Raw genomic sequence first — 57,044 nt, 5'->3', positions numbered from 1 at the left:
TCGTCGAGGGCCTGGCCCAGCGCATCATCAACAACGAAGTACCCGAGGGCCTGCGCGGCAAGCGCGTGCTGTCGCTCGACATGGGCGCGCTGATCGCCGGCGCCAAGTTCCGGGGCGAGTTCGAGGAGCGGCTCAAGGCCGTGCTCAACGACCTGGCCAAGAACGAAGGCCAGGTGATCTTGTTCATCGATGAGCTGCACACCATGGTCGGCGCCGGCAAGGCCGAGGGCGCGATGGACGCCGGCAACATGCTCAAGCCCGCGCTCGCGCGCGGCGAGCTGCATTGCATCGGCGCGACCACGCTCGACGAGTACCGCAAGTACGTCGAGAAAGACGCCGCGCTCGAACGCCGCTTCCAGAAAGTGTTCGTCGGCGAGCCGACGGTCGAGGATACGATCGCGATCCTGCGCGGCCTCAAGGAGCGCTACGCGGTGCACCACGGCGTCGAGATCACCGACCCCGCGATCGTCGCTGCGGCGACCCTGTCGCATCGCTACATCGCCGACCGCCAGCTGCCCGACAAGGCCATCGACCTGATGGACGAAGCCGCCTCGCGCATCCGCATGGAGATCGACTCCAAACCCGAGGAACTCGATCGCAAGGAACGCCGCCTGATCCAGCTCAAGATCCAGCGCGAGGCGCTGAAGAAGGAGAAGGACGCCGAGTCCAAGCAGCGCCTGGCCGACCTCGAAGCCGAGATCGCCACGCTAGAGCGCGAGTTCAACGACCTCGAGGAAATCTGGAAGGCCGAAAAGGCGACCCTGCAGGGCGCGACCAAGATCAAGGAGCAGATCGAGCAGGCCAAGCTCGACCTGGAAGCCGCCCAGCGCACTCAGGACTATGCGCGCATGAGCGAAATCCAGTACGGCAAGCTGCCGGAGCTGGAGAAGCAGCTCAAGGCCGCGCAGGAAGCCGAGACCCAGGGCTTCAAGCTGCTGCAGGACAAAGTCACCGCCGAAGAGATCGCCGAAGTGGTCGCGCGTTGGACCGGCATCCCGGTGGCGAAGATGCTCGAAGGCGAACGCGACAAACTTCTGAAGATGGAGCAGGCCCTGCACGCGCGCGTGGTCGGCCAGGACGAAGCGGTGCGGGTGGTGTCCGACGCGGTGCGGCGTTCGCGCGCCGGCCTGTCCGACCCGAATCGCCCGAGCGGTTCGTTCTTGTTCCTCGGCCCGACCGGCGTCGGCAAGACCGAGCTGTGCAAGGCGCTGGCCGAGTTCCTGTTCGACTCGGCCGACGCGATGATCCGCATCGATATGAGCGAGTTCATGGAGAAGCACGCGGTCAGCCGTCTGGTCGGTGCGCCTCCGGGCTATGTCGGCTACGAAGAGGGAGGCTATCTGACCGAGGCCGTGCGTCGCCGTCCCTACAGCGTGATCCTGCTCGACGAGGTCGAGAAGGCGCATCCGGACGTGTTCAATATCCTGTTGCAGGTGCTCGACGACGGTCGCCTGACCGATGGCCAGGGCCGCACCGTCGATTTCCGCAACACGGTGATCGTGATGACCTCGAACCTGGGCTCGCAGATGATCCAGGAGATGAATTCCGACGACACGCCCGAGGGCTATACGCAGATGAAGGCGGCGGTGATGGGCGTGGTGCAGGCGCACTTCCGTCCCGAGTTCATCAACCGCCTCGACGACATCGTCGTGTTCCATCCGCTCGACAAGAGCCAGATCCGCGAGATCGCCAAGATCCAGCTGCACGGTCTGGAAAAGCGCCTCGCCGAGCGCGGCCTCAAGTTGGCGCTGTCGGATGCCGGCCTGGCCTTGATCGGGAATGTCGGCTTCGATCCGGTCTACGGCGCGCGTCCGCTCAAGCGTGCGGTGCAGCAGCAGTTGGAGAACCCGCTCGCGCAGAAGATCCTCAGCGGCGAGTTCGTCAGCGGCGACACCATCCGTGTGGATGCGCAGGGTGGGCATCTGGTGTTCGGCAAGGATTGAGCGACGCAACGGACGTCGCATGACCCGCAGGGGCCCGCGATTCGCGGGCCTTTGTTTTCGTCGTGATCTTGTCTTTTCGTGGTCGCGACTCACCTCGCTCCTGCAGATGGAGCATTTGCGGTTTCTTGGGCGGCGCGATGTTGCGAATCGGTCACTGTAGGAGCGGCGTGAGCCGCGACCGCGCCGTTTCGTTCTCGCGGCGAATTACTCAAGCAAGATCAAGATCAAACGATAAGAGCTTCCGCCACTAAAGCGGCGGGTTACTTTCTTTTGTCATAAGCAACAAAAGAAAGGTAACCAAAGAAAAATGCTTTGTTTTGAGTCACAAGCCCGCACGAGCGGTGCCTCCGCAGGGATTTTTCATACGGGACATCCCTGTCCCGATGAAAAACGGCCCGCATCCATGCGGGCCGCCCTCCGGGTCTTCGATTGCCTTCGCGAGTGCCAATCGACGCACAGCAACAGCAGAATCTTTACGGCAACGGCAACGGCAACGGCAACGGCAACGGCAACGGCAACGGCAACGGCAATGCTGTCATGCTGAGAGGTGGCGGCGAGGTCGCTCAGTTCGTCGCCACAGCAGCTTCCTTGCGCGGCATGATGCCGAGCGCGCGCTCGATTTGCGCTGGGTCGTAGCGCTTGCCGCCCTTGAACACGGCGTCGACCTTGCGGATGTCGTTCATGTCCTGGAGCGGGTCGCCGTCGATCAGCACCAGGTCGGCGAGCTTGCCCGGGGCGATCACGCCGCGGTCCTTGTCGACGCCGAGTACTTGCGCCGGGGTCAGTGTCGCCAGGCGCAGTACTTCGGCGTTGGCGATGCCGGCGCGGGCGTACAGGATCAGCTCGGAGTGCAGCATGTAGCCGGCCAGGGCGTCGGTGCCGGGCAGGATCGTCACACCGGCATCGTGCAGGGCCTTGAGCACGCGCAGCATGGTCGGGAAGGATTGCGCATAGGCGTGTTCTTCGCCCTTGGGCACCTTCAACGAACCCCAGCTCAAGTTGCGCTGGGCTTGCGGCGGCAGTCGCGGCGCGACCGTCTTCAAGCCGGGCGGGATCTTGCTCTGCGGGTCGCCGGCGAACAGGTCTTCGGCGATGCCCATGGTCGGGTCGAGCACGGTGTGGGTGCGCTTGAGGAAGGCGATGAAATCGCGGACCTCGGCGCGTTCCGGCGGGAACTCGGCGGCATGCGCCGCCGGTTCGGTCAGGCGCGCCATGGTGCGGGTTTCCTGGACGCGCGGGTAAAGGAAGTTGAGCTCGACGAACAGGATGTGCTGCAACTCGTCGGCGCCGGCCTCGATGAACTGGCGCGCCGACATGAAGGCCGGTACATGCCCGCTGTAACGCAGGCCGCGGGCGTGGGCGCGGTCGGCGATCACCGGCACCAGCTCGGGTTTCAGCGAGGAATAGCTCTTGATCTGCATATAGCCGTGGTCGGCGTACCAATCGACCGCCTTGATCGCTTCCTCGGGCGTGTCGACCAACATCTTGGTCGGACCGGCATACGGCCCAGGGCCGTCGATGAAGCCGGCGGCGAGCACGCGCGGGCCGATCTCGGTGCCGGCGTCGAAGCGCTTGACTTTGTCGAGGAAGGCGTCGGTATTGTTGGCGACATCGCGGCTGCTGGTGACGCCGTTGGCGATGTCCATCGCGCCGTCGGAATCGCCGTAGTGCTTGTGCACGTCCCACAGGCCGGGCATCAGGAAGCGACCGCCGGCGTCGAGGATCTCGGCGTTGGCCGGGGCCTTCAATGCAGCGTCGGCGGCGACGCGGACGATGCGCTCGCCTTCGACCAGGACGCTGGTGTTCGGCGTCACCGACAGGTCGCGCGGATCGTAGAGGCGCGCGTTGCGGATCAGCAACGGGCCTTTCGGTGTGTGGGTCAGTTCGCGCGCTAGTTTCAGCGACCATTCGGCGCCGGCGTGTTCCTGGAATTCGATCAGTTTGGCGAGCGAATCCTTATATTCCGGGGAGAGGATTGAGACCCAGCCCGAGGCCATGATCAGCGCCGCGGTATTGCCTTCGGCATCGAGCCAGACCGAGCCGGGCGTGTAGTCGAGCCCGGACACGCGGTACAGCGACAGGGTCGCCGGCCCCTTGGCCGTAGGCACTTCGAGCGTGCCGGCGCTGTCGAGCCGCGCTTCGCCGGCGGGCAACAGCGCGAGCTTGCGCTCGGGGGCCTTCAGTAGCGCGCGCACCAGCACGCCCTGGATTTCCGGAGTCGCGTTGAGCGGCAGGAAAAAGGCCGGTGCGCTCAGGGCCCGCTCGCCTTGCTCGCTGTCGTTCTTCCAGTGCGCCTTGCCGTCGCGCACGCTGAAGCTCTCTTCGACCGGGACTTTCAGATAATTGTGGCCGCTGCCGCGGTATTCGACCGGAATGCCGGCCGCGTCGAGCGTCCACTCGGTCTTGAGGTGGTCGCCGCGGCCGCGATCACTGTATTGGTACTCGACCCGGGTGCTGCCGTCGCCCGCGGTTTCCACGATCTGCTGGCCGGCGGGTTTGCCTTGCAGCAGCATGATCTGTTCGCGCTTGGCGGGCGCGGCGATGACGTTCGAAATCGCCAGGGACAGCAACAGCGCAACGGTCGAACGCATGGCGGGCACCTCGGGCATTCGCGGCGGGGCCGCTGAGCTGGGCCGATGGCGGGCGCCCGTAGCGGCAAGGCCCTCTTTATAGCCGATCCGCCGATCCGCGGAATGTACTGTGGTCGACGAAAAACGACGGCCCGGATGGTCCGGGCCGTTGTGGTGCATGCCGCATTCCCTTTTTTCAAGTAAGAGCAAAGCTCCAACCCTCTAGGAGCGACGTCCTATTGGATTTCCTTCGGTCATAAGCCGCGACCACGGGATGGGCAGACCTCGCAGCGCCTGCGTCGCTCATCGAAGCCATGAACTATCGCAGGGTAGGAGCGACGCAAGTCGCGACCGCGCGGTCTCCGGTTGCGGCGCTTCTTGCCGCAGGGTGGAGAAGCAACACGAATAGCAAAGCTTCCGCCCCCCTAAAGGGGGCGGGTTACTTTCTTTTGCTAAGCCCAAAAGTCCGTCTGGATTCCCTTCGGTCAAAGCTAACCAAAGAAAAGGGCTCTCCTTGCAAGGGCACAAGCCCGCACGATCGATGCCAACGCAGGGATGCTCCAGACAGGCCATCCATGGCCTGCTTGCGCACGGCCCGCATCCATGCGGGCCGCCCTACGGGTCTTCTCTTGGCCGGCAAAGCCGCAAAGCCAAGCAACTCAATCACTGCAAGTGCGTGTCGCCAGCTCTCACCACTTATAGCCGACCTTGATGTAGCCGAAGGCGCCGTTGAAACCGAACGGCGAGGCGGTGTTGTAGGGCAGGTAGTTGCGGGTGCCGCGCACCAGCTTGGACTCGTCCGGATAAGCGTCGAGGACGTTGTCGCCGCCGATGGTGAAGTCCCAGCTGTTGAGGCGATACGTCGCGGCCAGGTCCAGGGTCCACTCGTCGCCGAAGGTCTGGTCCTGACGTGGATCGGTCGCGTGCAGCTCGGTGAACTCGCCGTAACGGGTGGCGGTGGCGGTGAAGTTCCAGTTGCCGGTCTTCCAGTCGCCGGCGAGGAAGAACTTGTCGCGCGGCGCGCCCTTGGTGATGCGGCCGATCTCGGTGCGGCCGATACGCACCGCGGCCGGGTCGATCGCGGCCAGGCGTGGCGGGTTCGGGGCGATCTTGTCGATCTCGGTCTTGGAGTAGTTGTAACCGGCGGTCAGGTTGAGCTTGCCCGAGCCGACGTCCCAACCGTAGGTGGCGATGATGTCCACGCCCTTGGTGTCGGTGTCGACGGCGTTGGTGAAGTAGCGGCCGCCGCCGATGCCGGGATAGCCGTTGGCGTTGAGGTAGTTGCGCACCGCGGCGCTGGTCAGGTTTTCCGACAGCAGGATGCGGTCCTTCACCTGGATGTTGTAAGCGTCGATGGTGATGTAGAGCTGGTCGGCCGGCTGCAGCACCAGGCCCAGGCTGTAGTTGGTCGATTCTTCCGCCTTCAGCGCTTCCGAGCCCAGGGCGATGGCGGCCGGGTTGTCGACGCGGAAGGTGCCGATTTCATACGGGATGCCGCTGATGAAGTTGGTGGCGATCGACTGGAAGAACTGCTGCTGCAGCGACGGCGCGCGGAAGCCGGTCGAGGCGGTGGCGCGCAGGGCGACCTTGTCGGTGAAGGCGTAGCGGCCGGACAGCTTGCCCGAGGTGGTTTCGCCGAAATCGCTGTAGGTCTCGTAGCGCGCGGCGGCGCCGAGCGAGAACTTGTCGGTCAGGTCGGCTTCGGCGTCGATGTAGACCGAGTAGCTGTGGCGGTCGAAGTCGCCGGCATCGCTGGCGCGGAAGCCGGAGAACACCTGCGCACCCGGGATGATCTGGCCGTTCGGGGCGGCCACGCCGCCGTTGGCGTAGGACAGCGGCTCGCCGGCGCGTTCGGAGAACTCCTCGCCGCGCCATTCCGCGCCCCAGGCGAAGGTCACCGGGTACTGCCAGCCGAAGTCGACCGACTTGGTGAAGTCGAGGTTGAGCACGTGCTGGGTGACTTCCAGCGCGCCGGCGTAGAACTGGGTCGGCGAGGTCGGGCCGAGGCTGCGGTTAAGGGTGTTTTCGATGTCGAAAGTCAGGCCGTTGTGGCCGTAGTTGTAGCTCAGGTCGATCTGGGTGCCGCCGGCGGTCTCGCTGCGCAGGCCGAACACCGCGGCGCGGTCCTTGCTGACGTTGTGGATCTGCGGCAGGAAGCCGTTCGGATAAATCGACGGGATGTTGCGCGGGTCGCCGGCGAAGCGGAAATAACCGTTCGACAGCACGTCGCGTTCGCTGTAGCTGCCGAACGAATAGAAGCTCAGGTAGTCGGTCGGGTTGTATTCGCCGTTATAGGAGAACGCGCCCTGGTCGATCTCGGGATCGCCGTAGCGCTGCTCGACGCGGCCCTGGAACGGGCGCGCGCGGTTGGTCTGGTCCTGGTGCCCGCCCTGCGCGGCCAGGTGCAGCCAGCCGTTCTCGCCGAGTTTGATGCCGGTGTCGCCGGAGAGCTGGTACTGCTTGCCGTCGCCGGCGCTGTACTGGCCGTAGCGCGCGGCGATGCTGCCGCCCGTGCCGCTGCCCTTGAGTACGACGTTGATGACGCCGGCGATCGCGTCGGAGCCGTACTGCGCCGAGGCGCCGTCGCGCAGCACTTCGACGCGTTCGATCGCGGCGATCGGAATGGCGTTGAGGTCGACCGGCGAGGAGCCGCGGCCCTGGCTGCCGTTGAGGTTGATCAGGGCGGTGGTGTGGCGGCGCTTGCCGTTGACCAGCACCAGCACCTGGTCGGGGGCGAGGCCGCGCAGCTGAGCCGGGCGCACTGCGTCGGTGCCGTCGGTGATGGCGGGGCGCGGGAAATTCAGCGAGGGCAGGGCGCGCGACAGGGCGGTGGCCAGCTCGACGGTGCCGGTGGCCTCCAGGGTTTCGGGGGTGATGATGTCGATCGGCGCGGTGGACTCGGCGACGGTGCGGTCGCTGACGCGGGTGCCGGTGACGATGACCTGGTCCAGGGTCTTGGGGTCGCTTTGCGGCGCGTCTTGCGCGTGGACCGGCGCGGCGAGCGCTACCAGGAGGCCGAGGGCCAGAGGGTGACGTGAACCGGCGAAGGTGCGGCGGACGTGCATGACGACTCCTTGATGGGGATGACAGCGATGTCATTCGGATTTAACACGAACGTAACAACCGGTCAATGAAGCGGCCAAATATTGCCTAACGCAAGTAGTCAAAAAGTGGTAGAAGCACACTCTTTGCGGAATCCGGCGGCGGATGGCCGGCCGCTGCGCCTGGCCTGGTGGGGGCTTTCTGGCCCTCATCCCGTTAGGCCCTCATCTCTGCCAGCCCTGATTTCCTCCTCAAGTCGTCGTCCCCGCGAAGGCGGGGATCCACCGGATTTTCGTGCGAGAACGCCTGAGGTCTCTATCGCCCGGCCAGGGCGCGCAGCACCCTGGCGTTCACGGATGCGCGAGCCGGTGGCTCGCAAGCGCATCCATTCACCCCGGCCTGCGCGGGGATGACGATTTCAGCGCTAGGGGAGGCCGCGAGGTCCGTCCAGGAAAGCAAAGGCCGCGGATGGGCCCTGATCGGCGAGTCACGCGCATTTTCCTCCTCCGTACCCTGGCGTCCCGACCTCGCTCGACTGCTAAGATGCGCGCGCTCAAGGTGATCGCCGACACACAATCGGCGATTGAAACGGGAATCCGGTCCCCGCTTCTGGCATTCGCCAGGTCGGTCAATCCGGAGCTGCCCCCGCAACGGTAAGCGAGTACACGCACCGCACGACGCCACTGTGTTCCGACACGGGAAGGCGCGGTACGGGAGACCCGGTCCGATCTCGGACCGCCTCCGCTCGCAAGCCCGGAGACCGGCCCGGAGCGCGAACCGACAGGCGGAGGGCCGTGTCTCGGGGCATCGGCGCGCGCGCCGTCTCTCCGTTCCGCCATCCCCCTGTCACGACCTGATCTAGACCGCGCGGGTGAGGCGCGGCCATGGAGAGCCGACCGTGACGTTCCGTTTTTCCGCTGTTCCGCGCCTTGCGCGCATCCCCGCGCGCTGCGCTTTCGTATTCGCCGGTTCCGCATTCGCCGCCTCCGCAGTCGCGGCGCCGGCGGTCGATCTCGACCAGGTCGTGGTCACCGCGAGCCGCACCGCCCAGACTCAGGACGCCACGCTCGCTGCGGTGACCGTGATCGACCGCGCGCAGATCGAACGCCTGCAGCCGTCGTCGCTGCCGGAGTTGTTGCGCGGCACCCCTGGTGCGTCGCTGGCCAACAACGGCGGCCCGGGCAAGGCGACGTCGCTGTTCCTGCGCGGCAGCGAGTCCGACCATGTGCTGGTGCTGATCGACGGGGTCAAGATCGGTTCGGCGACCAGCGGCGGCGCATCGCTGCAGGACATTCCGGTCGAGCAGATCGAACGCGTCGAAATCGTGCGCGGCCCGTTCTCCAGCCTGTACGGCTCCGAAGCCATCGGCGGCGTCATCCAGATCTTCACCCGCCGTCCGCAGGGCGCGTTCGTGCCGAGCTTCAGCGCCTCGATCGGCAGCTACGCCACCCATCGCGCCACCGCCGGCGTCGCCGGCAAGGGCGAGCGCGGCTGGTATTCGATCAACGCGGCCCACGAAGACACCGACGGCATCAACGCCTGCCGCGGCAAGCCCTCGCCGGGCGGTGCCGGTTGCTTCACCTATTCGCCCGACCGCGATGGCTATCGCAATGATTCGCTGACCCTGCAGGGCGGCTACCGCTTCAACGAGCAATGGGACGCCGAAGCGCGCTTGTTTCGCACCGAAAACCATAACGAATACGACGGCAGTCAGAACAACGAGGCCGACGGTGTGCAGCAGGTCGCCGGCGCCAAGCTGCGCTATCGCCCCAGCGACCGCGTCAGCCTCAGCGCCAGCGCCGGCCGCAGCGAAGATCTCAGCGACACCTACAAGAACGGCAAGTACTCCAGCACCTTCGAGACCCGACGCCAGCTCGGCTCGGTGCAGGGCGACCTCGGCATCGGCAGCGGTTTGCTCACGCTCGGGTTCGACTGGCAGCGCGACCGCATCGACAGCAACACCCGTTATGCCCGCGACGCCCGTATCCTGCGCGGCGCTTTCGGCCAGTGGCAGCAGAGTTTCGGCGCGCATGCGCTGCAGGCCAGCCTGCGCCGCGACGACGACAGCCAGTTCGGCGGCGAGACCACCGGCAGCCTGCTGTGGGGCTGGAACCTCAGCGAGGCGCTGCGTTTGACCGCGAGCTACGGCACCGCGTTCAAGGCGCCGACCTTCAACGAGCTGTACTACCCGGGCTACGGCAATGCCGGCTTGTCGCCGGAAACTTCGCGCAGCGTCGAAATCGGCCTGCGCGGTACCCACGGCGAGCGCCGCCAGCACGTGTGGTCGCTCAATGCCTACGAGAGCGACATCGACGATCTGATCGCGTTCGATTCCTCGATCGGCCTGCCCGGCAACGTCGACCGCGCGCGCATCCGCGGCCTGGAAGCGGCGTTCGACACCCGCCTGGCCGACTGGGACCTGCGCGCCAGCGCGACCTGGCTGGACCCGCGCAACGACAGCCGCAGCGCCAGCCGTGACAAATTCCTGCCGCGGCGTGCGCGGCAGAGTGCGCGCATCGATGCCGACCGCCGCTTCGCTGTCGGCAATGGCGCCTGGTCGTTCGGCGCCAGCGTGTACGCCGCGGGCGATCGCTATGATGACCTGGCCAATACGCGTCGCCTCGCCGGTTATGCGCTCACCGATCTGCGCCTGGGCTATGCCTTCAACGAGGCCTGGAGCCTGCAGTTGGCGGCGAACAACGTGTTCGATCGCCGTTATGAAACCGCCGCTTTCTACAATCAGCCCGGGCGCAACTACCTGTTGACCCTGCGTTACCGGCCTTCCCGCTGACGGATCAGCAACCTCGGCCCGCGTCCGCGCGGGCAGCCTCCCGGCCCGCGTCCGCGGGCTTTGCCGGCAACCACCGCGTTGCCGGCGCCAATCGAGAGTCGCCGATGAAAAGCTTGCCCGGTCCCATCCAACTAAGTCTGTCCTGCCTGCTGTTGATCGTGATGATCGCCACGCGCTTCCATCACTTCGGCGATCTGCTGCATCTGCCCGATGCCTCGATGGCGGTGTTTTTCCTCGGCGGCCTGTATCTGCGCCGGCACCTGGGCTACGCCGGTTTCCTGCTCGCCGCGGTCGCCATCGACTACTTCGCGATCACCGGGCGAGGCCAGGATTTCTTCGGGCATTACTGCGTAACCCCGTCGTATGCCTTCCTGCTGCTGGCCTATGCCGTGCTCTGGTACGCCGGGCGCTGGTATGCGCCGCGCATGCCGGCCGGCTGGCGCGGATTCGCGCGGGTCTTCGGCGTGGCCTTCGTCGCCGCCAGTCTGTCGTTCCTGATCTCCAACGGCGCCTTCTATTGGTTCGGCGGCCGTTACGCGGAGCCGAACTTCGCCGAGTATCTGAGTCGGGTCTGGCGTTGGGGCCCGCTGTTCGTGCGCACCACGTTGAGCTACATCGCGGTCGCGCTGGTCGCGCATGCGGCGATCGTTCGTATCGCGCGTCCGCCGGCCTCGCAGCCGACCGCGAGCCGCTGATCGTCGCTGCATCGTTCGATTCGTCGTCCCTTCGCACCCCGGAGCTTGAGCATGTCGAACCCTCTTCCCGCAGCCTCCACCGCGGTGCTGCCGCTGGAATCGCGGCAGGCGTTGATCGCGACCGGCGCATCGCTGGCGCTGCTGATAATCTGCACCCGCGGCCAGCACTTCGCCAGCGTCGACGCCTTGCCCAGCGCGTCGTGGTCGGTGTTTTTCCTGGTCGGCGCGTTGTTGCGTCCGGTCTGGGCATTCCCGGCCTTCTTCGTGCTGTCCTCGGCGCTCGATCTGGGCAGCCTGGCGCTCGGCCGCATCACCGACTGGTGCTTGTCGCCGGCGTATTGGGCCTTGGCCCTGGCCTATGCCGCGCTGTGGCTGGGCGGACGCGCGTATGCGCGCTTGCATCGCGACCATTGGGGCACGGTGCCGCGCCTGGCGTTGGTGCTGTTGGCCACTTCGGTGGTGACCTACCTGATTTCCAAGGGCGGGTTCTATTTCCTGTCCGGCCGTTATCCGGATGCGAGCCTGGCCGGTTTCATCGACCGCATTCCGCAGTACTACCCGCGCGCTCTGGGCACCCTGGCCGGTTATGTCGGCCTGGCTTTCGGGGTGTATGCGGTCGCGCGCAGCCTGGTCCTGCGTCAGCGCAGTGGAGCGCCGGCATGAGCGCGGGCGGCAACGACGGCACGAAGGACGGCTCGGCCGACCGCGCCGGCTTCGCGGCCAGCAGTGAAGAGCGCCACCGCGAACGCATGCAGCGCAAGAAGGAGCTGATCGACCGCAAGATCGCTCAGGCGACGATCGAGCGCGGCGTGCTGGTGGTCAACACCGGCAACGGCAAGGGCAAGAGTTCCTCGGGTTTCGGTATGCTCGCGCGTTCGCTCGGGCACGGCTTTCGTTGCGGGGTAGTGCAGTTCATCAAGGGCAGTTTCTCGACCGGCGAAGAGGCCTTCTTCCGGCGTTTCGAGGAGCTGGACTATCACGTGATGGGCGAGGGCTTCACCTGGGAGACCCAGGACAAAGAGCGCGACATCCGCGCCGCGCAGTCGGCCTGGGCGATCGCGGCCAAGATGATGGCCGACCCCGGCTACGATTTCGTCCTGCTCGACGAACTGAACATCGCCCTGGCGCACCGCTATGTCGCGCTCGACGACGTGCTCGCCGCGGTCGCGGCGCGGCCGGAGCGGCAGCACGTCGTCATCACCGGCCGCGGCGCCCCCGATGCCCTGATCGAAGCGGCCGACACCGTCACCGAGATGCGCGTGATCAAGCACGCGTTCAAGGCCGGGATCAAGGCGCAGAAGGGGATCGAGCTTTAGGGCGGGAATCGGGAATGGAGAATCGGGAATCGTAAGAGCGGGATTCGTAGACACTGATGGGACGAGCGATATGTCTTCTGGCAACGAAAAAGCGGGCGAAATCTTGGGTGCGCGCGTGGCTGCGACTGGAGCTGCGGCTTCGACCGATTTCCCATTCCCCATTCTCGATTCCCGGCACCACTGTCCCGCCCTGCTCGTCTCCGCCCCGGCGTCGGGCCAGGGCAAGACCAGCGTCACCGCGGCGATCGCGCGCTGGCATGCGCGCCAGGGCCGGCGGGTGCGGGTGTTCAAGACCGGGCCGGATTTTCTCGACCCGATGGTGCTCGAACGCGCCAGCGGTCATCCCGTCTATCAGTTGGATCTTTGGATGTGCGGCGAGCAAGACGTGCGCGCGCGTCTGCATGATGCCGCGGGCGAAGCCGACCTGATCCTGATCGAAGGCGTGATGGGGTTGTTCGACGGTACGCCGTCGAGCGCCGACCTCGCGCAGCGGCTCGGCGTGCCGGTGCTCGCGGTCATCGACGGTTCGGCGATGGCGCAGACATTCGGTGCGCTGGCGACCGGGCTCGCGCGTTATCGCGATGGCCTGCAGGTGTACGGCGTCGCCGCGAACCGAATCGGTAGCGCCTATCACGCGCAGTTGTTGCGCGAGAGCCTGCCGGCCGATCTGCGCTGGCTCGGCGCCTTGCCGCGCGACCCCGGGCTGGCCTTGCCCGAACGTCATCTCGGCCTAGTCGCCGCCGGCGAGCTCGGCGATCTGGAGGCGCGGCTCGATGCGCTCGCCGATGCCTGGGGCCAACACGCCGATGCCGAGCTGCCGCCGCCGGTCGCGTTTGCGGCGGCCGAGGCCGAGCGGGTGCCCGCGCAATTGCAAGGCGTACGCATCGCCATCGCCCGCGACGCCGCGTTCTGCTTCCTGTACCCGGCCAATCTCGATCTGCTGCGCGCCGCCGGCGCCGAGCTCAGGTTCTTCTCGCCGCTGGCCGGCGAGAGCCTGCCCGACTGCGATGCGGTGTGGCTGCCTGGTGGCTATCCGGAACTGCATCTGCAGACACTGGCCGACAACGGCGCATTGCGCGAGGCCTTGCACGCGCATCGCGACGCCGATAAACCGCTGCTGGCCGAGTGCGGCGGTCTGCTGTATGCGCTCGACTCATTGACCGATCGCGACGGACAGCGCGCCGTCATGGCCGGTCTGCTGCCCGGCCATGCCGTGATGCAGACGCGCATGGCCGCGCTCGGGCTGCAATCGGTCGAATTGCCCGAGGGCGGCTTGCGTGGGCACACCTTCCATTACGCCCGCGCTGAGATCGAGGCCGCGGCGATCGCCGAATCGATCAACCCGAACGGCGGGCCCAGCCGCGAAGCGGTGTACCGCGACCGCCGCATGAGCGCGAGTTTCGTCCACTTCTATTTCCCCTCGAACCCGGGCGCGGCGCTCAAGCTCCTGCAGCCATGAACCCCCCGACGCTCGCCATCGCGATGCTGTCGGGCGTGCTGCTCGATCGTTTGCTCGGCGAGCCGCGGCGCGCGCATCCGTTGGTCGCGTTCGGGCGCATGGCGAGGGCGATCGAGGCTCGTTGCTACGGCGACCATCGTGGGCGCGGGGTGATGGCCTGGGCCGCGGCGGTGCTGCCGGCGAGCGTGCTCGCGGCCTGGCTGCAGTTCGAGCTGCAGGCGCGCTCGCCGTGGCTCGCGGCCGCGTATGCGGCCGGCGTGCTGTATCTGACGATCGGCCTGCGCAGCCTCGACGAACACGCCGCGCCGGTCGCGCGCACCCTGCGCGACGGCGACCTGGACGCCGCCCGTGCGGCAGTCGGCCGCATCGTCAGCCGCGACACTGCGGCGCTCGATGCCGAGCGCGTCGCCGCCGCGGCCACCGAGTCGGTGCTCGAGAACGGCAACGACGCGGTGTTCGGCGCGCTGTTCTGGTTCGCCCTGCTCGGGCCAGCCGGGGCGGTGATGTACCGGCTGGCCAATACCCTCGATGCGATGTGGGGCTATCGCACACCGCGCTTCGAGCGGTTCGGATGGGCCGCGGCGCGCATCGACGATGCGCTGAACTGGGTGCCGGCGCGCCTGACCGCCGCGACCTATGCCGTGCTCGGCGATACCGCGACCGCTTTGCGCTGCTGGCGCCGGCAGGCACCGCTGTGGGACAGCCCGAATGCGGGTCCGGTGATGGCGGCCGGCGCCGGCGCGCTGCGCGTGCGCCTCGGCGGCGCCGCGCCTTATCACGGGGTGTGGGAGCCGCGTCCCGCGCTCGGCGACGGACAGGCGCCGGATGCGCAATCCATCGTGCGCGCGAGTGCGCTGGTCGGGCGCGGCGTCCTGCTGTGGTTACTGCTCACGGCGGCACTCGCCATCGCCCATGGCCTTGTCCGCGCTCCTGAATCGGCCGAGCTCGCGCTCGTGCGGCCTATCGATGTCCATTTCGATATTCATTGTGCTCCGAGGCATTCATCGATCGCGACGAGAGCATCGTGCTTCGCTACAGGCACGGCGCAATGTGCCATCGCCTTCGACATTTCCGTCATCACGCAATCGCTGCATTTTTACAGGCACGATGCGGTGCCACCGACCGGTAGGAGATCAGCGCATGCTTGAGCACGGAGGCCGTCTGCTACGTGCCGCGCAGCGTTATGGCATCGCGCCGGAACGCTGGCTGGATCTGTCCACCGGCATCAACCCGGTCGCCTGGCCGGTGCCGCCGATTCCCGCGCGCGCCTGGCATCGCCTGCCCGAGGACGACGACGGCTTGGTCGAAGCGGCCTGCGATTACTACGGCGCGCCGGCCTTGCTGCCGGTCGCCGGTTCCCAGGCGGCGATTCAAGCGCTGCCTGAATTACGTGAAGCCTCGCGGGTCGGCGTGTTGGCGCCGGGTTACGCCGAACATGCGCATGCCTGGCGCCGCTGCGGCCATCGGGTCGAGTTGTGCGCGGCGGACGAGTTGATCGCCGGCGTCGACGATTTCGACGTGGTCGTGCTGATCCACCCCAACAACCCCGGCGGCGATCGCTTCGGTGGCGAAGTTCTGCTCGGCTTGCACGAGCGCCTCGCCGCGCGCGGTGGCTGGCTGTTGATCGACGAGGCTTTCATGGACGCCACGCCCGAGCACAGCCTGTGCGCGCAGAGCGCGCGCGAAGGGCTGATCGTGCTGCGTTCGGCCGGCAAGTTCTTCGGCCTGGCCGGCGCGCGCGCCGGCTTCGTCTGCGCCGCGCCGGCCTTGCTAGAGCGTTTACGCGATCGCCTCGGCCCGTGGACCGTGGCCGGGCCGGCGCGTTATGTCCTGCGCCAGGCCTTCGCCGACCGCGACTGGCAGGCGGCGATGCGTGCGCAGCTGTGCGCGCAAGGCGCGCGTCTGGCCGCTCTGCTGCAGGCCCACGGCCTCGCGCCGAGCGGCGGCAGTGCGTTCTTCCAATGGCATCGCAGCGACGAAGCCGCGGCCCTGCACGAGGCCTTGGCGCGGCGCGGCATCCTCACTCGCTTGTTCGATGCGCCGGCCAGCCTGCGTTTCGGCCTGCCCGGCGATGCCGCGCAATGGGAGCGACTGGATGCGGCCCTGGCCGAAACCTTAAGCGAAAGGAGTCTGTCGTGAGCGCACGCGTGCTGATGGTGCAGGGCTGCACCTCCGACGCCGGCAAGAGCGCCCTGGTGACCGCGCTGTGCCGTTGGCTGCACCGGCGCGGCGTCGCGGTGGCGCCGTTCAAGCCGCAGAACATGGCCTTGAACTCGGCCGTGACCGCCGACGGCGGCGAGATCGGTCGCGCCCAGGCGGTGCAGGCGCAGGCCGCTGGGGTGGCCGCGCATACCGACTTCAACCCGGTGCTGCTCAAGCCCAACAGCGATACCGGCGCGCAGGTGATCCTGCACGGCCATGCCGTCTGCAACATGGATGCGCGCGGCTATCACGACTACAAGCGCGTCGCCCGCGAGGCCGTACTCGCCTCGCACGGGCGCCTGGTCGAAGGCTTCGATGCGGTCGTCGTCGAAGGCGCCGGCAGCCCGGCCGAGATCAACCTGCGCGCCAACGACATCGCCAACATGGGCTATGCCGAGGCGGTCGATTGCCCGGTGCTGCTGATCGCCGACATCGACCGAGGCGGCGTGTTCGCGCACCTGGTCGGGACCTTGGCGCTGTTGTCGCCCAGCGAACGCGCGCGCGTGGTCGGTTTCGTCATCAATCGTTTCCGCGGCGACATCGCCCTGCTGCAACCCGGGCTCGACTGGCTCGAACGCGAGACCGGCAAGCCGGTGCTCGGTGTGTTGCCGTATCTGCACGGCCTGCATCTGGAGGCCGAGGACGCCCTGCCGCGCGAGCGCACAGGCAAAGCCGGCGCGCGCCTGCGCGTGGCCGTGCCGGCCTTGCCGCGGATCAGCAACCACAACGACCTCGACCCGCTGCGCGCGCATCCGCAGGTCGATTGCGTGTTCGTCGGCCCCGGCGAAATCCCGCCGGCCTGCGATCTGATCGTGCTGCCGGGCTCGAAGTCGACACGCGCCGACCTGGCCTGGCTGCGGCGCAACGGCTGGGCCGAAGCGATCGCCCGGCATCTGCGTTACGGCGGCAAGCTGATCGGAATCTGCGGCGGCCTGCAGATGCTCGGTCGCGCCGTCCACGATCCGCTGAGTATCGAAGGCGAGCCGGGGTCCAGCGACGGGCTCGGCTGGCTCGATCTGGAAACCGAACTCGACTCGCACAAGCAGTTGCGCAACGTGCGCGGCCGCCTCGCCATCGACGGTTGCGACGGCGACGCGGCGGTGGCCGGTTACGAAATCCACTGCGGCATCAGCCGCGGCCCGGCTCTGGCGTCGCCGGCCCTGCGTCTGGACGACGGTCGCGACGACGGCGCCGTCTCCGCCGACGGCCAGATTCTCGCCAGCTATCTGCACGGTCTGTTCGACGAGCCGGCGGCGTTGGCGGCCTTGCTGCGCTGGGCCGGCCTGGCCGATGCCGAGCCGCTCGACATGCGCGGCCTGCGCGAAGCCAGCATCGATCGCCTCGCCGACGCGGTCGAGGCGCATCTGGATACCGGCCGGCTCGCGCATTGGTTCGGCCTGCAGGAGGCGCTATGCACAGCCTGATCCTCGGCGGCGCGCGCTCGGGCAAGAGTGCCTTGGCCGAACGTCTCGCGGCCGAGTCCGACGACGTCGTCTACCTCGCAACCGGCCAGGCCGGGGACGAGGAGATGAGCGAGCGCATCGCCCACCATCGCGCACGGCGGCCGGCGCACTGGGGCTGCGTCGAGGAGCCGATCGCCCTGGCGGCGGCGTTGCGCCGCCATGCCGCGCCGGATCGCTGCGTGCTGGTCGATTGCCTGACCCTGTGGCTCAGCAACCTGCTCGGCGCGTCGGACGACACCGTGTTCGCACGCGAACGCGAGGCCTTGCTGTCGGCGCTCGCGGACTTGCCGGGCCGGGCGGTGTTGGTCAGCAACGAGGTCGGCCTGGGCGTGGTGCCGATGGGCGCCCTGACCCGGCGCTACGTCGACGAGGCCGGGCGCTTGCACCAGGCGCTCGGCGCGGTCTGCGAGCGGGTGGTGTTCGTGGCGGCCGGTCTGCCGCTGGTATTGAAAGGCGCTCCGCTCGCTGCGGAGCCGAGTACGCGAGGAACCCGAACTTGAACGACGAAAGCAAATGGTGGCTGCGCGGTTGCGCACGCCCGGACACCGCCATCGAAACCCAGGCGCGCACGCGCCAGACTCAGCTAACCAAACCGCCGGGCTCGCTCGGCCTGCTCGAGGAGCTCGCGATACGCCTGGCGGCCTTGCAACGCACGCCGGCGCCGAAGGTCGACCGGGTCTGGATCAGTGTGTTCGCCGCCGATCACGGCGTCGCCGCCGAAGGCGTGTCGGCGTTCCCGCAGGCGGTCACCGGCGAGATGGTGCGCAACTTCGCCCACGGCGGCGCCGCGATCAGCGTGCTCGCGCGCAGCCTCGGCGCGACCCTGGACGTGGTCAACCTCGGCACGGTCAATGACCCCGGCCCGATCCGCGGCGTGCATCGCGCGATCATCGCCGAGAGCACGGCCAACTTCTGCGAAGCGCCGGCGATGAGCGAAGCGCAGCTGCGCGCGGCCCTGGGCGCCGGCGCCGCCAGCGTGCGCGCCGCGCTCGATGGCGCGGCGCAGTTGTTCATCGGCGGCGAGATGGGCATCGCCAACACCACCTCGGCCTCGGCCTTGGCGAGCGCCTTGCTCGATCGTTCGCCGGCCGAGCTGAGCGGCGCCGGCACCGGCCTGGATGCCGACGGCATCGCCCACAAGGTCGGCGTGATCGAACGCGCACTGGCGCGGCACGCCGGCGCCGGCGACGCCTGGGAGCGCCTGCGTTGCCTCGGCGGTTTCGAGATCGCCGCGCTGGCGGGCGCCTACATCGCCGCGGCCCAGGCCGGGCTGCCGGTGCTGGTCGACGGTTTCATCGCCAGCGTGTCCGCGCTCGTCGCCCAGGCCATCAACCCGAGCTGCCGCGAATGGTTCCTGTATGCGCACCGCTCGCACGAACGCGGTCACGCCGCGGTGTTGCAGGCGCTCGGCGCGCAGCCCTTGCTCGACCTCGGCATGCGCCTGGGCGAGGCCAGCGGCGCCGCGGTCGCTGTGCCGTTGTTGCGCTCGGCCTGTGCCCTGCACAACGGCATGGCCACCTTCGCCCAGGCGGGAGTGTCCGAGGCGGCCTCGCAACAGGCATGATGTGGGCCCCGACGAACGCATGCCGCGCACAAGGACCGGAGCCGATGCGATGAGTTCCAGCGCCACCCCTATCGACCTGCTGCGCCACGGCGACACTGGCCACCGCAGCTACCGCGGACAGCTCGACGACAGCCTGCTGGAACTCGGCTGGCGGCAGATGCGCGATGCGGTGCGTGGGCGCGAGTGGGATGCGGTCGTGAGTTCGCCCTTGCAGCGTTGCGCCGCGTTCGCGCGCGATCTGTCGCAATCGCGCGGGTTGCCGTTGGCGCTGGAGCCGCGCCTGCGCGAGTACCACTTCGGCGATTGGCAGGGCCGGCCGGTCGACGCCATCGCCAACAACGAGGGCGAAGCGCTGGCGCGGTTCTGGGCCGACCCGGTCGCGTATCCGCCGCCGGGCGCGGAGACCTTCGCCGATTTCGCCGCGCGCCTGACCGGTGCGGTCGGCGAGATCCTGCGCGAGTATCCGGGCCGGCGCGTGCTGGTGATCACCCACGGCGGCGTGATCCGCCTGCTGCGTTGCCTCGCCGCGGGCCGGCGTTACAACGAAATGCTCAACATCGACGTCGCCCACGCCTCGCTGCATCCCTTGTCGTGGCCGCCGACTTCGAGCCACGTCGCCGAATTCGCGCAACCGCAAGCGGACCCGGTCGACGGTTGATGCGCGCGCTGCTGGCCGCGATCGGATTCCTGACCCGGGTTCCGGTGCCGGCGCGCGTGTTCGACGATCCGCGTGCGCAATCGCGCTCGCTGGCCTGGTACCCGGCCGCAGGGCTGTTGATCGGCGCCTTGCTGTGTGCACTGGCCTGGGCCCTGCAGACGCGGCCGCCGCTGCTGTCGGCGGCGTTGTTGCTCGTGGCCTGGGTGGTACTGACCGGCGCCCTGCACCTGGACGGCCTGGCCGACAGCGCCGATGCCTGGGTCGGCGGCCTTGCCGCTACGCCCGAGCAGACCCGCGAACGCACTCTGACCATCATGAAAGACCCGCGCAGCGGCCCGGTCGGCGTGGTCGCGGTGGTGCTGGTGCTGCTGCTGAAATTCGCCGCGCTCGCGAGCCTGCCGGCGCCGGCCTGGGTCGCTTTGCTGATCGCGCCGGTACTGGCGCGCGCGGCCCTGACGTTGGCCTTCCTAAGCCTGCCCTATGTACGCAGCGGCGGCCTCGGCCAGCGTCTGGTCGAAGCGCCGCGCACGGCCTGCATCGTCGCGCTGGTGCTCAGCGCCGGGTTCTGCGCAGTCGGCGGTTGGCGAGGGGCGGTGGCGCTCGCGGTCGCCGCGCTCGTGTTCGCGTGCTGGCGCCGCATCTGCCTGCGGCGGTTGCAGGGCATGACCGGCGACACCTGCGGCGCGTTGACCGAGCTGATCGAAGCGGCGGTCCTGGTCGCCCTGGCCCTGTCCTGCTGAAACGTTTCCGGCCGGCTTCGCCCGAGGCCGATCTGCGGCGTCGAGCCCGGCTCGGCCACTTGCGAAAGCGCAAGATGTGAACCGCCGCGGCGGGTCCGACCTGCCAGGCTGGGTACCGATCCCACCGTTCGCGAGGAGCACGGCCATGTCATCGGTCAAGGAACACCCGGCGTCGGAACGCAGCGGTCCTGCCTTGAAGGCCGGCACACGCGACGCCCACCAGCGCCGCATCGACCGTGCCGTCGCCCTGATCGAACAGGCGATCGCGCGCGGCGAGGAGCCGCCCGAGTTGCATCGGCTCGCCGAGGCGGCTTCGTTCTCGCCGTTCCACTTTCACCGCGTTTATCGCGCCATGACCGGCGAAACCACCGGCCAGACCGTGGCGCGCCTGCGTCTGCTGCAGGGCTTGCGCCTGCTCGCGAGCGCCGAGCGCAGCATCACCGAGGCCGCGCTCGCGGTCGGTTACCAGACCCCGCAAGCGTTCACGCGTGCGTTCCGCCAGGGCGTCGGAGGTACCCCGAGCGAATTGCGCGCCGAGCCCGAACGGCTGTGGCGCGAGATCGAGCGGTTGTCGCTGCCGGCCGAAAGCGCGTCCGACGAATTGCCGCCGCTGCGGGTCGAGGTGGTCAGCATCGATCCCTTCCAGGTGGTCGCCTTGCGCGTCACCGGCGCCTACCCCGAGCAGAACCAGGGGTTCGGCCGATTGTTCGGCTGGGCCGCCGAACGCGGCCTGCTGGATTCGCTGAGCGGTTTGTTCGGCGTGCCCTGGGACGACCGCCGCGACGTTCCGCCGCAGGCCTGCGCTTTCGATTGCATGATCGCCCTCGGCGCGCCGGTGCAGCTCGATGCCGGCGATGGGCTGCATGCGATGCGATTGGGCGGCGGACGCTACGCGCGCGTCCGCCATGTCGGCGCCTTCGATGGATTGGAGGCGCTGACCGACGCCCTGCTGGCGCGCTGGTTGCCCGACAGCGGCGAATCGCTGCGTGATGCGCCGCTGCACCACGAATACCTCGACGACCCCGACGAAGTGCCGCAAGCGTTGCTGCGCACCGATATCTACCTGCCGTTGCAGGATCGCGATTGATCGATGCCGCGCCGGAGATGCGCGCGGCTTTAAGAGTAGGAGCGGCGCGAGCCGCGACCGCGGTGTGGCCCGCAACGGCGAAAGCGCCGATGCCGAATCGAAACCCCGAAGCCGCCCCGGCTCGCTCGCGGTCGCGCAGCAATCGGATCCAGGGCGGTCGCGGCTCGCGCCGCGCCTACCCCAGAGATTCGCTTAAGCCCCCGCAGCTTCCAGTCGTGCTTCCAATTCCGCGACTTTCGCTTCCAACGCGGCGATGCGTTCGAGCACGGCCGAGAAGGGCGCCGCTGCGCCGCCTTCCTCGCCCGACCAGCCGCCGCCGCCGAGGTAGACCGGCTCGCCGCTGAGCAAATGCCCGTAACGGTCCTCGCGCTGCCCGCTCTGGCGCGGGATCACCCGCACGATGGTCGGGGTGTGTTGGGCCAGGCGTTCCAGCGCGTACTGGACGTCGCCGGCCGATTCGAACTTGGCCATGCGCTCGCTGCGCGCCAGCAGCTCGTGGGTCGTCTGCGGCCCGCGCAGCAGCAACAGGCCGAGCAGGGTGGTCTGCGGACGGGTCAGGTCGAGCACGGTGCCGGCGCGGTGCGAATAACGTTCGGCGCGGGCGGTGTGCTGCGACTTCACCCAGCCGCGCGTTTCCAGCCGGCGCAGGGCATTGGCGACTTCGCCCTGTTCCAACTGCATCGTCGGTTCGCGCGCGGTCTTCTGGTTGCAGGCGGTGACGATGGCGTTGAGGGTCAGCGGATACACGTCCGGGGTGGTCGCTTCCTTCTCGATCAGGCTGCCGATGATGCGCGCCTCGGCGACGCTGAGTTGCGGCGCGGCGTCGGCGGAATCGGTCGGGGCGTCGGTGTTGGAATTATCGAGTTCGCTCATGGTCGTTCTGGACTCGTGTTCGTGTCTTCGGAGCAGGAAGACCGCGCTCAGGTGAGCGCGGTCGAAGGCGGCAACTGGCGCGCGCCGCGGTACACCGGCGCGGCCATGACCATTTCGGCCAGGCTGTGGGCCAGCTCGCGCTCGGCCATCACCGCGCCGTCGGCGCCGTGTTCGAGCAGGTGCTTGACCTCGTTGTCGCTGTGGGCGCGGGCGACGATGCTCAGGGCCGGGTTGATCTCGCGCAGGCGGGCGATGATCTCGCCGGCTTCGAGTGCGTTCGGAATCGCCACCATCACCGTGGTCGCGCGCTCCGGCATCGCCTCGCGCAGCACGCGTTCGTTGACCGCGTTGCCGAACACCGCCGGCAGGCCGGCGGCGCGCGCCTTGTCGACCAGGCTGTCCTCGCCGTCGATGACCACCAACGGCACCTTGTGTTCGGTCAGCAGACGACCGAGCTCGCTGCCGACCCGGCCGTAGCCGATCAGGATCACGTGCTTGTCGATATCCGCCGGCACCGGCGGCGCGATCGGGTCGATCGCCGCCTCCAGGGCCGCGGCGGCCTCGCGCGCCTGCTTGCGGTCGAGCCAGGCGAACAGCAACGGGTTGACGATGATCGACAGCAGGGCGCCGGCGAGGATCAGGTCCTGGCCTTCTTTCGGCAGGATCTTCAGTTCCACGCCGAGGGTGGCGAGGATGAAGGAGAACTCGCCGATCTGCGCCAGGCTGGCCGAGATCATGATCGCGGTCGAGTTGGGTTTGCCGAACGCGCGCACGATGGCGTAAGCGGCGACCGACTTGCCGATCACGATGATCGCGAAGGTCGCGACCACTTCCAGCGGCCGTTCGACCAGGATCATCGGGTTGAACAACATGCCGACCGAGACGAAGAACAACACAGCGAACGCATCGCGCAGCGGCAGGGTCTCGGCGGCGGCCTGATGGCTGAATTCGGACTCGTTGAGCATCATGCCGGCGAAGAAGGCGCCGAGCGCGAACGACACGCCGAACAGCTCGGCCGAACCGAAGGCGACGCCGAGCGCGATCGCCAGCACGCACAGGGTGAACAACTCGCGCGAACCGGTGCCGGCCACGCGTTCGAGAATCCAGGGGATGACCCGGCGGCCGACGATCAGCATCACCGCGATGAAGGCGCCGACCTTGGCCAGGGTGATGAAGAGCTGGCTCCACACTTCCGCGCCTTCGGTGACTTCGCCCTTGAGCAGACCCGACAACGCCGGCAACAACACCAGCGCGAGCACCATCGCCAGGTCTTCGACGATCAGCCAGCCGACCGCGATGCGCCCCTTGGCGGTCTCGACCAGGCGCCGTTCTTCGAGCGCGCGCAGCAGCACCACGGTGCTGGCGACCGACAGGGCCAGGCCGAACACCAGGCCGGCGCCGTGCGACCAGCCGAGCAGCCAGGCCATGACCCAGCCCAGGGCAGTGGCGGCGACGATCTGCACGACCGCGCCGGGCAGGGCGATGTTCTTGACCTCGAGCAGGTCGCGCAGGGAGAAATGCAGGCCGACGCCGAACATCAGCAGGATCACGCCGATTTCGGCCAATTGCGGCGCAAGGGTCTGGTCGCCGACGAAGCCCGGCGTGAACGGTCCGGCGATGATGCCGGCGATGAGGTAGCCCACCAGCGGCGACAGCCGCAGGCGTTGCGCGTTGGCGCCGAAGATGAAGGCGAGTACGAAACCGGCTACCAGGATGGCGATCAGGGACGTGTGATGCATCGGCTCTCCTGTGATGTCGTCCTTTTAGGATGTGTGGTGAGGCCGTTGGATGCAAGTCTTTCTCGTTTGTGCGGCGCTTGCAAATGATTGTTTCTGAAACATTTTTGCCTGGGCAGGCCGGGTGCTGCCGGGCGCGTATGCGTACTGGAGACTTACGCGCAAGGGGTGGCGTGGGCGTGATGGTTTGGCCGCTGCCCCGAATCGGTTCGTACCGATGAGGGGGTTGGGGATGAATGCGAATTCAGCTGTGCGCCGGGCTTTGGGGCGGTTGGGCGCGGATTTGCGCGGAATGAGCCGATTGATGCTGGGTGATTGGCGGAGGAGGTGGCTGGGCAATCAAGCTGCTGTTGTCGTCATGTCCAGCATGGTTTCCTTCGCTCTTGCCATTGCCATTGCCATTGCCATTGCCATTGCTGTTGCTGTTGCTGTTGCTGTTGCTGTGCGTCGCCTCGCACTCGCGAAGGCCATAGAAGACCCGGAGGGCGGCCCGCATGGATGCGGGCCGTTTTTCATCGGGACAGGGATGTCCCGTATGAAAAAGCCCTGCGTATGCATCGCTCGTGCGGGCTGGTGATTCAAAGAAAAGCATTTTTCTTTGGTTACCTTTCTTTTGTTGCTTTAGACAAAAGAAAGTAACCCGCCGCTTTAGTGGCGGAAGCTCTTGGCGTTTGATCTTGTTTCCTTAGAAGCCTCAAGCGAGAGCAAAGCTTCCGTCCGCTAACGCGGCCGGGTTACTTTCTTTTGCTGGCCCAAAAGAAAGATAACCAAAGAAAAGGCCTTCCTTGACGAAGCTCCCCTGCGAGTACACCGCTTGCGCCGGGATTTTCCGATAAGACGTCCCTGTCTTATCGGAAAACGGCGCACGTCCTGTGCGCCGCCCTCCGGGTCTCTAGGCGTTCTCGCGAGTTCGGTACTGCGCCAAGCTTTCAAGGCAAGGGCGAAGGCGACTGCAGGCGCAGTGGACAATGCAGGGGCGTCGCTGCTCTTGGGTAGGAGCGGCGCGAGCCGCGACCGCGCCGTTGCGGTCTCGCGGCATATCGGCCCAAAAACGATCGCGCCCTCGAAAGACAGGCCACTCCGGGCCAAGAAAAAGCAGATCCCGAAAAGCAGATCCCGAAACGAAGAAGGCCGCCTCGCGGCGGCCTTCGGATCGATGCGGCGTACTTGCGCCGCCGCTACGACCTCACCACTTGTACCCCACCTTCGCATAAGCGAAGGCGCCGTTGAACCCGAACGGCGAATTGCCGCTGTAAGGCAGCTGCCCGCTTTCGCTATTGGCGTAGATCGATTCGTCCGGGTACTCGTTGAGCACGTTGTCGCCGCCGACGGTGAACTCCCAACCGTCGATCGCATAGGTCGCGGCCAGGTCCAGCGTCCACTTGGCGCGATAGGTCTGATCGCGTATGCCGCTGGGGTCGTCGTTAAAGGTGTGGAACTCGCCGTAACGGGTGGTGGTGGCGTCGAAGCGCCAGGGGCCGGTGGTCCAGCTGCCGCCGAGGAAGAACTTGTCGCGCGGCGCGCCCTGGGTAATGCGGCCCTGTTCGACGCGGCCGATACGTTGCAGGTTGAGGCCGCCGGCGGTGAGTTCCGGCGGGTTCGCGGCGATGCGTTCCAGGGTGGTCTTGTTGCGGTTGTAGCCGGCGGTCAGGTCGAGCGCGCCGGCGCCGAGCGACCAGCGGTAGCTGCCGACGATGTCGATGCCGCGGGTGCGGGTGTCGACGGCGTTGGTGAAGTAGCGGCCGCCGGTGATGCCGCGGTGGCCGCGCGCTTCCAGGAAGCTGGCCACCGCCGGGCCGCGCAGGTTTTCCGAAAGAATGATGCGGTCGTCGATGTCGATCTGGTAGGCGTCGACGGTGATGTACAGCGATTCGATCGGCTGCAGCACCAGGCCCAGGCCGATGTTGGTCGATTCCTCGGCCTTCAGCGGTTCGGCTCCGAGCGCGATCGCGGCCGGGTCGTCGACGGCGAAGGTGCGGACCTGGAACGGGGTCGGGTCGCCGAGCACGATCACGGTCTGGGTCGATTGGTAGAACTGCTGCTGCAGCGACGGTGCGCGGAAGCCGGTCGACAGGGTGCCGCGCAGCGCGACCTTGTCGGTGAAGGCGTAGCGCGCCGACAGCTTGCCCGAGGTGGTCTCGCCGAAATCGCTGTAGCGCTCGTAGCGCGCGGCGGCGCCGAGCGAGAGTTTGTCGGTCACGTCGGCTTCGAGGTCGGCGTAGAACGAATGGCTGTTGCGGTTGCGGCGGCTGGCGTCCGATGGGGTGAAGCCGGGGAACACCTGCGCGCCGGGCGCGCCGGGTTCGGGACCGGCGACATACGAAGCCAGCTCGCCCGCGGATTGATTGAACTTCTCGCCGCGCCATTCGCTGCCGAAGGCGACGGTGAGCGGGTACTTGAGCCAGTCGACGTCGAAGGACTTGTTGAAGTCGGCGTTGAGCACGTTCTGGGTGACTTCGAGCGCGCCGATGTAGAAATCGTGCGGCGAGGCGGCGCCGAGGGTGCGGTTGAGGCTGTTGCGCACGTCGAAGTCGAGCTGGTTCTGGCCGTAGTTGTAGCTCAGGTCGAGGTTCCAGCCGCCGGCGGTCTGGCCGCGCAGGCCGAGCACGAAGGCACGGTCCTGGCTGAGGTTGTCGATCTGCGGCAGGAAGCCGTCGGGATATACCGAGCGGATGTTGTTGGGGTTGCCCGGGGCGCGGAAGTAGCCGTTGGAAATGGCGCGGCGGCGGCTGGCGGTGCCGAAGGAGTAGAACTCGACGCCCTCGCTCGGGCTCCACTGGGCGTTGTAGGCGAGCGCGGCCTGGTCGATCTCCGGGTCGCCGTAGCGGTGCACGACCTTGCCGGGCGGGTTGCTGGTCGGGGTGACCGTGCCGAGGTAGGGACGGGCGCGGTCGGTGTTGTCGCTGTGGCCGCCCTGGGCCGACAGATGCAGGCTGCCGTTCTCGCCGAACTTGAGGCCGGCGTCGCCGGACAACTGGTACTGCTTGCCGTCGCCGGCGCTGTACTGGCCGTAGCGCGCGGCGAGGCTGCCGCCTTCGCCCGAGCCCTTGAGCACGACGTTGACCACGCCGGCGATGGCGTCCGAGCCGTATTGCGCCGAGGCGCCGTCGCGCAGCACTTCGACGCGCTCGATCGCGGCGATCGGGATGGCGTTGAGGTCCACCGGCGAGGAGCCGCGGCCGATGCTGTCGTTGAGGTTGATCAGCGAGGTGGTGTGGCGGCGCTTGCCGTTGACCAGCACCAGCACCTGGTCGGGGGCGAGGCCGCGCAATTGCGCCGGACGCACCGCGTCGGTGGCGTCGGTAATCGCGGGGCGCGGGAAATTCAGCGAGGGCAGGGCGCGCGACAGGGCGGTGGCCAGCTCGACGGTGCCGGTGGCCTCCAGGGTCTGCGGAGTGATGATGTCGATCGGCGCGGTGGACTCGGCGACGGTGCGGTCGCTGACCCGGGTGCCGGTGACGATCAGGGTGTCGAGGTTGGTCGGGTTGGCGGTCGCGGCATCCGGGGCGGCGGCGTCCTGGGCCCAGGCGGGGGCGGTGGCGAGAGCGATCGATACGGCGGTGCTGAGCAGGGACAGGCGGCGGGACATGGACACTCCGGGCGGTCGAACGGGGGACGTCAGGGCGAGCCAAGCCGCCACGGCCGGCGCGAGGGGCGCTTTGCCGCGGGAGGCGAGCTCGTTGACGCGTGGGGGCGGTCTGAGGCCGACGTCCCGATTATTCGACGCCCGCTGCCGGAGCGGCCGAACTTGTGTTCATGAGCAAATACCGATCAGTCATGCGACCATATCCGCATGATTTCTTTCCGTGATTTCGCCATGCGGCGTGGCGAACGCCTGCTGCTGTCCAACGTAGACCTGACCCTGCACGCCGGCTGGCGGGTGGGCGTGATCGGCCGTAACGGCACCGGCAAGTCCTCGCTGTTCGCGGCGATCCAGGGCGAGGTCGAGGCCGACCGCGGCGACATCGACGTGCCCAACCGGGTGCGCATCGCCAGCGTGGCCCAGGAAACCCCGGCCCTCGACGATCCGGCCCTGGACTTCGTCCTGTCCGGCGACGCCCAGGTCTACCAGGTGCTGGTCGCCGAACGCGAAGCGGTCGAGCGCGAGGACTGGGAAGCGGTCGCCGAAGCCCACCACCGGCTCGAAGAGCTCGGCGGTTACGACGCCACCGCGCGCGCCGGCAAGCTCTTGCACGGCCTGGGCTTCTCGCCCGACACCCACGAGCGCGCGGTCAAGGAGTTCTCCGGCGGCTGGCGCGTGCGCCTGAACCTGGCGCGCGCACTGATGACGCCGTCGGACCTGCTGCTGCTCGACGAGCCGACCAACCACTTGGACCTGGACGCGGTGCTGTGGCTGGAGCAGTGGCTGCTGAAGTATCCGGGCACCTTGCTGCTGATCTCGCACGACCGCGAGTTCCTCGACGAGGTCACCACCCACACCCTGCATCTGCACGACGGCAAGGCCAAGCTGTACACCGGCGACTACACCTCGTTCGAGCGCCAGCGCGCCGAACACCTGCGCCTGCAGCAGATCACCCACGAAAAGCAGCAGGCCGAGCGCGCCCATCTGCAGAGCTTCATCGACCGCTTCAGCGCCAGCGCGGCCAAGGCCAAGCAGGCGCAGTCGCGGGTCAAGCGCCTGGCCAAGATGGTCGGCACCGAGGCGGTGCGGCTCGAACGCGCGATGCGCATCGAGTTCCCGGCGCCGGTCAAGCTGCCGCATGCGTTGCTGCGCCTGATCCATGCCGATTGCGGCTACGGCGACCACGTGGTGCTGGACGACGTCAGCTTTATTCTCGAAGCCGGCGACCGCATCGCCTTGCTCGGCCCGAACGGCGCGGGCAAGTCGACCCTGGTCAAATCGCTGGTCGGTGAGTTGGACCTGCTGACCGGCGAACGCGGCGGCCATCCGGACCTGCGCATCGGTTACTTCGCCCAGCACACGGTCGAATCGCTGCATGCCGGCGTCAGCCCGATCGATCATCTGGCCGAAATCGCCCCGGGCGTGCCGACCCAGCAGCTGCGCGATTTCCTCGGCAAGTGGAATTTCCCCGGCGACCGCGCCTTCGAATCGGTCGACGGTTTCTCCGGCGGCGAACGCGCGCGCCTGGCCCTGGCCATGATCGCCTGGCGCAAGCCGAACGTGCTGCTGCTCGACGAACCGACCAACCACTTGGACCTGGACGTGCGCGAGGCCCTGGCCGAAGCGCTGTCCGATTTCCCCGGCGCGATCGTGTTGGTCTCGCACGACCGCCACCTGATCGGCCTGGTCTGCGAAACCTTCTGGCGCGTGGCCGATGGCGTGGCGCAGCCGTTCGACGGCGACCTCGACGCCTATGCGGTGTGGCTGCGCACGCGCGACAACAGCAACGACGGCAAGGGCGCGGCCGTGGCCAAGGCCGCGGCGCAGGCAACCGCCGCCGCATCGGCCGCCAAGCAGGCCGCCGGCGGCGGCAAGGGCGGGCGCAAGGTCAACCCGGTCAAGCTGGCGGAAGCGGAAAAGCGGGTGGCCGAGCTGGAATCCAAGCTGCATACCCTGGACATGGACCTGGCCGATCCGACCAAATACGCCGGCGGCGGCGACAACGCGGCCGAGCTAGCCAAGCAGCGCGAAAAGGTCGCCGCGGACCTGGCCAAGGCCGAGGCGGAGTGGATGGCGCTGTACGACGCGGCTTGAGGTGGTGTGGCGTCGTTTGGGGGGTGCTGCTTTTCTGTAGGAGCGGCGTGAGCCGCGATCGCGGGATTCGCAGGTTTTGCAGCGCCTTCGTGATTGATCGAGGGAGTGAGCTGTCGCGAGGGTAGGAGCGGCGCGAGCCGCGACCGCGCTGCGAAGGTCTCGCGGTGCTTCGCTCAAGCAAGATCAGGATCAAACGCCAAAAGCTTCCGCCACTAAAGCGGCGGGTTACTTTCTTTTGTCTAAAGCAACAAAAGAAAGGTAACTGCACTGTCTAACCTCAAGCGCATCACCCACCCTTGAGGTCAGCGCATGGGAACCCAGTACAGCCACTTCAGCGCCGAAGAACGCGGTGTGCTCATGGCCATGAAGCAGCATGGCCATAGCGGCCGCGCTATCGCCCGAATGTTGGGGCGTGCCGATAGCAGCGTGTCGCGCGAATTGGCCCGCAATGGGGTGCGTACGCCGGGGCCCACCCCGGCGCTGGGTCGACCCCGGCGAGGCTATGATGCGGTTCGTGCTGGCGAACGGGCGCGGCGCTTGCGCCGTCGAGCGCGACGCGAGCGCAAGCTGAGCGCCGACAGTGCCTTGTGGCTGGAGGTGCAGCGGCGACTGGCACGTTATTGGTCGCCACGTCAGATCAGCCAGGGACTGCGCGAAGAATATCCTGACCGACCGGAGTGGCGGGTGTCGCACGAGACCATCTATACGGCGATTTATGCCATGCCCCGTGGCCCCATTCGGCGGGAGCTGACTCGTTTACTGAAGCAGCAGCGCGCTGCCCGCCGTTCGTCCGCACGGGGCCCGGAGCGGCGCGGTCGGATGCTGGATGTGCAGAGTATTCACCTGCGTCCGCCCGCCGCCACCGAACGCCTGGTGCCCGGCCACTGGGAAGGCGATTTCCTGGTCGGCGCACGCAACGCTTCGGCGATCGGCGTGCTGGTGGACCGCAAGACCCTGTTCACGGTGCTGGCGCGGATGCGTGGTTGCACGGCCGCTGACGCGCTGGAGGGATTCAGCCGGGTGCTGCGTCGTTTGCCGCTATCGGCGAGGCAGACGCTGACCTACGACCAGGGCAAGGAGATGGCGCTGCATCGGGTATTGACCCAGCGCACCAACGTATCGGTCTACTTCGCTGACCCAAGCAGTCCTTGGCAGCGCGGCATCTGCGAGAACACCAACGGTCTGCTCCGGCAATATTTTCCGAAGGGCACCGATCTGTCGGGCTACACGCAACGGCAATTGGATCGAATCGCTCATGAGTTCAACACGCGGCCACGGGCGTCGTTGGGCTATCAATTCCCGGCGGTGGTGTTCTTGCGTGAGCTGGGCATGCCTGAGTTAGCCGCGAAGGTTCGTCAGAGTGTTTTCGACTCGTTTGCTGCACTTAGACGTTGACAGTGCAAACCAAAGAAAAATGCTTTGTTTTGAATCACAGGCCCGCACGTTCGATGCCGACGCAGGGCTTTTTCATACGGGACATCCCTGTCCCGATGAAAAACGGCGCGCATCCCTGCGCGCCGCCCTCCGGGTCTTCGATGGCCTTCGCTAGTGCGAATCGGCGCACGGCAACAGCGAAATCCTTACGGCAAGGGCAAGGGCAAGGGGCAACCGCGTTGTGCATCCTCGGCTGTGCTGCGAACCCTTCTCCCGCTTGCGGGAGAAGGTGGCGCGTAGCGCCGGATGAGGGCATGCGCGACGCGAATGACGTCGCTGCCACCGGCGGCCTTGCCGGTCGCTGCGACCGGTCTGTCGGCGCCGGAGCGAACCCGCCGGGGCCTGAAACGAGCTCGATGCGGGTCCGATTAGAGGCCGCCGCGCCTTGCATCGCCGCGATCTGCCCCCACACTGCCCAGTCCGTCGTCCCGAATTACAGTCTCCGCCATGCCCATCTACGCCTTCCAGTGCAGCGCCTGCGGCCACGCCTTCGACCGTCTGCAGAAGCTCTCCGACGCCGACCCGACCGTCTGCCCCGAGTGCGGCGCCGAGAAAGTCGGGCGTCAGCTGACCGCGCCGCAGTTCCGCCTGGCCGGCGGCGGCTGGTACGAGACCGACTTCAAGAAGGACGGCGACAAGAAGCGCAATCTGGCCGGTGAGGGCAGCTCCGGCTCAGGCTCCGGCGGCTCGACCCCGGCCGCCGACAGCAAGCCCGCCGAGAAAAAGGCCGAGCCCGCCGCGGCCCCGGCCAAGCCGGCCTCCGGGGCCAGCGCCACCTGATTCAGGTCGGTCCGCGGCCAGCACCCGGATCGTCCAGCATTCCCCCCGGGGCGCCGCGAGGCGCCCCGCGTCGTTTGCGGGGTCGAGCCGCATCCGCCTGCCCGGAGTTTGGCCGGCGGTGCAGGGCATAACGGCCGCACAGGGCGCACTGCACCGGTCCTGAGCGTGGCCGGGCAACTGCAGCGGTCCTGCGCGTGCACTGGCACGTGCACTAGAATGATCGGTTCCGGCCCCCGGCCGGCGAGGCGTTCCCGGCCCGGCAGCTGCCGCGGCCCGGTCCCGAACCCTCCTGTCGCAACCCCCACGATTCACGGATCGACCAATCGGAGTTTCCATGCGTACCCATTTCTGCGGCCTCGTCGACGAGGCGCTGATCGGCCAGACCGTCACCCTGTGCGGCTGGGTCAACACCAATCGCGTCCAGAGCCACGTGGTGTTCACCGATCTGCGCGATCACGAGGGCGTGGTGCAGATCGTCGTCGACTCCGATACCGCCGAACTGTTCAAGACCGCCGGCGATCTGAGCGTGGAGAGCTGCGTGCGGGTGACCGGCACGGTGCGCGCGCGTCAGGCCGCCAACGAAAAGATCCGCAGCGGCAAGGTCGAAGTGCTGGCGGCGACGATCGAGGTGCTGAACAAGGCCGAGCCGCTGCCGTTCCATGCCCATGAGAACGCCGGCGAAGAAACCCGCCTGACCTACCGCTACCTCGACCTGCGCCGCCCCGAGATGCAGAAGATGATGCGCACGCGCATCCGCCTGGTGCAGTCGCTGCGCCGCTGGCTCGACGCGCGCGGTTTCCAGGACATCGAAACCCCGATCCTGACCAAGGCCACGCCGGAAGGCGCGCGCGACTTCCTGGTGCCGGCGCGCATGCATCCGGGCGAGTTTTACGCTCTGCCGCAGTCGCCGCAGTTGTTCAAGCAGATCCTGATGGTGGCCGGCTTCGACCGTTACTACCAGATCGCGCGCTGCTTCCGCGACGAAGCGCTGCGTGCCGACCGCCAGCTCGAGTTCACCCAGCTCGACATGGAGTTCGCCTGGGTCTCCGAGCGCGACGTGCAGGACACCGTCGAGGACATGATCCGGGTGGTGTTCAAGGAAACCATCGAGGTCGAACTCGATGCGCAGTTCCCGCGCATGACCTATGCCGAAGCCATGCGCCGCTACGGTTCCGACAAGCCCGATCTGCGCATCGACCTGGAATTCGTCGACATCGCCGAGCTGGTCAAGCAGTGCGAATTCAAGGTCTTCACCGATTGGGCCAACCACGCCGATGGCCGCGTCGTCGCCCTGCGTGCGCCGGGTGCGGCCGGCTGGTCGCGCAAGCAGATCGACGAGTGCGGCGCGCACGCGGCGAAGTACGGCGCCAAGGGCCTGGCCTGGATGAAGGTCGAAGACGCCGCGAAGGGCCGCGACGGCATCAACTCGCCGATCGCCAAGTTCCTCGACGACGCCACCCTGGCCAAGATCGTCGAAGTCAGCGGCGCCCAGAGCGGCGACGCGATCTTCTTCGGCGCCGCCGACTACAAGACCGCCAGCGACTTCATGGGCGCGCTGCGCCTCAAGCTCGGCAAGGACCTCGGCCTGGTCGCCGACGGCTGGAAGCCGCTGTGGGTCACCGACTTCCCGATGTTCGAGTGGGACGAGGAAGCGCAGCGCTACGTCGCCCTGCATCACCCCTTCACCGCGCCCGCAGTCGACGACATCGCCGACCTGCGCGCCAACGCCAAGACCGCGGTGTCGCGCGGCTACGACATGGTCCTCAACGGCAACGAGATCGGCGGCGGTTCGATCCGTATCCACCGCCCGCAGATGCAGTCGGCGGTGTTCGACCTGCTCGGCATCGGCGCGGAAGAGGCCGAGGCCAAGTTCGGCTTCCTGCTCGACGCGCTCAAGTACGGCGCGCCGCCGCACGGCGGCATCGCCTTCGGCATCGACCGCATCGCCGCGCTGATGGGCGGCACCGAATCGATCCGCGACGTCATCGCGTTCCCGAAGACCACCACCGCGCAATGCCTGATGACCGGCGCGCCGTCGCCGATCCCGGACGCGCAGCTGGCCGAAGTGCACGTGATGGTGCGCCCGAAGAAAGACCCGGCCTGACCGGGCCGCAAGGCCGGGCTCGTCGAGCCCGGTTGTCGGGCCAGCTCCGGCGGCGCGCGCGATCGCGCGCCGCTGCGGGCGGTGAGGCTCGGTGTCGTCCGTTCGCGGGAATACCGCCGCTGGGCGTAGCTCGGCCCAGTTCGGCCCAGCCAGTCCGCACGCGTTGCCGTTGCATCGTTACCGTCCGCTTACACTGCGAGGCCTTATGACGAACGCCGCACCGAAGTTTTCCATCCGTCGCGCCAGCGTCGACGATGCGCGGCTCGTCGCCGACATCGCTACGCGCACCTTCGTCGAAACCTTCGGCCATCTGTACCCGCCGGAGGATCTGCAGACGTTTCTGCTCGACAGCTATTCGGTCGAGAAGCAGACCGTGATCTTGTCGCACCCGGACTACGCGATCTTCTTGCTGGAACGCGATGGCGTCGCCGTGGGCCATGCCGCGGCCGGCCCCTGCGGCCTGCCGCATCCGGACGTGGCCGAAGGCGATGGCGAACTCAAGCGCCTGTACGTGCTGCGCGAAGCGCAGAACGGCGGCTGGGGCGCGCGGCTGTTCGACACCGTGCTCGAATGGCTGCAACGCGAAGGCCCGCGGACCCTGTGGATCGGCGTGTGGTCGGAGAACCTGGGCGCGCAGCGTTTCTATGGCCGGTACGGTTTCGAACATGTCGGCCATTACGATTTCATCGTGGGCAATACGCGCGATCACGAGTTCATCTTGCGGCGCGATGCGGTGACGGTTGCGGGGTGAGCTGACGCAGCGAAGCTTGTCGCTGTCGCTGTCGCTGTCGCTGTCGCTGTCGCCGTTGCTATTGCCGTTGCCGTTGCCATTGCCATTGCCATTGCCGTTGACGTTGACGTTGACGTTGCTGTGCGCGGCTTCGCGCTCGCGAAGGCAATGGAGGACCCGAAGGGCGGCCCGCATGGATGCGGGCCGTTTTTCATCGGGAAAGGGATGTCCCGTATGAAAAATCCCCGCGGAAGCACCGCTCGTGCGGGCCCTTGACTCAAAGAAAAGCATTTTTCTTTGGTTACCTTTCTTTTGTTGCTTATGACAAAAGAAAGTAACCCGCCGCTTTAGTGGCGGAAGCTTTTGGCGTTTGATCTTGCTTCCGACTAAGAGCCTAAAAGCCAGTGCAGAGCTTCCGCCCCCTAAAGGGTGCGGGTAACTTTCTTTTGGCCAAAGCCCCAAAAGAAAGTCACCAAAGAAAAGTGCTTTTCCTTGACGAAGCTCCCTTGCGAGCACGCAGCTTGCGCCGGGATTTTCCGATAAGACGTCCCTGTCTTATCGGAAAACGCCGCACGTCCTGTGCGGCGCCCTCCGGGTCTCCAGGCGGTCTCGCGAGTTCGGTACTGCGCCAAGCTCATCATGGCAATAGCAATAGCAATAGCAATAGCAATAGCAATAGCAACAGAAACAGCAACAGCAACAGCAACCGCAACAGCAACCGCAACCGCGGAACTGCTTCTGGGTAGGAGCGTCACAAGCCGCGACCGCGCGGCGTCACCTTGCCGCGCTATACCGATTCGCGCGTACCCCAAACCGACTGCTAAGTCCAAAAAAACGGCCTCCCCCGTCGAAGCGAGAAAGGCCGTATCGGTGCCGCGCAAATGTTCTCAGCGTTGATCGAGCAACACGTTCAACGTAGTCGCATCCAGCACGCCCTGTTTCTGGCCGAGCTTGAGCAGCATCGTTTCCAGGTCGCCGGCGGCGGCGGAATTGCGGGTGGTGGCGGTCGCAGCTTTCATCGCCGTGGCCGGGGCGGTGTCGATGCGCAGTTGTTGGCCCTTGATCAGCAACGGCTGAGGTTTGGCCTTGGCGGACGAGCCGCCGACGTGTTCGAGCAGGATGCCGTTGTAGCCGAGCACCGGTTCGGCCGCGGCGCCGGTTTTTGCCGGGGCGGCAAGGGCATCGGCGAGGCGGGTCTCGATCGCGCGTAGGGCGGCCGGGTCGGTGACGGTCACCACCGGGTTCGGACGGCCCGAATACACCAGGTAGGTGATCTGCAGGCCTGGCGCTTCGGCGGCGAGGGCGAAGGCCGGTGCGGCCAGCAGGGCCAGGCCGGTGAGCAGGGATTTCAGCGAAAGCTTGGTCATGGCGGTTCCCCGGGTGGGCGCAGGCTTAATTGACTTGTTCATGGCCGGTGCCCTCCACGCTGTCGGACCAGACCCGGAAGAAACCGCAGAAATCGGTGTAGGCACCGCGATTGGCGGTGCGCGGGTCGGTGATTTCGTTGCCGGAATTGTCGCGGTTGGTGGCGGAGGTCTGGCCGGGTTTGTGGGTCCATAGGCCGTTGGCGTCGCGGCGGTACCAGTGATAGTCGTAATTAGTCCCGGCCACCAGTGCGACGATGTTCTTGTAGCTCGAGGCGTTGATGTCGCTCACCGGTTCGAGGCCATCGCGGACCGCGGCGGCATGCACCGCAGCGCAGCTGATCGAGCTATACATCGAGCCGGCGGCGCGGCCGGGTTGGGCGAAGGTATTGGTGGCCTTGTTGTTGGCGTAGTTGTAGCAGTTGTTGTAACGCTTGCGGGTGGCGTCGTCATTCCAGTACGACGGCTGGAAATTGGTCCGGCCCGGCGCCATCAGATCGCCCAGACCGCCGCTGGCATCGGCCGGGAGCGCGCGGTTGTAGAGCAGCACTTCGTCGGCGCGGTCGTTGAAACGGTAGGACGCGATGTCCTTGTGCCCGCCGATCAGGAACGGCCGGTCGCCGTTGTCGATATTGGCCGCGATCGGGGTCGGCTGGGCGGTGGTGCGGCGGCCGTCGATGTAGAACGAAATCGTGTTCGGCGCGGTACTGCGGTTGACCACCGCGGCGATGTGGTGCCAACGGTTCGCCGCCATCGTCAGGCTGCCGTCGGAGACATAGTTGGCCCAGGTGCTGCCGTCGTTGAGTTGCAGCAGCACGTTGCGGCCCTGGTCGACGCCGAAGGAATAGCCGCGGCCGGCGCCGCTGGCGCGGTTCTCGACCAGCGTTTTGACGATCGACGAGCCGGGGTTGGCCATGCGTACCCAAGCGGCGACGGTGAAGCTGCCGCTGCCGAAGTTGAGGTTGGACGAGTTGGGCACTTCGACGTACTTGCCGGCGCTGAAGTCGGCGCCGGCATTGAGCCAGCCGTAGCTCGACGCGGCACCGCCCACGACCAGGCCGTTGCGTCCGAAGCCGCTGCTGTCGTAGGCGGTGTTGCCGGACAACTCCAGATGCCATTCGCCGACCAGGCCTTGGGTGACCCGTGGCGGCGCGGCGTGCGCGGCGAGGCAGGGCGCGAGCGCGACGCTCAGCGCCAGGAACCATGACGATCGTTTCATACCGACTCCCTGGTGATTGGCCCCGATGGGCGTCGGGGAATCTAGGGGCAGGCCGGGGTCGCGAACGTGACTGCGCCCGCGGATCGCGCGGGCGCAGGCGTATGGAGCGCGGACGCTCGCGCGCTTATGTGAGCGGTGCCGGATCCGTTCCGGACTCCGGGCGTGAATGCCTTCGCAGCAGGTCGATGAAGGGCGGGCCGGCGCCCCGGGGAAGAACGCCGGCCCGCTCGTTCAAAGGTCGACCGCCGCCGCGGCGACGGTCACCGTCCCCAAGCTCAATCGGCCGGCGCTGTCGCGGCCGGTGTTCTGCGGCTTGATCGCCGGACGGCCGGGCCAGCTGTCGGCGATCGCCAGGCGCAGCGAATAACTGCCCGGTGCGAGCGTGGCCGGCACCTGCGCGGTGGCGTCGACGAGCGCTGGTACCGTGTTCGGCATCAAGGCGTTCAAGGGATAGTCGAACGCGGCCTTGGCGCGGGTCGTGCCGCCGGCATCGACCCAGTGCAGTTCGGTCTGGTAGACCTGATACAGCGGTGCCGAGCCGGTGTTCTCGACGCTCAGCTTGACCGGGATGGCGGCGCCGGCCTGCATGCTGTCGGGCCAGTTGACCTGGCGCACGGTGAACTCGTAGCCGAGCGCGCGCTTGACCTTGAGCATGTTGGCTTTGAACGTCGACGGCTTGCCCGACGGATTGACCTCGTGCTGGCCGGCCGGACCGAGCCAGGTGAAGTGATACTCGCGCAGCAGGGTCAGGATGTCGTTGGTGCGTCCGGTCCAGGTCGCCTTCTGGCCGTTGTTCGGGCTTTCGCCGCCGATCGGGTTGAACTTCCAGTTGCCGCGCGCGGCGGTGGCGTCGTTGCGGAAGCCCCATTCCAGGTTGTGCCAGCCGCTGTCGTCGCACTCGGGCAACTTGGTGGCGAACTTGTTGCACATCGCGGTGAACGACGGGAAGTAGTCCTCGCTGAAGCCGAAGTTCGTGCCGCCGACATCGGACTGGCGCGCGTAACGGCTGTGCACCGGCGTCTGCTGGAACGCCGCGGCGTAAGCGTCGCGCACTGCGCTGCGGGTGGTCGCATCGGGTTCCCAACTGTCGCAGCCGGCGGTATGCCACTCGCCCCAGAAACCGAGCAGGCCGACGTGCACCGCGGTGATGCGCGGGTCGCCGTCGTAGCGGCGTCCGAACGCCTGCACGAACTGCACCAGCTGCTGGCGCATCGCCGGGGTGTTGTAGATCGGCGCGCGGCCGGGGCCGACGTCGTCGCACTGGGTCTGGCTGTAGTTGTGGAACTGGATACTGACCGGCGCCAGCTCGAGGAACTTCGGATACGCCCGCAGCGGCTCGGCTTCGTTGCGGTAGAAGTAGCCGATGTTGTTGGCCACGCTGTCCGGGTAGTCGGCGACCGGGCGCAGTACGAAGGTCGCGTTGGGGTCTTCGTCGAGGATCGGTTTCAGGTGGTTCGTTTCGAACTTGTCCCAGTCGAACTGTTCGTCGGCGGTTTCGATTTCGCGCCACGGGACGTAGATCTGATAGATCGATGCGCCGTAGTGGTTGTCGGGCAGGCCGCCGTCGGCGGCGACGGTGCTACCCCAAAGCAGGAAGCCGCGATGCGGGTTGGACAGATCGTTGTTGCTCTGGCTGGGGCGCAGCTCGCCTGCGGATGCGGGCGCTGCAGGAAACATCGCGACCGCGGCGAGCAACGCCGATGCCAGTACGTTGACGACGGGCAGAGCAGGGTGCCGCAGGTTCATACGGGCTTCCGAAGAGCGGGGGGGAGGTGCGGCGAATCCTGGGGGTTGTGAAGACGCACAGGATTAGCTCGCCGTCACACTCTCGCGGCGATCATGTTTTTATCTTCGACTTTGTTGAGATCGGTCGCGGTTTCGATATTGGATATGTTTGGATTTGTATTGACTGGCTTGGAACGTCGCCGATTCGTTATGGCCCGATTGGACGAAGCGTGCGGATCCGGGGCATCGGCATCTTCGAACTGTGATGCACACACGCATCGGGTGAACAATCGTGGTGGCGCTGTGGCTTAGCCTCGTATCGCGGACATGCAGTCCGCGGCACACACAAGGAGAGGTCAGATGCTTCGTACCCGGAAAGCGATTTTCACGGCAGCGTTGTTGTTGGGACTGGTGGCGGTGGCGGGCTCGGCGTTCGCGCGCTACCCGATCCTCGGCGTCGAATGGGCCGAGTGGACCCGCTATGACAGCAGCGGCAATGCCATCGGCGGCGGCCGCATCGAATGCGACGGTTCGGTGCAGACCTGGGGCACGGCCGGCGCACCGACCGGCCTGACCCTGCACCGCTGCTGATCGACCCGATGCCGTCGCGCAGCCGTCGCGGTTGCGCGGCGGCATCGCTGAATGACGTCTGGCCCCGATCTTCGCGGCGATCGCCGGATGCTTGGATTCGCCGCCGGCGGCGGCCATATTCGCGGCATGGACAGCCGCACCCACATGGACCCCCGCCAGCCCGCCGCCGAACGCGCCGCCAAGCCGCGCAGCCCGCGCCGGGTGCTGTTGCTGCACGGCATCTGGATGCCTGGGGTCTCGATGGGCTGGCTGGGCGCGCGCCTGGCCGCGGCCGGCTACGAGCCCGAAGTCTTCGCCTATGCCGGCGCCGGCGTCGGTCCGGAAGCCTCGATCGCGCGCCTGGTCGAACGCCTCGACGAGCCTTGCCATGTCCTGGCCCACAGCCTCGGCGGCCTGATCGTGCTGGGGGCCTTGCGCGAGCACCCGCAGTTGCCGGTGCGCCGGGTGGTCTGCCTGGGCACGCCCTTGTGCGGCAGCGCCGCCGCCGGCGGCCTGGCCCGCAAGGCCTGGAGCGCGGCCGTGCTCGGTCGCGCCGCCGAGGTGTTGCAGCGCGGCTGCCCGCCCTGGCAGGGGGCGGCGCAGGTCGGCCTGATCGCCGGCCGCACGCCGCACGGGCTGGGGCGTTTCTTCGGCCGTTTCGAGGGCGAAAGCGACGGCACGGTGGCGGTCGCCGAGACCCGTCTGCCGGGCTTGAGCGACCACACCGTCATCGATGCCAGCCACAGCGGCCTGCTGTTTTCGGCGCAGGCGGCGCGCCTGGCCGAGGCCTTCTTCCGTCGCGGCCGCTTTGGCGACTGAGCGGGCGAGCGAGCCGGACGCCGGCCGGACCGCCCCGGATCGGCGACGAATCTCCTGCCAACCGCCGGTGGGCGGGCACGATCGAGTAAAATCGCCGGCTTGTTCAGACAACACGTCCGGTTATTGCCATGGGTAGAGGTCCGTCGATTGAGGCTCGCAAGAACGCCGAGGATGCGCGGCGCGGCAAGATCTTCACCAAGATCATCCGCGAGATCAGCGTAGCGGCGCGTTCGGGCGGCGGCGATCCCAACAGCAATCCGCGCCTGCGCAGCGCCATCGACAAGGGCTTGTCGGCGAACATGACCAAGGACGTCATCGAGCGCGCGATCAAGAAGGCGACCGGTGCGCTGGAAGGCGTGGAATACGAGGAAATTCGCTACGAGGGCTATGCCCCGGGCGGGGTGGCGGTGATCGTCGACTGCCTCACCGACAACAAGGTCCGCACCGTCGCCGACGTGCGCCATGCCTTCGGCAAGTTCGGCGGCAACCTCGGCACCGACGGCTCGGTCTCTTTCATGTTCGCCAAGCGCGGCGTGCTCTGGTTCGACGCGGGCGCCGACGAAGAGCGCATCACCGAAGTGGCCATCGAAGCCGGCGCCGACGACGTGGTGGTGTACCCGGAAGACGGCTCGATCGACGTGCTGACCAGCGCCGAGGCCTTCGCGCAGGTCAAGGCCGCGATGGACGCCGCCGGCCTCGTCGCCGGCCAGGCCGAGGTCACCCTGCGCGCCGACAACAACATCGCCGTAACCGGCGAGACCGCCCAGCAGGTGGTCAAGCTGCTGAACTGGCTGGAAGACCTCGACGACGTCCAGAACGTCTATTCGAACGCCGATCTGGACGAGGACGCTTACGCATAACGCGTAAGCTGTCGTTGTGACCAGAATCCTAGGAATCGACCCCGGTTCGCAGCGGACCGGCCTCGGCGTGATCGACGTCGCGGCGGACGGACGCTGCGTGTACGTGCATGCGCAGGCGCTCAAGCTGCTCGACGCCGAGGATTTCCCCTCGCGCCTGGGTCTGCTGTGCGAAGGCCTGGAGGCGGTGCTCGACGAGTACCGGCCCGACCAGGTCGCGATCGAAACCGTCTTCATGGACAAGTCGGCGACTTCCGCGCTGAAGCTCGGTCATGCCCGTGGCGCCGCCCTGGCCACCGTGGTGCGCCGGCGCATCCCCATCAGCGAGTACGCACCGCGCCTGATCAAGCAGTCGCTGGTGGGCCGCGGCGCGGCCGACAAGCAGCAGGTCCAGCACATGGTGCGGCTGTTGCTGAATCTTCCCGAAGTGAAGCTGCAGGCCGACGCCGCCGACGCGCTTGCGGTGGCCCTGACCCATGCCCACATGAGTGCCACGGCGCTGCGAACCGGCATCGCCACCCATCAGTTGCGCAGGCGCGGGGCGTGAACCCGGCCCACGCCAGGGGCCCGGCGGCGTGCGGGGTAGGGACCTGCGCGCGCCACCGCGTTCCGTCTGACGCGCCGTCTTCGTATCGTCACCGCCCGCTTCGCGCCTGCCCGGTCCGCCGGGGCGCGTCGCCAGCCGTATCTGGAGTTCCACAGTGATCGGTCGTCTCAGAGGCACCCTGATCCACAAGCAGCCGCCGTGGCTGATCGTGGACGTCAACGGCGTGGGTTACGAGCTCGAAGCGCCCATGAGCACGTTCTACGACTTGCCCGAGCTCGGCCGCGAAGTGTCCTTGTTTACACACTATGCGCAGAAGGAAGACAGCGTTTCGCTGTACGGCTTCCTACGCGAGGCCGAACGGCGCTTGTTCCGCGACGTGCAGCGGGTCAGCGGCATCGGCGCCAAGATCGCCCTGGCGGTGCTGTCGGGCGTGCCGGTCGAGGAATTCGCGCGCCTGGTCCAGACCGGCGACGTCACCGCGCTGACCCGCATCCCCGGTATCGGCAAGAAGACCGCCGAGCGCATGGTCGTCGAGCTGCGCGACCGCGCCGCCGACCTGGCCGGGCTCGGCGCGCCGACCCTCGGCTCCAGCGGGGTTCCCGCCGATCCGCAGAGCGAAGCCACCATCGCCCTGCAGCAACTGGGCTACAAACCGGCCGAGGCCGCGCGCATGGCGCGCGACGCCACCGCCGCCGGCGACGATGCTGCCGCCATCATCCGCAAAGCGCTAAAGTCCGCGCTTCGTTGAGCCAAGGCGGGTCACCGCCACGGAACCACGCGAAATGTCCTCTACCGTTCCCTCCTCGCAAGGCAAGCACGCTCACGGCCATTCGGCCGCGAACGGGCACGACTCCGGCCATCACGGCTCCAAGAAGGGGCTGCCCGGCTTGGTCGTAGGCGCTATCGGCGTGGTCTTCGGCGACATCGGCACCAGCCCGCTGTACACGCTGAAAGAGGCGTTTTCGCCGCACTTCGGCCTGACCGGCAACCACGACACGGTGCTCGGCATCCTGTCGCTGGTGTTCTGGGCGCTGATGATCGTGGTCACCCTGAAATACGTGACCATCATCATGCGCGCCGACAACGAGGGCGAAGGCGGGATCATGGCGCTGATGACCCTGGCCCAGCGCACCTTGGCCAAGGGCGGGCGCTCGGCCTATGTGGTCGGCATCCTGGGCATCTTCGGCGCCTCGCTGTTCTTCGGCGACAGCGTCATCACCCCGGCGATCTCGGTGCTCGGCGCGGTCGAGGGCCTGGAAGTCGCCGCGCCCGGCCTGCATCGCTTCATCGTGCCGATCACCGTGGTGATCCTGGTGATGGTGTTCCTGGCCCAGCGTTTCGGCACCGAGAAGGTCGGCAAGGTGTTCGGGCCGATCACCATGCTGTGGTTCGTCTCGCTCGCCGCCATCGGCATCTACAACATCGTCCAGGCGCCGGAGGTGTTCAAGGCGCTGGACCCGCGCTGGGGCGTGCGCTTCTTCGTCGAGCACGGCTCGCATTCGGTGCTGATCCTCGGCGCGGTGGTGCTGGCCGTCACCGGCGGCGAAGCGCTGTACGCCGACATGGGCCATTTCGGCGCGCGCCCGATCCGCTACGCCTGGTACACCATGGTGCTGCCCTGTCTGATGTTGAACTACCTCGGTCAGGGCGCATTCGTGCTGCAGCATCCCGAAGCGGTCAAAAACCCGTTCTTCGAGGCGGTGCCGTCGTGGGGCCTGTACCCGATGATCGTGCTGGCGACGATGGCGGCGGTGATCGCCTCGCAGGCCGTCATCACCGGCGCCTACTCGGTCGCACGCCAGGCCATGCAGCTGGGCTATATCCCGCGCATGCAGATCAAGCACACCTCCAGCGACACCATCGGCCAGATCTACGTGCCGTACATCAACTGGATCCTGGCGATCACCGTCATCACCGTGGTGCTCGCGTTCCGCAGCTCGACCGCGTTGGCGACCGCCTACGGCATCTCGGTGTCGGCGACGATGCTGATCGACACTCTGCTGCTGGCCCTGGTCGCGCGCTCGCTGTGGCCGCGCTGGCGCACGTGGGTGTTGCCGTTGTGCGTGGTGTTCTTCGTCGTCGACCTCGGCTTCGTCATCGCCAATGGCGCCAAGTTCTTCCAGGGCGCCTGGTTCCCGGTCGTGCTGGGCCTGGTCGTGTTCACCCTGCTGCGCACCTGGCGCCGCGGCCGCGAATTGCTGCACGAGGAAGTGCGCAAGGAAGGCATCCAGCTCGGCAGCTTCCTGCCCGGCCTGATGCTGGCGCCGCCGGTGCGCGTCCCCGGTACGGCGATCTTCATGACCGCCGACAAGGGCGTGGTACCGCATGCCTTGCTGCACAACCTCAAGCACAACAAGGTGCTGCACGAGCGCAACGTGTTCCTGACCGTGGAAACGCTGGGCATTCCGTACGCACCGCGCGAGAAGCGCCTGAAGATCGAGGCGATCGGCAACGACTTCTATCGCGTGCTGATCCGCTTCGGCTTCATGGAAGTGCCCGACGTGCCGCTGGCGCTGATGCGTTCCTGCGATGCCGGCGGCATCTATTTCGACCCGATGGACACGACCTACTTCGCCAGCCGCGAGACCGTGGTCGCCAGCCGTCACCGCGGCATGCCGATCTGGCGCGACCGCCTGTTCGCCTTCATGCACCGCAACGCGGCGCCGGCGACCGGGTTCTTCCGCATTCCCGGCAATCGCCTGGTCGAGCTCGGCGCCCAGGTCGAGATCTAGTCGCCTCGCTGCGCGGCCGGGGTTTTGCAACGGCCGCAGCGGTGCTGCGGCTTGGCGAATTCGAAGTCCGAGGCGAGGGCGTTGCCTGCGTGCGACCGATCCCGAATCCCGGCCGGCGCAACAGCACCGCTGCAACACAGCGGTGCGCGCGGGAAATTCGGGAAAAATCGTTCCACCCGTGCCGGATTGCCGCCTCGTACCGGTGGCGCCTAGCCTCGTCGCACTTTCCATCGACGAGGTTCCGCGATGACCCGCTCCCGCGCTTTCGTGATCCAGCAACAAGACGCCGAAACACTGCAGGGCAACGGCACCCAGCTGTGGTTGCTGGCCGACGCCAGCGACTGTTGCGGCGCGCTCGGCGCCAACCGCCTGCGCCTGGAGGCCGGTGCGGCCGGCGCCAAGCCGCATCACCACAAACGTTCGAGCGAAGCGTTCTATGTGCTCGACGGCGCGCTTGAGATGGTCATCGACGGCGAGACCATAACCGTCGAAAAGGGCGGCTATGCGGTGATTCCGCCCGGCGTCGTGCATTCCTTCGCCGCCAGCGAAGGCCGGGTCGCTGACGTATTCATCACCCTGGCCCCCGGTATCGACCGTTTCGATTATTTCCGCATGCTGCCGAGCATCATGCGCGGCGAAGTCGATGCCGAGCGCCTGGCCGAAGTGCACGACCGCTACGACGTGCATTTCGCTTGAGGGGATGCACCTGGGTTTCCCGCTCCGCCGTTGCCATTCCCCCCTTTGAAAAGGAGCAGGGGGGGATTTGCTTCTAGCCAAACCCAAGGCAAATCCCCGGCGCTCCAACGCCCTCGCTTCGCCATGCGACGCCGGCCGCCCGCCCCCTTTGCCAAAGGGGGGCGATCTGGCTCCCAGCTGCCGACCGTCCGCATTCGCGCCGCAACCGGCTCCCGCGGCACGCCGGCCGGCCGCCCACGCGTCAAACCCCGGGATCGGCACACCCCGATACTTTCCGCCCTGCGCCGCGCACCATCCCATGCGAACATAGCGGTATGACCGAAGACCGCATCATCGCTGCCTCCTCGACCCGTGAAGACGACGCCATCGAGGCCTCGATCCGGCCCAAGCGCCTGGACGAGTACCTCGGTCAGCAGCCGGTGCGCGAGCAGCTCAAGATCTACATCGAGGCCGCCAAGCACCGCGGCGAAGCCCTCGATCACGTGCTGATCTTCGGGCCGCCGGGCCTGGGCAAGACCACTCTCAGCCATGTCATCGCCAACGAGCTCGGGGTCAATCTGCGCCAGACCTCGGGTCCGGTGATCGAGAAGGCCGGGGACCTGGCCGCATTGCTGACCAATCTGCAGCCGCACGACGTGCTGTTCGTCGACGAGATCCACCGCCTCTCGCCCGTGGTCGAGGAAGTGCTGTATCCGGCGATGGAGGACTACCAGATCGACATCATGATCGGCGAAGGCCCGGCCGCGCGCTCGATCAAGCTCGACCTGCCGCCGTTCACCCTGATCGGCGCGACCACCCGCGCCGGCCTGCTGACCGCGCCGCTGCGCGACCGTTTCGGCATCGTCCAGCGCCTGGAGTTCTACAACACCGAGGACCTGACCCGGATCGTGCGCCGCTCGGCGCAGATTCTCGGGATTTCCTGCGCCCCCGAGGGCGCGGCGGAAATCGCCCGCCGCTCGCGCGGCACCCCGCGCATCGCCAACCGCCTGCTGCGGCGCGTGCGCGACTTCGCCCAGGTGCGTGCCGGCGGCAACATCGACCTGCAGACCGCCGATGCCGCCATGGCCATGCTCAAGGTCGATCCGGAAGGTTTCGACGATCTCGACCGGCGCCTGCTGCGGACCATCATCGAATCCTTCGACGGCGGCCCGGTCGGGGTCGAGTCGCTGGCGGCCGCGCTCAGCGAGGAACGCGGCACGCTCGAGGACGTGATCGAGCCCTTCCTGATCCAGCAGGGCTATCTGATCCGCACCGCGCGCGGCCGCATGGCGACCCAGCGCGCCTATCGCCATATGGGCCTGAAACCCCGCGCCGACACGGCCGGGCTGTTCGAAGAGGCCTCCGAGCCATGAGCGCGGTTGAATCGGTGTTCAGTTGGCCGACACGCGTCTATTGGGAAGATACCGACGCTGGCGGTCTGGTCTATCACGCCCAGTACCTGGCGTTCCTGGAGCGCGCGCGGACCGAATGGGTGCGCGCCCTGGGCTACGGCCAGGACGGTTTGCGCCGCGATCACGGGCTGTTGTTCGTGGTCGCGGGCATGCAGATCGGTTTCCTCAAACCGGCGCGGCTCGACGATGCGCTGGAGGTCACGGTGGAACTGCGGCGCTGCCGCCGCGCCAGCCTGATCTTCGCGCAGACCGTGCGGCGCGGCGAGGAAACGCTGATCAGCGCCGAAGTCCGGGTCGCCGCGGTGGATGCCGAGCATCTGCGTCCCTGCGCGATTCCAGCGGCCTTGTTGGCGCAGTTGCAGGCGCAGGAAGTCCAGGCCGGCCGCGACGACTGAGCCCAGGCACCGTGCCCAGGCCAGCGTTGAACCCAAATCATCCGGCGGTTCGTTACTCCCCACGGACCACCCAGCCCCATCACAGGCCCGCGTACCGGGCTACGGAGAACCAAGCATGACGTCATCGCTGATCGCGCTTCTGGCCACGACCGTGGAAGCCCTGCCGGAGGAAGCCGTCCAGGCCGTGACCCAAGGCGCCGCCGCGGCCGGCGAAGCCGCCAGCTTCAATCTCTGGGACCTGGTGATCAAGGCCAGCCTCCCGGTCCAGTTCATCATGGCCTTGCTGGTGATCGCCTCGATCACCTCGTGGATCATCATCTTCCGCAAATGGAAGGTGATCCGGCGCGCGCGCAGCGAAGCCGATCATTTCGAAGAGCGCTTCTGGTCGGGCGCCGAACTGTCCAAGCTCTATGCCGGCACCACCGAGCGCAACCGCGCGATGGGCGGCCTGGAAGCGATCTTCGAAGCCGGCTTCCGCGAGTTCAACCGCATCCGCCAGCGCCGCGGCGTCGACGCCCGCGCCCAGCTCGAAGGCGCCCAGCGCGCGATGCGCGCGACCGGCTCGCGCGAACTCGATGGCCTGGAACACAACCTCGAACTGCTCGCCAACATCGGCTCGACCTCGCCCTACATCGGCCTGGTCGGCACCGTGTTCGGCATCATGGTGACCATGCATTCGCTGGTTTCCGCGTCCAAGCAGGTCGGCATCGCCGACGTCGCCCCGGGCATTTCCGAGGCGCTGCTGGCCACCGCGATGGGCCTGTTCGTGGCGATCCCGGCGGTGTGGGCCTACAACCGTTTCGCCACCGGCGTCGAGCGCCTGGCCGTGCGTTACGACGCGTTCTCCGAAGAGTTCTCCTCGATCCTGCAGCGCCAGGCCCACCTGGACGAGTGATGCGGCTCGCGCCCCATCGCTGGCCCGCCCGCCCGCACCGCTGCCTGCACCGCCCGCGTCCGCTGCGCCAAGGCCAGCGCGACCGCAACGCGTAACCGACGAGGAATTCCGCCATGTCCGGCACCGCCATCCGCCGCCCGCGCAAACGCAAACTCAAGGCCGAGATCAACGTCGTTCCCTACATCGACGTGATGCTCGTGCTGCTGATCATCTTCATGGTCACCGCGCCGCTGCTGACCCTCGGCATCGACGTCGACCTGCCCAATTCCAACCTCAAGTCGATCGAGACCAAGCAGGACCCGGTGGTGGTCCAGGTCGACGCCCAGGGCAACTATTTCCTCGCCGTCCAGGCCGGCAGCAATGAAGCGGTCAACCGCGAAACCCTGGCGACCAAGGTCGGCGCCCTGGTCAAGCAGAACGGCAAGGAAAAGCTGCAGGTCTACATCGCCGCCGACGGCCGCTCGAACTATCAGCCGGTGATGGACGTGATGAACATCCTCAAGGACGTCGGCGTGGAGAAGGTCGGCCTGATGAGCCAGCCCGAGAAGGGCGCGAAGAAATGAGGGAAACCCGCGCCGACACCGCGCAAGCCATCATGCTGGCCGTGCTCCTGCACGGCCTGCTGGTCGCGGCCATTTTCCTGAGCATGCTCTGGAACTGGAACAGCGCGCAGGTGTCCGCGGCGGGGTCGCCGCTGTCTTCGGAGCTGACCGATGTCAGCGATCTCTCGGCGGCGATGCAGCGCACCCTGCGCAATCGCCCCGAGCCGGTCGACCCGCTGCCGCTGCCCGAGCCGGAGGACGCCTCGCCCTTGCCGCAGCCCATTCCCGAGCCCAAGCCGCAGGACGCGACCGCGCCGCAGCAGCAATCGCCGCAAGACTTCATCCCGGTGCCGGACACGACCACGCAGGAACAGGTCGTCGACACGCCGACGCCGAACCGCGCCGAAGAGCAGAAGGTCCAGGAAGCCAAGGCGCGCCAGGAACAGGTCGACCTGACCGAGCAGAAGCGCCAGGAAGAAGCGCAACAGCAAAAGCGCCTGGCCGCCGAGCAACTCGAGCGCGACAAGCAGTTGGAGAAGATCCGCGCCGAGCGCGCCAAGCTGCAGCGCGAGCAGAGCCTGAGCGAACAGAAGCTGCAGCAGATCGCCGACGCGCGCGCCGCCAAGGCCAGCCAGAACGCCGCCGCCACGGCGCCGGCGACCACCGGCAACCAGGGCGTCGACACCGGCCTGGCGGCCAAGTACGCCGCCGCCCTGCAGGCCGCGATCGTCGAGAAGTGGACGCGCCCCGACAGCGTGCCGCTCGGCGCGGGTTGCCGCTTGAACATCCGCCAATCGCCCGGCGGCGCCGTACTCGCGGTCGAGGTGGTCGAGCCGTGCGCCTACGACGAGCAGGGCCGGCGTTCGATCGAAGCCGCCGTGCTCAAGGCCCAGCCTCTGCCGTATGCGGGCTTCGAGTCGGTGTTCCAGCGCAACCTCAATCTCAACTTCAAAGCCCAGGACCGCTGAGTGGGCCGGGCGAGGGGAGTGCCGCTGCTCGCAGGTTTCGCGCTGTCGGCGCTGTCCGCAGCGAGCCTGGCCCAGTCCGACCGGGTCGCGCAGAACCAGCAGCGCTACGCCGAGGTCCTGCGCGCCGCCATCGATGAGCAATGGGCGCCGCCGGCCACCACGCCGGCCGACGCCAGTTGCAGCCTAGACCTGCGCCAGGCGCCGGGCGGTCGGGTGCTGTCGGTGCAGGTGGTCGAGCCCTGCGGCCTGGACGAGGCCGGGCGGCTGTCCCTGCTCGCCGCCGTGCGCCAGGCCTCGCCGCTGCCTTACCAGGGCTATCAACAGGTGTTCCGGCCGCAGATCCGGCTCGGCTTCCGGGTCCAGGACGAGGACCCGGTGGCGTCCAAGCCCCGGCGTTGGTGGCAACGGCTGCGCGAGCGCTGAGCCATCGGCCAGGGCAGGGGCTGGCCGTCCGACCTGCCTGACTCCGATCCGGGGCTACCGAAGCCCCATTCATGTCCCGAATGAGCCGGAATGGGCGCCGATTGCGACCGTTGGGCCGATTCGGCAAGGCCGACATGTAAATTGACCCCCGCTTTTGAGCCCACGTTCACCCTCCAACGTTAACAATGCCGAACCTGAACAACCCGCGTCGACCGATCACGGAGTGCCGATGAAACGACCCCTGCGCTGGCTGGCCTCGCTGCTGGCTCTCCTGCTTCCCTTCGCCGCCGCAGCCCAACAGCAAGGGTTGGAGATCGACATCGTCGGCGGCAACGCCTCGGCCCTGCCGATCGCGGTCGTGCCGATGCCCTACCAGGGCAGTGGCGCCGCGCCCCAGACCGACGTCGCCGAGGTCGTCCGCAACGACCTCAACCGGTCCGGCCAGTTCCGCGGCCTGCCGGTCGAGCAGATGGCCGCCAAGCCGACCAAGGGCAGCGAGATCAGCTACCCGGATTGGCGTGCGCTCAACCAGGACTACATCGTCGTCGGCCGGGTGGTCGATGCCGGCGCCGGCAGCTACCGGGTCGAGTACGAGCTGTTCGACGTGGCCAAGCAGCAGCGCCTGCTCGGCTTCGCCCTGACCGCACGTTCGAACGCGATGCGCGATGTGGCCCACCAGATCGCCGATGCGGTCTACGAGAAGATCACCGGCGTGCGCGGCGCGTTCTTCACCCGCATCGCCTACGTCACCGCCACCGGCGTCGGCCGCGGCAGCAACTACGCGCTGATGGTCGCCGACTCCGACGGCTACAACCCGCAGACCGTGGTGCGCTCGCCCGAGCCGCTGCTGTCGCCGTCGTGGAGCCCGGACGGCGCGCGCCTGGCCTACGTCAGCTTCGAGGGCGGTAATTCCTCGATCTACATCCAGAACATCGGCACCGGCAGCCGCGAGCTGATCGCGAAATTCCGCGGCATCAACGGCGCCCCGGCGTTCTCGCCGGACGGCCGTCGCTTGGCGCTGACCCTGTCGCGCAGCGGCAACCCCGAGATCTACGTGATGGACCTCGGCAGCAAGGCACTGACCCAGCTGACCAACCACTTCGGCATCGACACCGAGCCGACCTGGGCCGCCGACGCCAGCAAGATCTATTTCACCTCCGACCGCGGCGGCAAGCCGCAGATCTACCAGGTCTCGGCCAGCGGCGGCGGCGCCACCCGCGTCACCTTCCAGGGCAGCTACAACGCCAGCGCCAGCGTTTCCTTCGACGGCAAGAAGATCGCCACCGCCCAGGGCGCAGGCAACACCTACCGGATCGCGATGATGGACAGCAGCCTGGGCTCGCCGCGCTGGAGCACGCTGTCGCCGGGTTCGCTGGACGAGTCGCCGAGCTTTGCCCCGAATGCCTCCATGATCATTTATGCTGCGCGCGAAGGACGCCGTGGCGTGCTCTATGCCGTTTCAGCCGATGCCCGGGTGCGCCAGCGCCTGGTGCTCGCCGACGGCGACGTGCGCGAACCGGCCTGGGGACCCTACCGCCTGCCGCGATAAGCGGCCGGGCGTTTCCCTGCGCGCGGACGCGCCACACCCCCCGAACGACTCCTGCCCCACGTTACAACTGACGAGGAATACCCATGAACAACACCGCCCGCATCCTGCTCGCCGCTGTGCTGTGTACCGCGGCCGTCGCCTGCTCGAAGAAGGTCAAGGAAGCCCCGCCGACCGATTCCGGTACCGGCCCCTCCACCACCGTGCCGTCCGACACCGGTCCGGTCGCTTCGGGCGCTTATGGCCCGAACGATCTCGACACCGATGCCTGCCTGCGCCAGCGCGTGGTCTACTTCGATCTCGACCAGGATTCGCTGAAGCCGGAATTCCAGGCCATCGTCGGTTGCCACGCCAAGTACCTGCGCGACCGTCCGTCCTCGCGCATGACCCTCGAAGGCAATGCCGACGAGCGCGGCAGCCGCGAGTACAACCTGGGCCTCGGCGAGCGTCGCGGCAACGCGGTGTCCTCGGCGATCCAGGCCAACGGCGGTTCGGGCAGCCAGATCACCGTGACCTCCTACGGCGAAGAGCGCCCGGTCTGCACCGAGTCGAACGAAGACTGCTGGGCCAAGAACCGTCGCGTCGAAATCGTCTACACCGCCAAGTAATCGCGGCGTAAGCGAAGACGGCGCCGGGGCATCGGCGCCGTCCACCGACCGATCGAAGAACGAAGGTTGATCTAAGCGATGCGTAAGTTCGCACTAGCCTTGGCGATCGCGGCGGCCTGCCTGGCCGCCACGCCCGCGTTCGCCCAGCGCGCCAGCCTCGCCGACCGCGTCGCGGTCCTCGAGCAGCGCGCCTCGGACAACCAGGCCAACCTCGATTTGCTCAACCAGGTGACTCAGCTCAAGACCGAGCTGCAGGCCCTGCGCGCCCAGGTCGAGGAACTGCAGCAGACCACCCGTCAGCTGCAGGACACGAACAAGGCGCAGTACCTGGACACCGACAACCGCCTCAACCGCCTCGAAGGCGGGGTGGCGCCGTCGGCTCCGGCCGCTGCACCGCAGACACCCCCGACACCGTCGCCCTCGGCGGCGGTGAGGGACAGCGCACCGGTGGTGCATGGCGATGCCGGCCTGCTCGCCCAGAGCGGCGACGAGCGCGGCGCCTACGACACCGCCTTCAGCGCGCTCAAGGCCGGCCAGTACGTCGAATCGGCGCGCCTGTTCCAGGCGTTCCTGGCCAACTACCCGAGCGGCGCCTATGCGCCCAACGCGCTGTACTGGCTCGGCGAAAGCTATTACGTCACCCAGAACTACCAGCTCGCGCAGGAAGAGTTCCAGACCCTGCTCGATCGCTACCCGACCCACGACAAGGCCGCCGGCGCGCTGCTCAAGGTCGGTCTGGCCCAGTTCGGCCTCAAACAGGTCGATGCCGCCGAGCGCACGCTCGCCGACGTCGCCACCCGCTATCCCGGCACCGACGCCGCCCGCACGGCTTCCGATCGCCTCAATGCGATCCAGCTGAGCCGGCTGCGCAACTGACCGATACCCCATGACCGCCGTTGCCACCGAGACGGCCGCAGCGTCGTCCGAACGCCTGCGGCTGACCGAAATCTTCCTGTCGCTGCAAGGCGAGTCGAACAGCATCGGCTGGCCGACCGTATTCGTGCGCCTGACCGGCTGCCCCCTGCGCTGTCAGTACTGCGATACCGCCTATGCCTTCCACGGCGGCGAATGGTGGGAGTTCGACGCGATCCTGGCAGAGGTCGCCCAGCACGGCGCCCGCCATGTCTGCGTCACCGGCGGCGAACCGCTGGCGCAAAAGCGCTGCATCGCGCTGCTGCAGAAACTGTGCGACGCCGGCTATGAGGTCTCGCTGGAAACCTCCGGCGCGATCGACATCGGCCCGGTCGACCCGCGCGTTTCGCGCGTGCTCGACATCAAGACCCCCGATTCCAGGGAAGCCCACCGCAACCTGTGGAGCAACCTGCCGCTGCTGACCGCGCGCGACCAGATCAAGTTCGTGATCTGCAGCCGCGAGGACTACGAGTGGGCCAAGGGCATCGTCGCCGAGCACCGCCTGACCGCGATTTGCGACGTCCTGTTCTCGCCGAGCTTCACCCAGGTCAAACCGAGCGACCTGGCCGACTGGATCGTCGCCGACCGCCTGCAGGTACGATTCCAACTGCAGCTGCACAAGATTCTCTGGAACGACGAACCGGGGCGGTGAGAAGCCGGGAGCAGGGATTCGGGATTCGGCTGGGTAAACTGGTTCGTCCCGGGCTGGAGTGCCTCGGCACCGGGCTTCCGCTCTTGCTGGCTGACTCCTCGCTCTTTGCTCGTCATCCCCGCGAAGGCGGGGATGACGGCCCCGGCATCCGCTCCATCGTTTAGCCTTTCCCGATTCCCGATTCCCGATTCCCGATTCCCGACCCCACACCATGAAAAATGCCGTCGTACTGGTCTCCGGAGGCATGGACTCCGCCGTCGTCATCGCCATCGCGCGCGAGCAGGGCTATGCCGTGCACGCGCTCAGCGTGCGCTACGGCCAACGCCACACCTCCGAACTCGACGCCGCCGCCCGCCTCGCCGACTCGCTGGGCGCGGTCGCCCACAAGACCGTCAGCGTCGACCTGCGCAGCATCGGCGGCTCGGCCCTGACCGACGAGGCCATCTCGGTGCCGCTAGATAACGACGGCCACGCCATCGGCGCGGCCGCGGCCAAGGACGACATTCCGGTCACCTACGTGCCCGCGCGCAACACCATCATGCTGTCGATCGCCCTGGGCTGGGCTGAAGTGCTCGGTGCCAACGACATCTTCTGCGGCGTCAACGCCGTCGACTACTCCGGCTACCCCGACTGCCGCCCCGAGTTCGTCGAGGCCTTCGAGCGCCTGGCCAACCTGGCGACCAAGGCCGGCGTCGAGGGCGCCGGCCTGCGCGTGCGGGCGCCGCTGCAGTTCATGAGCAAGGCCGACATCGTTCGCGAGGGCGTGCGCCTGGGCGTGGACTTCGCCGAGACCGTCTCGTGCTACCAGGCCGACGCCGACGGCCGCGCCTGCGGCCATTGCGACGCCTGCCGCCTGCGCGCCGAAGGCTTCAGCGCCGCCGGCGTGGCCGACCCGACCCGCTACGTCTGAACGGCTGAGGGTCTGAACGGCTTCGGCCAGGGGGGCCTGACTGCGCCCCGCAGGTTTTGTTAGAATCACCGGCCCCGGCGCAGCGCCGGGACCGCAGCAACCGCTTCGGGTCGTTAGCTCAGTCGGTAGAGCAGAAGACTTTTAATCTTTTGGTCGAAGGTTCGAATCCTTCACGACCCACCAAACAAGGCAAGCACCTGGACTCGCGTCCAGGTGCTTTTTTCTTTAGCGAATGCCATCAGCGGATGCCATCGGTGCCGATCAGTGTGCAGCTTGCCTAAGCTGGGTAAGTCCATGCAGCGAACGAGAGAGAACCGTTCTTCTGCTTCGGCCATGAGCGTGGCAGGCGACTGGCTTCCGATGTCTTGCTTCGAACGCAGCGCGTTACGCGTGAGCGCACAAGCGCAGCGATTCGATCGGTCCGGTCTGACAGGCGAGGGCTTGTGCATGCGCGCGTTCCCACGCCGCCCATGCCACCTTGCGAGCTTCGGGCCAGGCGAGCGGCGAGTTTCCTTTCAGCGCTTCGTAGCGACCGCGTAAGTCCGCGCGCGGATCGTCGAAGAAGCGCTCGGGATGCTCTTCGAAGGTCATCATGCCCAAGTACAGCGCAGGGCCGTAATCGCGAAAGGTGAGGCCCGGTCGGTGGAACGGCGCCGACGGGTAGTTCAGGACCCAATAACTAAGGTTCGCGTCCGCAACGCGGCGGATGTACTTCGGAATCGGCTTGGTAACCATGACCACGCACTCGGCTAGATCGCCCCCGGACACCAAAGATGGCGCAGTCCGGGCGGCGATGCGTAAAGGGCGCGTGAGGGTGTTGCTAATTCGGGAGGTCGATCTCGCATTTTTCGATGTCTACGCCTGCGGCAGTCTTCTAATTTGTTGAGATAGGCGGAATTGGCGCTGAAGCAGGTCTACTTTGTGGGGCAGATCCAGCCCACGTCGCGCCAGGGGATCGGTGGAAGGTGTCTGGCAGGCTCATCAACTGGCCAACCTGTGGGCGGAGAGATCTCGCGGTGGCATTTCCTTCAAGGCGCAGCTGAGGTAGTCCAACCGCGTCCCTAAGCTGCCCCGGCGATCACCGAAGGCGTCGGCTGCCGGAGCACTATTCGCGACAAGGCAAAGCGCTATTTTTCTGAGCCAGGTTTAGGCTATGTCTGCAGGCGATACGGTTACCGTGAATTTTATTGGCAAGCCAAGTTTTCCTATCGCAGATAAGGATTTCTCATTCAAGCTGAACTCGCAGTCGCACTCTCCGTTTGCATCGGTATGTGCGGCTATGAATACATCGAGATATGCCTCCTCAATTCCTGGCATTTCCGCGATTATGTGATTATTTGCTGATAGTTGTCGGCTAAGCGTTTCTAATGCTTCTGTGAGCTCGACCTGGGTTTCGGATTTGATGGTGACTGCCCAGAGTCCTGTGCGTTCCACAACCTCGCTGCCGGCTGACGTACGCCATCTCTGTCCTTTGCTGTGTGAGAAGGATGGGGTAATGCCAAGCAATGAGGTGAGCTTGGCTGGCTCTAGGTTGTCACCTTTTAGATATATGGATGCGTGAAAAAACAGATTGTTATTGTTCATTTTGGCTTTGCATCCTCTAGATTGCCAACAACCTCGCCTTCGGGGTTGACTACATCACCTGTGTTGGGGTTGACGCCATAAACATCTTTTCCGCGACCTCCGCCTTGACCTTTGTCTTTTTGTTTAATGCCGTGGAATCTGCCCTTTGCCTCATCCGGGTCTACTCCATGGCGGCGCCCCCACTCTCTGGATCCGTTGTCTGCCGGCCAATAGCCAGGCGGTAACGACTTTGACTGGTGCGCGAATGTGCCTGCTAACGTTGTCACTAGACCTAAGGGTGAACCTATGACCATAGCCGCCAAAAAATCTTCGGTCGTGCAGTTTAGTTTTGGCTCAACTCTGTTTGGCAGGGTTGAGTCGTAGATTGGATCGCCGGTTGCTAACCTGTTGTTGGAAGGCGACGTCGGACCCTGAGGTGGCTGATACCACCAGCCCGGCGCAGGGCGCATACGTGTTTGAAGGCCTTCAGGGTCCGTTGCAATTAAAGGGGAACCGGAAACATACGAGTAAGCGCTTATGTCGCCAAGCAGCCCTATAGGGTCGCTTTGGGTGTATCGCCCAATGCTCGCATCGTAGTCCCGGAAGTAGTTGTAGTTCAGCCCCGTAGCCGCGTCATAGCGCTGCCCCGGAAACCGCATATCGAACACGAACGCGGTGCCGTCCTGATCCGGGTCCTGGTTCGGCGGGTTGTTGCCGAAGGCTTCGCCCTTGGCGTCCCAGGTCCAGACCGCGAGGTTGCGGCTCGGGTCGATCACCGCGCGCGGGGTGCCCAGGTGGTCGGGTTGCACGTAACGCAGGGTCTGCGCGACGCCGGCGCCGACGACC

48 protein-coding genes, 1 tRNA gene, 1 pseudogene and 1 riboswitch (2 of these 51 running past the window's edge) are annotated in these 57,044 nt (G+C 67.0%); of the genes and pseudogenes, 39 read left to right on the top strand and 11 right to left on the bottom strand.

Annotated elements, in window-relative coordinates:
• Nucleotides 1-1,943, top strand: the 3' portion of a protein-coding gene (gene clpB, locus GLA29479_RS08760; protein WP_031371637.1) for an ATP-dependent chaperone ClpB. It extends 643 nt beyond the left edge of the window; 1,943 of the gene's 2,586 nt are visible here — the last part of the coding sequence; its start codon lies off the left edge, out of view; its stop codon occupies nt 1,941-1,943.
• A gap of 563 nt (nt 1,944-2,506) precedes the next feature.
• Here the strand turns inward: clpB and GLA29479_RS08755 are convergent.
• Nucleotides 2,507-4,534 (bottom strand): amidohydrolase family protein, encoded by a 2,028-nt coding sequence (locus GLA29479_RS08755; protein WP_169795632.1) that lies wholly within the window; start codon nt 4,532-4,534, stop codon nt 2,507-2,509.
• 668 nt (nt 4,535-5,202) lie between these two features.
• Nucleotides 5,203-7,578: a TonB-dependent receptor plug domain-containing protein gene (locus tag GLA29479_RS08750; RefSeq protein ID WP_057971358.1), complete on the bottom strand. Its 2,376-nt coding sequence runs from the start codon at nt 7,576-7,578 to the stop codon at nt 5,203-5,205.
• 516 nt (nt 7,579-8,094) lie between these two features.
• A riboswitch (cobalamin riboswitch) is annotated at nt 8,095-8,338 on the top strand.
• A 154-nt stretch (nt 8,339-8,492) separates the two neighbouring features.
• On the opposite strand from GLA29479_RS08750, the gene btuB reads away from it, so the two are divergent.
• From btuB to GLA29479_RS08685, 13 genes and pseudogenes are all read left to right on the top strand, one after another.
• On the top strand, nt 8,493-10,346 hold the full coding sequence (btuB, locus tag GLA29479_RS08745) for a TonB-dependent vitamin B12 receptor (protein ID WP_057973131.1): 1,854 nt from the start codon (nt 8,493-8,495) through the stop codon (nt 10,344-10,346).
• A gap of 104 nt (nt 10,347-10,450) precedes the next feature.
• A complete protein-coding gene (locus tag GLA29479_RS08740) occupies nt 10,451-11,041 on the top strand; it encodes a hypothetical protein (RefSeq protein ID WP_057971357.1) in 591 nt (196 codons plus the stop codon).
• A 51-nt stretch (nt 11,042-11,092) separates the two neighbouring features.
• A complete protein-coding gene (locus GLA29479_RS08735; RefSeq protein WP_248842821.1) occupies nt 11,093-11,704 on the top strand; it encodes a hypothetical protein in 612 nt (203 codons plus the stop codon).
• A complete protein-coding gene (gene cobO, locus GLA29479_RS08730) occupies nt 11,701-12,357 on the top strand; it encodes a cob(I)yrinic acid a,c-diamide adenosyltransferase (RefSeq protein WP_082638424.1) in 657 nt (218 codons plus the stop codon). The genes GLA29479_RS08735 and cobO overlap by 4 nt, the downstream gene beginning before the upstream one ends.
• A gap of 190 nt (nt 12,358-12,547) precedes the next feature.
• Entirely contained in the window at nt 12,548-13,816 is a 1,269-nt protein-coding gene (locus GLA29479_RS08725) for a cobyrinic acid a,c-diamide synthase CobB (protein WP_345775657.1), read from the top strand.
• Nucleotides 13,813-14,727, top strand: a pseudogene (gene cbiB / locus GLA29479_RS08720) (adenosylcobinamide-phosphate synthase CbiB); the annotation flags it as partial. The gene GLA29479_RS08725 and the pseudogene cbiB, both read left to right, overlap by 4 nt.
• 229 nt (nt 14,728-14,956) lie before the next feature.
• Nucleotides 14,957-15,955 carry a threonine-phosphate decarboxylase CobD gene (cobD, locus tag GLA29479_RS08715; protein ID WP_057971356.1) on the top strand — a complete coding sequence of 333 codons (999 nt, stop codon included), beginning with the start codon at nt 14,957-14,959 and terminating at the stop codon, nt 15,953-15,955.
• On the top strand, nt 15,952-17,442 hold the full coding sequence (locus tag GLA29479_RS08710; protein ID WP_057916979.1) for a cobyric acid synthase: 1,491 nt from the start codon (nt 15,952-15,954) through the stop codon (nt 17,440-17,442). The genes cobD and GLA29479_RS08710 overlap by 4 nt, the downstream gene beginning before the upstream one ends.
• Nucleotides 17,430-17,981 carry a bifunctional adenosylcobinamide kinase/adenosylcobinamide-phosphate guanylyltransferase gene (cobU, locus tag GLA29479_RS25230; RefSeq protein ID WP_057971355.1) on the top strand — a complete coding sequence of 184 codons (552 nt, stop codon included), beginning with the start codon at nt 17,430-17,432 and terminating at the stop codon, nt 17,979-17,981. Before GLA29479_RS08710 ends, cobU begins: the two co-directional genes overlap by 13 nt.
• The gene (gene cobT, locus GLA29479_RS25225) at nt 17,978-19,045 is read left to right on the top strand and encodes a nicotinate-nucleotide--dimethylbenzimidazole phosphoribosyltransferase (protein ID WP_169795582.1); all 1,068 of its coding nucleotides are present in this window, start codon (nt 17,978-17,980) and stop codon (nt 19,043-19,045) included. The genes cobU and cobT overlap by 4 nt, the downstream gene beginning before the upstream one ends.
• 49 nt (nt 19,046-19,094) lie before the next feature.
• Complete coding sequence (locus GLA29479_RS08695; protein ID WP_057916981.1) at nt 19,095-19,703, top strand: histidine phosphatase family protein; 609 nt, start codon at nt 19,095-19,097, stop codon at nt 19,701-19,703.
• Nucleotides 19,700-20,443, top strand: coding sequence for an adenosylcobinamide-GDP ribazoletransferase (locus GLA29479_RS08690; protein WP_057971354.1), 744 nt, complete (start codon nt 19,700-19,702; stop codon nt 20,441-20,443). Before GLA29479_RS08695 ends, GLA29479_RS08690 begins: the two co-directional genes overlap by 4 nt.
• Nucleotides 20,444-20,588: 145 nt before the next feature.
• Nucleotides 20,589-21,530, top strand: coding sequence for an AraC family transcriptional regulator (locus GLA29479_RS08685; RefSeq protein ID WP_082638418.1), 942 nt, complete (start codon nt 20,589-20,591; stop codon nt 21,528-21,530).
• A gap of 192 nt (nt 21,531-21,722) precedes the next feature.
• On the opposite strand, the gene GLA29479_RS08680 is transcribed toward GLA29479_RS08685, so the two are convergent.
• Nucleotides 21,723-22,403 carry a YceH family protein gene (locus GLA29479_RS08680; RefSeq protein WP_057971353.1) on the bottom strand — a complete coding sequence of 227 codons (681 nt, stop codon included), beginning with the start codon at nt 22,401-22,403 and terminating at the stop codon, nt 21,723-21,725.
• Between the two features lie 47 nt (nt 22,404-22,450).
• Nucleotides 22,451-24,142, bottom strand: a complete 1,692-nt coding sequence (ybaL, locus tag GLA29479_RS08675) for a YbaL family putative K(+) efflux transporter (RefSeq protein WP_057971352.1) — start codon at nt 24,140-24,142, stop codon at nt 22,451-22,453.
• A 289-nt stretch (nt 24,143-24,431) separates the two neighbouring features.
• On the opposite strand from ybaL, the gene GLA29479_RS24430 reads away from it, so the two are divergent.
• The gene (locus GLA29479_RS24430) at nt 24,432-24,716 is read left to right on the top strand and encodes a hypothetical protein (protein ID WP_144436418.1); all 285 of its coding nucleotides are present in this window, start codon (nt 24,432-24,434) and stop codon (nt 24,714-24,716) included.
• Between the two features lie 609 nt (nt 24,717-25,325).
• Here the strand turns inward: GLA29479_RS24430 and GLA29479_RS08670 are convergent.
• Nucleotides 25,326-27,728, bottom strand: a complete 2,403-nt coding sequence (locus tag GLA29479_RS08670; protein ID WP_057971351.1) for a TonB-dependent receptor plug domain-containing protein — start codon at nt 27,726-27,728, stop codon at nt 25,326-25,328.
• A 204-nt stretch (nt 27,729-27,932) separates the two neighbouring features.
• Here GLA29479_RS08670 and GLA29479_RS08665 point away from each other — a divergent pair, with 204 nt between their 5' ends.
• The 5 genes from GLA29479_RS08665 (at nt 27,933) to GLA29479_RS08645 (ending at nt 34,885) form a co-directional block, all read left to right on the top strand.
• On the top strand, nt 27,933-29,816 hold the full coding sequence (locus GLA29479_RS08665; RefSeq protein WP_057971350.1) for an ABC-F family ATP-binding cassette domain-containing protein: 1,884 nt from the start codon (nt 27,933-27,935) through the stop codon (nt 29,814-29,816).
• A gap of 309 nt (nt 29,817-30,125) precedes the next feature.
• Nucleotides 30,126-31,211: an IS30 family transposase gene (locus GLA29479_RS08660; RefSeq protein WP_082638292.1), complete on the top strand. Its 1,086-nt coding sequence runs from the start codon at nt 30,126-30,128 to the stop codon at nt 31,209-31,211.
• A gap of 486 nt (nt 31,212-31,697) precedes the next feature.
• On the top strand, nt 31,698-32,030 hold the full coding sequence (locus GLA29479_RS08655) for an FmdB family zinc ribbon protein (RefSeq protein ID WP_057916987.1): 333 nt from the start codon (nt 31,698-31,700) through the stop codon (nt 32,028-32,030).
• Between the two features lie 334 nt (nt 32,031-32,364).
• On the top strand, nt 32,365-34,134 hold the full coding sequence (aspS, locus tag GLA29479_RS08650) for an aspartate--tRNA ligase (RefSeq protein WP_057971349.1): 1,770 nt from the start codon (nt 32,365-32,367) through the stop codon (nt 34,132-34,134).
• A gap of 205 nt (nt 34,135-34,339) precedes the next feature.
• A complete protein-coding gene (locus GLA29479_RS08645) occupies nt 34,340-34,885 on the top strand; it encodes a GNAT family N-acetyltransferase (RefSeq protein ID WP_057971348.1) in 546 nt (181 codons plus the stop codon).
• Nucleotides 34,886-35,751: 866 nt separating this feature from the next.
• Here the strand turns inward: GLA29479_RS08645 and GLA29479_RS08640 are convergent.
• From GLA29479_RS08640 to GLA29479_RS08630, 3 genes are all read right to left on the bottom strand, one after another.
• The gene (locus GLA29479_RS08640; protein ID WP_057971347.1) at nt 35,752-36,231 is read right to left on the bottom strand and encodes a hypothetical protein; all 480 of its coding nucleotides are present in this window, start codon (nt 36,229-36,231) and stop codon (nt 35,752-35,754) included.
• A gap of 25 nt (nt 36,232-36,256) precedes the next feature.
• Nucleotides 36,257-37,447, bottom strand: a complete 1,191-nt coding sequence (locus GLA29479_RS08635; protein WP_057971346.1) for a LamG domain-containing protein — start codon at nt 37,445-37,447, stop codon at nt 36,257-36,259.
• Between the two features lie 231 nt (nt 37,448-37,678).
• Nucleotides 37,679-39,193, bottom strand: a complete 1,515-nt coding sequence (locus GLA29479_RS08630; RefSeq protein WP_057916992.1) for a DUF4832 domain-containing protein — start codon at nt 39,191-39,193, stop codon at nt 37,679-37,681.
• A 339-nt stretch (nt 39,194-39,532) separates the two neighbouring features.
• On the opposite strand from GLA29479_RS08630, the gene GLA29479_RS08625 reads away from it, so the two are divergent.
• The 19 genes from GLA29479_RS08625 to GLA29479_RS08535 all read left to right on the top strand — a co-directional run bounded on the left by GLA29479_RS08625 (nt 39,533) and on the right by GLA29479_RS08535 (nt 54,818).
• Nucleotides 39,533-39,763 carry a DUF6289 family protein gene (locus GLA29479_RS08625; protein ID WP_057916993.1) on the top strand — a complete coding sequence of 77 codons (231 nt, stop codon included), beginning with the start codon at nt 39,533-39,535 and terminating at the stop codon, nt 39,761-39,763.
• A 144-nt stretch (nt 39,764-39,907) separates the two neighbouring features.
• The gene (locus GLA29479_RS08620; protein ID WP_057973125.1) at nt 39,908-40,561 is read left to right on the top strand and encodes an alpha/beta hydrolase; all 654 of its coding nucleotides are present in this window, start codon (nt 39,908-39,910) and stop codon (nt 40,559-40,561) included.
• Nucleotides 40,562-40,689: 128 nt separating this feature from the next.
• On the top strand, nt 40,690-41,421 hold the full coding sequence (locus GLA29479_RS08615) for a YebC/PmpR family DNA-binding transcriptional regulator (protein ID WP_057916994.1): 732 nt from the start codon (nt 40,690-40,692) through the stop codon (nt 41,419-41,421).
• Between the two features lie 16 nt (nt 41,422-41,437).
• Nucleotides 41,438-41,965: a crossover junction endodeoxyribonuclease RuvC gene (ruvC, locus tag GLA29479_RS08610; RefSeq protein WP_057971344.1), complete on the top strand. Its 528-nt coding sequence runs from the start codon at nt 41,438-41,440 to the stop codon at nt 41,963-41,965.
• A 154-nt stretch (nt 41,966-42,119) separates the two neighbouring features.
• Nucleotides 42,120-42,713 carry a Holliday junction branch migration protein RuvA gene (gene ruvA / locus GLA29479_RS08605; protein WP_057916996.1) on the top strand — a complete coding sequence of 198 codons (594 nt, stop codon included), beginning with the start codon at nt 42,120-42,122 and terminating at the stop codon, nt 42,711-42,713.
• Nucleotides 42,714-42,747: 34 nt separating this feature from the next.
• Nucleotides 42,748-44,697 carry a potassium transporter Kup gene (locus GLA29479_RS08600; protein ID WP_057916997.1) on the top strand — a complete coding sequence of 650 codons (1,950 nt, stop codon included), beginning with the start codon at nt 42,748-42,750 and terminating at the stop codon, nt 44,695-44,697.
• A 246-nt stretch (nt 44,698-44,943) separates the two neighbouring features.
• Nucleotides 44,944-45,393 carry a cupin domain-containing protein gene (locus tag GLA29479_RS08595; RefSeq protein WP_057971343.1) on the top strand — a complete coding sequence of 150 codons (450 nt, stop codon included), beginning with the start codon at nt 44,944-44,946 and terminating at the stop codon, nt 45,391-45,393.
• Nucleotides 45,394-45,707: 314 nt separating this feature from the next.
• Complete coding sequence (gene ruvB / locus GLA29479_RS08590; protein WP_057916999.1) at nt 45,708-46,745, top strand: Holliday junction branch migration DNA helicase RuvB; 1,038 nt, start codon at nt 45,708-45,710, stop codon at nt 46,743-46,745.
• Nucleotides 46,742-47,179 (top strand): tol-pal system-associated acyl-CoA thioesterase, encoded by a 438-nt coding sequence (ybgC, locus tag GLA29479_RS08585; RefSeq protein WP_057971342.1) that lies wholly within the window; start codon nt 46,742-46,744, stop codon nt 47,177-47,179. Before ruvB ends, ybgC begins: the two co-directional genes overlap by 4 nt.
• A 115-nt stretch (nt 47,180-47,294) precedes the next feature.
• Nucleotides 47,295-48,074 (top strand): protein TolQ, encoded by a 780-nt coding sequence (tolQ, locus tag GLA29479_RS08580; protein ID WP_057917001.1) that lies wholly within the window; start codon nt 47,295-47,297, stop codon nt 48,072-48,074.
• A gap of 113 nt (nt 48,075-48,187) precedes the next feature.
• A complete protein-coding gene (tolR, locus tag GLA29479_RS08575) occupies nt 48,188-48,637 on the top strand; it encodes a protein TolR (protein WP_057917002.1) in 450 nt (149 codons plus the stop codon).
• Nucleotides 48,634-49,584, top strand: a complete 951-nt coding sequence (locus tag GLA29479_RS08570; protein WP_057917003.1) for a cell envelope integrity TolA family protein — start codon at nt 48,634-48,636, stop codon at nt 49,582-49,584. The genes tolR and GLA29479_RS08570 overlap by 4 nt, the downstream gene beginning before the upstream one ends.
• Nucleotides 49,585-49,602: 18 nt before the next feature.
• Nucleotides 49,603-50,007, top strand: a complete 405-nt coding sequence (locus GLA29479_RS08565) for a TonB C-terminal domain-containing protein (RefSeq protein WP_057971341.1) — start codon at nt 49,603-49,605, stop codon at nt 50,005-50,007.
• 229 nt (nt 50,008-50,236) lie between these two features.
• Nucleotides 50,237-51,556, top strand: coding sequence for a Tol-Pal system beta propeller repeat protein TolB (gene tolB / locus GLA29479_RS08560; RefSeq protein WP_057917005.1), 1,320 nt, complete (start codon nt 50,237-50,239; stop codon nt 51,554-51,556).
• A gap of 83 nt (nt 51,557-51,639) precedes the next feature.
• A complete protein-coding gene (gene pal / locus GLA29479_RS08555; protein ID WP_031373504.1) occupies nt 51,640-52,161 on the top strand; it encodes a peptidoglycan-associated lipoprotein Pal in 522 nt (173 codons plus the stop codon).
• Between the two features lie 78 nt (nt 52,162-52,239).
• A complete protein-coding gene (ybgF, locus tag GLA29479_RS08550; protein WP_057917006.1) occupies nt 52,240-53,037 on the top strand; it encodes a tol-pal system protein YbgF in 798 nt (265 codons plus the stop codon).
• A 10-nt stretch (nt 53,038-53,047) separates the two neighbouring features.
• Entirely contained in the window at nt 53,048-53,725 is a 678-nt protein-coding gene (queE, locus tag GLA29479_RS08545; RefSeq protein ID WP_057971340.1) for a 7-carboxy-7-deazaguanine synthase QueE, read from the top strand.
• Nucleotides 53,726-53,936: 211 nt separating this feature from the next.
• Nucleotides 53,937-54,635, top strand: a complete 699-nt coding sequence (gene queC, locus GLA29479_RS08540) for a 7-cyano-7-deazaguanine synthase QueC (protein WP_057971339.1) — start codon at nt 53,937-53,939, stop codon at nt 54,633-54,635.
• Between the two features lie 107 nt (nt 54,636-54,742).
• Nucleotides 54,743-54,818, top strand: a tRNA-Lys gene (locus GLA29479_RS08535).
• A gap of 201 nt (nt 54,819-55,019) precedes the next feature.
• On the opposite strand, the gene GLA29479_RS08530 is transcribed toward GLA29479_RS08535, so the two are convergent.
• The 3 genes from GLA29479_RS08530 to GLA29479_RS08525 all read right to left on the bottom strand — a co-directional run.
• A complete protein-coding gene (locus GLA29479_RS08530; protein WP_057917101.1) occupies nt 55,020-55,370 on the bottom strand; it encodes a hypothetical protein in 351 nt (116 codons plus the stop codon).
• A 411-nt stretch (nt 55,371-55,781) separates the two neighbouring features.
• Nucleotides 55,782-56,219, bottom strand: coding sequence for a DUF4279 domain-containing protein (locus tag GLA29479_RS23595; protein WP_082638412.1), 438 nt, complete (start codon nt 56,217-56,219; stop codon nt 55,782-55,784).
• A protein-coding gene (locus GLA29479_RS08525; protein ID WP_144436417.1) for an RHS repeat-associated core domain-containing protein crosses the window boundary here: on the bottom strand, nt 56,216-57,044 show its 3' portion. Its footprint extends 3,857 nt past the window's final position; the window shows 829 of its 4,686 coding nt (coding positions 3,858-4,686); the start codon falls outside the window, past its right edge; its stop codon occupies nt 56,216-56,218. Before GLA29479_RS08525 ends, GLA29479_RS23595 begins: the two co-directional genes overlap by 4 nt.

The sequence above is a fragment of the Lysobacter antibioticus genome (assembly GCF_001442535.1).
Taxonomy (GTDB): domain Bacteria; phylum Pseudomonadota; class Gammaproteobacteria; order Xanthomonadales; family Xanthomonadaceae; genus Lysobacter; species Lysobacter antibioticus.
Note: the sequence above shows the minus strand (reverse complement) of the source record. Positions and strands in the feature narration are given on the sequence as shown.

What these genes read in the sequence shown, in the direction of transcription:
- GLA29479_RS08735 (WP_248842821.1), top strand. Translation starts at nt 11,093, where the DNA reads ATGTCGAACCCTCTTCCCGCAGCCTCCACCGCGGTGCTGCCGCTGGAA.
- GLA29479_RS08635 (WP_057971346.1), bottom strand. Translation starts at nt 37,447, where the DNA reads ATGAAACGATCGTCATGGTTCCTGGCGCTGAGCGTCGCGCTCGCGCCC.
- GLA29479_RS08595 (WP_057971343.1), top strand. Translation starts at nt 44,944, where the DNA reads ATGACCCGCTCCCGCGCTTTCGTGATCCAGCAACAAGACGCCGAAACA.
- pal (WP_031373504.1), top strand. Translation starts at nt 51,640, where the DNA reads ATGAACAACACCGCCCGCATCCTGCTCGCCGCTGTGCTGTGTACCGCG.
- GLA29479_RS08755 (WP_169795632.1), bottom strand. Translation starts at nt 4,534, where the DNA reads ATGCGTTCGACCGTTGCGCTGTTGCTGTCCCTGGCGATTTCGAACGTC.
- GLA29479_RS08570 (WP_057917003.1), top strand. Translation starts at nt 48,634, where the DNA reads ATGAGGGAAACCCGCGCCGACACCGCGCAAGCCATCATGCTGGCCGTG.
- GLA29479_RS08740 (WP_057971357.1), top strand. Translation starts at nt 10,451, where the DNA reads ATGAAAAGCTTGCCCGGTCCCATCCAACTAAGTCTGTCCTGCCTGCTG.
- GLA29479_RS08645 (WP_057971348.1), top strand. Translation starts at nt 34,340, where the DNA reads ATGACGAACGCCGCACCGAAGTTTTCCATCCGTCGCGCCAGCGTCGAC.
- GLA29479_RS08750 (WP_057971358.1), bottom strand. Translation starts at nt 7,578, where the DNA reads ATGCACGTCCGCCGCACCTTCGCCGGTTCACGTCACCCTCTGGCCCTC.
- GLA29479_RS08630 (WP_057916992.1), bottom strand. Translation starts at nt 39,193, where the DNA reads ATGAACCTGCGGCACCCTGCTCTGCCCGTCGTCAACGTACTGGCATCG.
- tolR (WP_057917002.1), top strand. Translation starts at nt 48,188, where the DNA reads ATGTCCGGCACCGCCATCCGCCGCCCGCGCAAACGCAAACTCAAGGCC.
- GLA29479_RS08600 (WP_057916997.1), top strand. Translation starts at nt 42,748, where the DNA reads ATGTCCTCTACCGTTCCCTCCTCGCAAGGCAAGCACGCTCACGGCCAT.
- tolB (WP_057917005.1), top strand. Translation starts at nt 50,237, where the DNA reads ATGAAACGACCCCTGCGCTGGCTGGCCTCGCTGCTGGCTCTCCTGCTT.
- GLA29479_RS08620 (WP_057973125.1), top strand. Translation starts at nt 39,908, where the DNA reads ATGGACCCCCGCCAGCCCGCCGCCGAACGCGCCGCCAAGCCGCGCAGC.
- GLA29479_RS08625 (WP_057916993.1), top strand. Translation starts at nt 39,533, where the DNA reads ATGCTTCGTACCCGGAAAGCGATTTTCACGGCAGCGTTGTTGTTGGGA.
- GLA29479_RS08655 (WP_057916987.1), top strand. Translation starts at nt 31,698, where the DNA reads ATGCCCATCTACGCCTTCCAGTGCAGCGCCTGCGGCCACGCCTTCGAC.
- cobO (WP_082638424.1), top strand. Translation starts at nt 11,701, where the DNA reads ATGAGCGCGGGCGGCAACGACGGCACGAAGGACGGCTCGGCCGACCGC.
- GLA29479_RS08695 (WP_057916981.1), top strand. Translation starts at nt 19,095, where the DNA reads ATGAGTTCCAGCGCCACCCCTATCGACCTGCTGCGCCACGGCGACACT.
- tolQ (WP_057917001.1), top strand. Translation starts at nt 47,295, where the DNA reads ATGACGTCATCGCTGATCGCGCTTCTGGCCACGACCGTGGAAGCCCTG.
- GLA29479_RS08670 (WP_057971351.1), bottom strand. Translation starts at nt 27,728, where the DNA reads ATGTCCCGCCGCCTGTCCCTGCTCAGCACCGCCGTATCGATCGCTCTC.
- GLA29479_RS08685 (WP_082638418.1), top strand. Translation starts at nt 20,589, where the DNA reads ATGTCATCGGTCAAGGAACACCCGGCGTCGGAACGCAGCGGTCCTGCC.
- GLA29479_RS08530 (WP_057917101.1), bottom strand. Translation starts at nt 55,370, where the DNA reads ATGGTTACCAAGCCGATTCCGAAGTACATCCGCCGCGTTGCGGACGCG.
- ybgC (WP_057971342.1), top strand. Translation starts at nt 46,742, where the DNA reads ATGAGCGCGGTTGAATCGGTGTTCAGTTGGCCGACACGCGTCTATTGG.
- GLA29479_RS08615 (WP_057916994.1), top strand. Translation starts at nt 40,690, where the DNA reads ATGGGTAGAGGTCCGTCGATTGAGGCTCGCAAGAACGCCGAGGATGCG.
- GLA29479_RS08660 (WP_082638292.1), top strand. Translation starts at nt 30,126, where the DNA reads ATGGGAACCCAGTACAGCCACTTCAGCGCCGAAGAACGCGGTGTGCTC.
- GLA29479_RS08665 (WP_057971350.1), top strand. Translation starts at nt 27,933, where the DNA reads ATGATTTCTTTCCGTGATTTCGCCATGCGGCGTGGCGAACGCCTGCTG.
- queE (WP_057971340.1), top strand. Translation starts at nt 53,048, where the DNA reads ATGACCGCCGTTGCCACCGAGACGGCCGCAGCGTCGTCCGAACGCCTG.
- ybgF (WP_057917006.1), top strand. Translation starts at nt 52,240, where the DNA reads ATGCGTAAGTTCGCACTAGCCTTGGCGATCGCGGCGGCCTGCCTGGCC.
- GLA29479_RS24430 (WP_144436418.1), top strand. Translation starts at nt 24,432, where the DNA reads ATGAGCCGATTGATGCTGGGTGATTGGCGGAGGAGGTGGCTGGGCAAT.
- cobD (WP_057971356.1), top strand. Translation starts at nt 14,957, where the DNA reads ATGCTTGAGCACGGAGGCCGTCTGCTACGTGCCGCGCAGCGTTATGGC.
- ruvB (WP_057916999.1), top strand. Translation starts at nt 45,708, where the DNA reads ATGACCGAAGACCGCATCATCGCTGCCTCCTCGACCCGTGAAGACGAC.
- ybaL (WP_057971352.1), bottom strand. Translation starts at nt 24,142, where the DNA reads ATGCATCACACGTCCCTGATCGCCATCCTGGTAGCCGGTTTCGTACTC.
- cobU (WP_057971355.1), top strand. Translation starts at nt 17,430, where the DNA reads ATGCACAGCCTGATCCTCGGCGGCGCGCGCTCGGGCAAGAGTGCCTTG.
- aspS (WP_057971349.1), top strand. Translation starts at nt 32,365, where the DNA reads ATGCGTACCCATTTCTGCGGCCTCGTCGACGAGGCGCTGATCGGCCAG.
- queC (WP_057971339.1), top strand. Translation starts at nt 53,937, where the DNA reads ATGAAAAATGCCGTCGTACTGGTCTCCGGAGGCATGGACTCCGCCGTC.
- GLA29479_RS08640 (WP_057971347.1), bottom strand. Translation starts at nt 36,231, where the DNA reads ATGACCAAGCTTTCGCTGAAATCCCTGCTCACCGGCCTGGCCCTGCTG.
- GLA29479_RS08680 (WP_057971353.1), bottom strand. Translation starts at nt 22,403, where the DNA reads ATGAGCGAACTCGATAATTCCAACACCGACGCCCCGACCGATTCCGCC.
- GLA29479_RS23595 (WP_082638412.1), bottom strand. Translation starts at nt 56,219, where the DNA reads ATGAACAATAACAATCTGTTTTTTCACGCATCCATATATCTAAAAGGT.